Origin of the sequence: Reinekea sp., from assembly GCF_046710285.1 — a bacterium.
In the GTDB taxonomy this organism is placed as follows: domain Bacteria; phylum Pseudomonadota; class Gammaproteobacteria; order Pseudomonadales; family Natronospirillaceae; genus Reinekea.
This window is the reverse complement of record NZ_JBKEGY010000009.1, coordinates 57,672-115,342: the sequence shown is the minus strand read 5'-3', so window position 1 is coordinate 115,342 and position 57,671 is coordinate 57,672. Positions and strand designations below refer to the sequence as shown.

The window sequence follows — 57,671 nt, the reverse complement described above, 5'->3', positions numbered from 1 at the left end:
TGAATACCGCAATCATACCGGTATTAGCGCCGGAGTTGAGAACACCAACTATTTTGTTAGCACTCATTCTCAAGAATTAGTGCTGACGATTTTTGAAAAGCACAGCTTCGATGAGTTGCCATTCTTCTTAGCATTAGGCGAACACCTACACGATCACCATTGCGCAGTACCTCAGCCTTACCGACAAAACTCAGGTGACTTCATTTTCACCATCAAAGGTAAGCCGTGCGTGTTTTTTGAACGCGTCCAAGGTAAGCATGTTGAGCAAACAGAGCCCTATATTACTGAAGTCGCAATTGCGTTGGCAAACGTACATAAAGTAACCAGCTTATTTCCCGAAAAGCGTCTGCACAGCCATGGTATTCATTGGCTAGAGCAAACCAGCAAGGAAATATTGCCAAGCCTACCGACTGCCGACCAACAATTATTAAATATTGCACTGACACAGTTAAGCCAATTACCGAAAAACCTTCCTTGCGGTGTTATCCATGCTGACTTATTTCATGACAATACCCTATTCGACGGTCAACATTTAACAGGCATTATCGACTGGTACTTCGCAGGCATTGATAGCTATGCTTTAGACATGGCCATTGCCATGAACGACTGGTGCTTCGACATTGACGATGGTGCATTTAAACGCAATTGCGACCTCTTTTTACAAGCCTATCAACGCATTCGCCCACTTAGCTCTGAAGAACTAAATGCGGTGCCAAGCCTCCAAGTTCAGGCCGCCACTCGCTTTTGGTTAAGTCGGTTAATCGCACAACGAGAGCATGGCGCGTCGAGCGATACCATTACCGTTAAAGACCCTAACGCCATGAAACAACTCGCTGCAAGGCTATTGTCATAAATTTTGGCTATACTCCCCAACTTAGCGTTTCCATAAAGAGAGTTTAATGAGCACCTTTAAAACAATCGATGCATCTATCACCCCGATTGGCAGTCTAGAAGTTTTATCGCAAATTGAAGTCAGTAAATTAAAGCAAGCCGGAGAAAACGGTTTGTATGAACTTTTTCGGCGCTGTGTTTTGGCTATTCTCAACACAGGCTCAGACAGCGATAACGCCAAAACCATATTACAAAATTTCCCCGATTTTAAAATAGACATCGTCCAACAAGATCGTGGAATTCGTCTAAATTTATTTAACGCACCTGCCGATGCCTTTGTTGATGGCGAAATGATCACCTCAACCCGCGAGATGGTCTTTGCCGCATTGCGCGATATTGTCTGGACAGAAAGTGAACGCGAGCACCAGCTAGGTGAAAACGCGAGCAGTTCCGACATCACAGACTACGTTTTCCATTTTTTACGCAATGCCAAAATGCTCTTACCTGGCGAAGAGCCTCGTTTAGTGGTCTGCTGGGGCGGGCACTCTATCAACAAAATTGAATATGAATACACCAAAGATGTAGGGCATGAATTAGGGCTACGTGGTTTAGATATTTGCACAGGTTGCGGGCCAGGCGCAATGAAGGGCCCTATGAAAGGAGCGACCATTTCTCATGCCAAGCAGCGCATTCTCAATGCACGCTACATTGGCTTAACAGAACCGGGCATCATTACCGCAGAAGCACCCAACCCTATCGTAAACGACCTGGCTATTTTACCCGATATTGAAAAGCGTTTAGAGGCTTTTGTTCGCCTAGGCCACGGCATTATCATTTTTCCAGGCGGCCCTGGTACAGCAGAAGAGCTATTATATATTTTGGGTATTTTGTTGCACCCAGACAACAAAGAGATACCATTTCCACTCATTTTAACTGGACCACCCGAGTCGGCCGATTACTTCAAACAGTTGCATGAATTTATTGCTCAAACTCTTGGCTACGAAGCACAGCAGCGCTATAAAATTATCGTCGATGATCCGGCGGCGGCAGCTCGTGAAATGGCGACAGGCATGCACTTAGTAAACGAATATCGCATTAAAACGGCTGACGCGTACCATTTTAATTGGAAGCTACATATTGAGCCTATTTTTCAAGAGCCGTTTGAGGCGACGCATGAAAATATGGCCAAACTTAAACTTCACCGCGATACACCTGTCCATCTTTTAGCGGCGGACCTGCGTCGAGCCTTTAGTGGAATTGTTGCAGGCAATGTTAAAGAGCAGGGTATTAATCTCATTGAAGAAAAGGGTCCATTTGAGATTCATGGTGACACCAGTATTCTTGGACCCCTTGATAGCTTATTGGAAGCTTTTGTCGAACAAAAACGCATGAAGTTACCCGGCAGCGCCTATATACCTTGCTATAAAGTAATTAAGTAACTATTTAAGCGGGACTCAGTGCGAATAACCGCCGCTAACTGCGGTTGGGTATCGCCATTGAAAACCGCTTTCTTTCAAAAACTTAGGTTCTAGCCGCTTACCACCATGAACGGCGGGAATAGACTCTAAAGCAGATAAGCCTTCTTGTTCGCGTAGGTAATTAAGTACCTGGCAAAATGGCATTGGTTTTTCATCTGACACGATCACTCGCTTTGGGATGCTGTTTAAGTTTAATAAATAAACTAAAGCGGCCGCTGCATCATCAATATGAATTCGGTTGGTCCAGTGGTTCGTCTTGGGCGCCTCTTGATCCGCTGTTCGTGCCATTCTTTTAAACCAATCTCGATCGCCACTATAAATACCACTTAAGGTAGCAGCACAGGTGGTTGTATCAATTTGATGTAATTGCTGCTCCATTTCGATTAAAATTTGAGCATAGGGGTCATCGGAGGTGGCTTCTGTTGTATCGTCTATTTGTTCGCCAAGCTGTTCAGCGAATACACGGCTGGAACTCACCACAATGATTTTTTTAGGGCTTTTTTGCCAACCCTGTACAGAATCTTTTAACTTTAAAATAGGCTTGAGATAAGCTTGTTGATAGCCCTCCAGTGTTCGGGTTTTGGCGGACAAAGCCACCACGAGATAATCGGCCTTTAAGTCTGGCCAAGCTTGTTCTGATAAGTCTATTTGCAGTTGGTCAAATTCGAGCGCTGAGTCTACTTGACTGCGGCGCATGGCCAAAACTTCACCAAAATTTTGCTGCCATTTTTTGGCCACACGACTGTTTAAATCACCAATACCCGCTAAAATTAGACGTGTCATTTTTTTCCCTCAAGTTTAATTGCATTATAGTGCCATTAACTGCTTGTATCATCAGCCACTTTTCGATAGTTTTTAGATACTGAAATTATCTGGCACTTCCATGACCTTAACGGAACTAAAATATATCATTGCCTTGGCGCAAGAAAAGCACTTTGGTCGCGCGGCTCAACGTTGCTCAGTTGCACAGCCGACTTTAAGTGTGGCCATTAAAAAAATGGAAGACAAACTTAAGGTTGCGATATTTGAACGTAACAAAAATGGCGTAACCGTTACACCGATCGGCCAAAAAATTATTGCCCAAGCCAATAGAGTGTTAGAAGAAACGATAAAAATACAGGATATCGCCACGGCAGGTAAAGACCAGTTATTTTCCCCTATTCGTATCGGGGTTATTTTTACTATCGGCCCATATCTATTACCGCACATTATTCCGCAATTGCGTACAAATGCGCCTAACATGCCGCTATCCATCGAAGAAAACTTTACCGCGGCGCTAAGAGTGCGGCTCCGCGATGGGCATTTAGATGCGTTAATTATTGCCCTACCCTTTAGCGAAACCGATGTATTGACCAAACCGCTCTATGATGAACCTTTTGATATATTGCTGCCTGCGCACCACCCGCTAGCAAAGCAAGATGACATTTCTGAGCAAGAGCTTATGTCAGAAAACCTACTCCTACTTGGGCAAGGCCATTGTTTTAGAGATCAAATTCTAGATGAATGCCCGATGATCGCCTCAGCGTCTCGCGACCCATTAGGGCGCATCCAAACGATGGCCGATGGAACCTCTTTAGAAACGCTTCGACACATGGTTGCGTCAAATTTAGGCATCACCATTTTACCTAGGTCAGCAACGGGTTCTCACCTTTATAAAGAAGACCTAGTCGTTGTAAAACCTTTCCGGGGGCATGCACCCACCAGGACTGTCGGGCTCGCTTGGCGCACCAGTTTTCCTCGCCCTTCTGCCATAGATGCTATTGAGGCCGCGATTCGGTTATGCAAAACCCATTAAGTCTTACGTTCGGCGTTGCTAAGCTCAAAGGCGCCGGTCCAAAAATTGCCGAAAAACTGGCTGCTTTGGGCATTAACAGTATTCAAGATTTATTGTTTCACCTGCCTTATAAGTATCAAGATAGAACCCGTATTACCTCTATAGCATCACTAAGATTGGGCATGGCCGTCGTCGTCGAAGCGGAGATTAGAGCCAGCAATGTGACTTTTGGTAAACGGCGATCATTATTGGTTAAAATTCAAGATGGCAGCGGTTTACTAACACTACGCTTCTTTCATTTTTCACGTGCACAACAAATGTCTTTAATATCTGGGCATCGTATTCGTTGTTATGGCGAAGTTCGCATGGGTCCGTCTGGTTTAGAGATGGTTCATCCTGAGTACAGTGCCCGTGAAGACGATAATTTCCCGCCATTAGAGAACACCCTGACGCCGCTTTATCCGTCTTCAGAGGGCTTAAACCAAATAAGATTGCGCGGCCTAATTGAGCAGGCTATCGACATTTTAGTTGCCCAAGCAGGTCTGCCAGAATGGCTACCCGCAAATTGGGTATCGCAATGGCATTTACCGACATTAACCCAAGCACTTTATACCTTACACCACCCAGTCAGCGAGGAGGATGTCTTTTTGCTCCTAGAGGGCAATCACCCTGCACAATCACGTTTAGCCCTAGAAGAGCTGCTCGCGCATCATTTAAGCTTGCAGCAAGTTCGGCAGGAGGCAAAGAGCCAAGGTGCGCCAGCCATTGCAACATCTTCTCGCTTTGTACCTGAATTACTCACGGCACTGCCTTTTAGGCTGACCAACGCGCAATTAAAAGTATCGGGTGAAATCAGTGAAGATTTAGCGCTTCCCGCTCCGATGATGCGTTTGGTACAAGGCGATGTAGGCTCAGGCAAAACACTGGTAGCGCTTATTGCGGCCCTTCAAGCAATTGAAGCCGGTTTTCAAGTTGCGTTCATGGCGCCAACAGAGCTGCTGGCAGAACAGCATTTTTTAAATATGCAGCGCTGGTGCGAGCCGTTAGGCGTTAGCATTGGTTTGTTACTCGGTAAAAGTAGCAAAAAGCAGCGCGATGTTTTATTGACCGACCTTGCCAGCGGGCAATTGCAGCTTATCACCGGTACCCATGCGCTGTTTCAACAGGGAGTAGAGTATTTGCGCTTAGGTCTTGTCATTATCGACGAGCAACATCGCTTTGGTGTCCAGCAACGTCTGGCATTAAAAGAAAAGGCCGTAAATGGCAATCCACACCAGTTAACCATGACCGCCACGCCAATCCCACGCACTCTGGCAATGACCGCATTTGCTGATTTAGACTTATCGGTCATCGACGAGCTACCGCCAGGACGAACACCCGTAGTAACAGCCTCCATAAGCCAAGATCGACGCGATGCGGTCATCAGACGTGTCTACCATGCTGTTGAAGATGGTCGACAAATCTACTGGGTTTGTACCCTCATCGAAGAATCGGAAGATCTACAAGCCGAAGCCGCTGAAGCAACTGCAGATAAACTCGCTTTAGCCTTACCTCACCTTCGCATTGGTTTGTTGCATGGTAAGCTAAAACCAACAGAAAAATCGCGACTCATGGATGCCTTTAAAGCCAAAGAGCTTGATATATTAGTGGCTACGACCGTTATTGAAGTCGGTGTCGATGTGCCGAATGCCAGTGTCATGATTATTGAAAACCCTGAACGGCTGGGTTTATCTCAGTTACACCAGTTACGTGGCCGCGTGGGTCGAGGCACCACAGAAAGTTTTTGCTTGCTGTTGTATGGCTCTCCGTTATCCGAGCAGGGTAAACAGCGCTTAGAAGTTATGCGCAGCACTAACGATGGCTTTGTCATCGCCGAAGAAGATTTAAAAATTAGAGGACCCGGCGAAGTGCTGGGCACGCGACAAACCGGTGCAATTGGCTTTAGAGTTGCCGATATTGAACGAGACCAACATTGGTTAGAGGTCATCCCCGATTTAGCCTCCAAGCTAGCCTCGGAGCACCCAAGCCACATTGAACCAATCATTAAACGCTGGTTGTTTGATGCCGAACGCTTTGCACAGGTGTAACTATGGTAAATTTGTCACGGCAGAATACAGTCAATTATGTGATCAATATCCCATTAATTCGTCGTATTGGCTACTTCAATCACGACTTAAAATTTACCGTTTACCATCTAACCGACTATACTATTATTTATAACGACCGAATTACCAAATTTGCCCAGCACCTTCGAGGATTCTAAGTTGACAAGTCAAGCTGACAGCACCATACCCGTGATCGTCCGCCAACATTTGGCAAAACAGTCAATCCATCATGCAATCGGCCCGAACAAGTCTGGCATTGTTCGCGCTGAAGTCTGCTTACTTGAAGATAATCAGGGTGTTGTACAAGTTTTTGTCGCATCAAACTCAATTGCTGATCTTGGCAAAATTAGACAGATTACTGGGCGCGATCTTGAGCCTCTGGCCTTGAAGAAAATTAACGCCATCAAAAAACGATTAAACTTACAAACTTTGCCAGCTTTCGATGATCTTATTCAAGCAAATACAATTATTGATCGTAGCTTATTCGAAACTAAGCGTATTTTTATTCATAGTGGTAACTCTTCACATCTCATGGCACTGAAAGATGGCGATGCGATGAAGCGCTTAGAAGCCACCCTCATTGAAGACGTTGCCATTGCTTTGCCGCTTGAAGATTCAAACTACGAACTTAGTTTGTTTGATCATGATCGAGATGAAATTAATTCAGCGGTGACTAAGTTTACCTCTTTACGCATCAAGCAACGACTCGAAGAGACCTTAGAAATACCGCCTTTGCCTGATACCGCGCAAGCAATTATCCGATTACGTGTTGACCCTGATGCCAATATTGAAAAGCTCAGCCATATTGTCGAGCGCGATCCTAGCTTAGCTGCACAAGTCGTTAGTTGGGCCAGCTCTTCCTATTACTCTGCGCCAGGCTCTATTAAGTCGGTGCAAGACGCTATCGTTCGCGTTTTAGGCTATGACTTGGTGATGAATTTAGCGCTTGGCCTGTCGTTGGGCAAAACCCTTGAGATGCCCAGCGAAGACAGTGATAACGATACGACCTACTGGAGTAAAGCGGTTTACATGGCGGCTTGTGTCGGTGCTTTAGTCAGCACAATTCCGCGTGAGTTCAGACCTGGTTTCGGCTTAAGTTATTTAGCGGGTCTACTACATAATTTTGGTTATTTGATTATGGCGCATTCGTTTAGACCGCACTTTCAAGTGACCAATAAAATGATTGCGTTGAACAGGCATTTAGCGCATCAGCACATTGAAAAGCACGTTTTAGGCATAACAAGAGACCAAATGGCATCGAACCTTATGCACAGCTGGAATATGCCCGGCGAAGTAACGATGGGTGTACGCTACCAAAGTGATCCTGAATATTTAGGCGCCAATAGTGACCAAGCCCACCTCATCTACCTAGCAAACCACCTACTTGAAGAGCATGGCCTATTGCCAAAAAGCCTCCAAACTTTCGACTCAATGGTCTTCGAACACTTAAATATCAATAAAGAAGAAGTTGAACCATTAATGGAGCAAATTAGAACCAATAAGGCAGAGTTGGATATGATCGCGCACTCGTTGGCGGTTTGAAAAAAGCTGTCAGCTGTCAGTTTGTAGCTGCAAGCTAAGGACGGTTTAGGGATGTTCTGAGCTGCGGGCTTCGGGCTGCGGGTTTTTGAAGCTTTAGACAACACTGATTGAGCCCCCTGTACTTCATCTGAAACTCCGCTTGGGTGGTTATTTCCCATTACTCGGTCGCTTTCCGTGCATCCATGCACCGCTAAACTTCGGAATCCATGCCTCAGATTCCCGCGTAATGGGAAATAACCACCCAAGCTAACCTCGATAATGTTTTTAATATTTTACTGGCAGCTTAAAGCTCGCGAACACCCATAGAGTAACGTTCTTTTCCCCTTTTCAACTGACCCGAAGCCCAATACCGCCCTTAATCTCTTGACCTTACTTGCAGCTTACGGATGCCCAAAGGGCACGTTCTTTCTCTTGGCTCGGATTCCCGAGCAAGGTTAATGCGCAGTCAAGGCTAACTTCTGTATAACTTGAAATTTTATTAATATAAAAAGCTTGGAAGACGGACGTTGAATGAGGGATAGGTAAAAAATACAAAGTAAAAGACTTAGCTTTTTTGAACTTGCCCGAAGCTCGCAGCTAGCAGCCTTAAACAGGTCTTATCTTTAAAGGGCAACGTTCTTTTTTAAAACCCACAAAAAAGGCCAACCCGAAGGTTGGCCTGATTCTAGTTTTCAGAGGAATCTGAAATTAGAAAGAGTACATAGCAGAGAAAACGATGTTGTTTTGATCAACGCCATCAGTGCTATCGCCTTGAGTATAGTCACCAGCGTAAACGATACCACTCTCAGTAGTATAAGAAACACCAGCTTCAATCAACGCTGCATCATGCTCAACCATGCCTTCGTTAAGAGTAACGCCAGCATAAGCTGCAATCATGTCTGCTGCGTATTCTACTTTACCGTTCATTTCAGCAATTGCATCTTCAACAAGAACAGCTGTGTAGTAACCAGAAACAGTCACTGCATCTGCTGCGAAAGAACCTTCAACTTTGTAACGAGAATCATCGTCAGTTTCAGTACTCTTGTCCATGTAATGTGCGCCAACTGTTAAATTGTCAACAGGAGTTGCAGTTACAGATACTGCGTATTCAGAGTCTGAATCGCCAGAAGTTGCATTCAGTGCAGTATATGCAGCGCGTGCATCTACAACTGAATAGTTATTGAAACCAGCTTTTACTGTTACAATATCAGCAGTGTATGTAACACCAGCACCAAAATACATAAATGGCGTAGCGTCATCTAAAGTGGCAGCAACTGTATCGCTTAAACGAACTTGTGCATCGGCAACATAAGAAACCGCACCTGACTCGCCAGCATATTTCGCGCCAAGGCCGTAGTCATCACCAACACCGTCTTGCTGCGCACCTTCAAGCTGTACGTCAAAACCTTCCATTACATTGTAACGGATAGCAGCATCAACATCTTTGCCTTCGCCGCCGAAGTCTTCTTGCTCATAAGTGTACTCATGAGTTTCAACTAGGCTGCCAACTTGACCAAAAGAGATTTTGCCTTCTTTAACAACGATGTCGCCAACTGTAACAGAACCAACACCGTCTTCAGTTGTAAGACCAACTTCACCTGAGAAAGGACCGTTTACAACTTTAACGTCCATATAGATGCCGTATGAACCGCCATCATTAGCGTCATCGCCTTTCTGAAGTTCAACATCTTTAGTTTCAGCGGCCATATCGACTGTGAAGTCATATTGCATAGCGCCGTTGAATGTAGTAGTAGCTTCTGTATCAGCAGCAAGTGCTTGTCCAGAAATAGCAGCAGCAAGTGCAGTAACTGCGAAAATAGCTTTCATGTAGATTCCCCTAGTTTTTATTATCAATACTGGTTTGGTGACCAGACTACTTGATTTAACTACATCAGTCGAAATTGACGTCAGCAGCTTAGTTATCGTTAACACTGCATACAATTAAACTAAAACGATCGCAGTGTCAAAATGTTACTAAGAAAAAAAGATAAAAATGCAGTCATCAAACATAATGGCGATTCTCATCGGCGTGGGATTTGGCGACTTTTGTTTTTAAATTCCTTCCCCAGGGTTGTTCGGTAGCCCGTTCAACCATCGAGAGATATAAAACCAGAGCGCAACCCTGCGGTCAACCCTTTATTTAGGGCTGAGGTGCGGTTATTTGCACTATTTCCACCCTTTGACGAAGTTCTTGCGCTAAATCAACTAATAAAATGGCCAAAATGAATGTATAACTGATATTTTAAAACGATCGTTTGAAAAAACACTTAAGAAAAAAAAGAATGCAAAAGCCATTTAATAAAATAATTTTCCCTTAGATTTCCGGCTTTTAGATCAACTCCAATTTAAATAGGCATAAAAAAAGCAAAGCGTTTTTAGACGTTTTGCTTTTTAAAAATAAAATATTTAGACAATTAAGTTTTTTGATTTACATCTAAATTTCATCAAAGAATTTCTTTACACCGTCGAACCAGCCTTTACTTTTTGGTGAATGTTTTTTGCCTTCAGTACTTTCTTGAAATTCGCGTAACAATTCTTTTTGCTTCGAGGTTAAATGCACGGGAGTTTCAACTACAACGCGACATAGTAAATCACCAACTGAATGCCCTCTGACAGGTTTCACACCTTTACCACGTAGTCTAAATAGCTTGCCAGTTTGTGTTTCCGCCGGGATCTTTAAGTTAACCCGCCCATCTAGTGTAGGTACCTCGAGTTCACCGCCTAAAGCGGCCTCTGCAAAACTAATGGGGACTTCGCAATGAAGGTTAGCGTCATCGCGCTCAAATATGTTGTGACGCTTAACATGCACTTCTACATATAAGTCACCCGCTGGGCCGCCGTTACGTCCGGCTTCACCTTCGCCACTTAAGCGAATTCGGTCACCGGTATCTACACCAGGTGGTATCTTCACGCTAAGCGTCTTAGTTTCTTCTTTCACGCCACGACCATAACAGCTGGTACATGGGTCTTTAATAATTTTGCCTGCACCGGAACAAGTAGGGCATGTTTGTTGTACCGCAAAGAAGCCCTGTTGCATGCGCACCTGGCCAGAACCGCCACAGGTTGAGCATGTGGTTGGCGTGGTGCCTTTTTTAGCACCTGAGCCGTTACAGGGCTCACAGTTGGTTAAAGTGGGTACACGGATACTCTTTTCGATGCCGCGAACGGCTTCTTCGAGTGTTAGTTCCATGTTGTATTTTAAATCTGAACCGCGCTGAACGTTTGAGCGCCCGCCACGTTGGCCGCTGCCGCCAAAAATATCACCAAATACATCGCCGAAAATATCGCTAAAGTTACCTTGACCATGTCCGCCTTGACCACCAAAACCACCTTGGCCGTCTACTCCGGCGTGACCGAACTGGTCGTAAGCTTGTTTTTTCTGGCTATTAGAGAGCACTTCGTAGGCTTCGTTTACTTCTTTAAATTTGCCATCGGCTTCTTTGTCATCTGGGTTGCGGTCTGGGTGAAACTTCATCGCCATACGACGATACGCTTTTTTCACTTCTTTCTCGTCCGCGCCTTTTGATAAACCTAGTACTTCGTAATAATCACGTTTAGACATGTAATAACTCTTTCTTGGCCCTAGCAGGCTTAATTCAGTTTTGGCGGCCCATTAGCTTTATGGGCACCAGTTCAACTTTCAATTTTTTCGATTAAAAACGCTCGAATTCGTTTCCAAGCGGAAAAACTGGCCGTTTTTTTTGATTTACAAACGACAACAAAGCGGGGAGTACCCGCTTTGTTGTTTTGATAAGGCTAACTCATGGTGAGCTTACTTATCTTTCACTTCTTCAAACTCAGCGTCTACGGCGTCATCTGGGCCTGCAGAGGCCTGTTCTTGACCGCCTGCATCTGCGCCAGCTTCTTGCGCAGCATCTGCGTAGATTTTCTGTGCAAAACCTGCAGAAGCTTCGCTAAGCGTTTCAACGGCTTTGTCGATTGCTTCTTTATCTTCGCTCTTCAAAGCTTCTTCAACAGCAACACAAGCTTCTTCAATGGCGGCTTTTTCTTCATCCGACGCTTTGTCTTCGTTTTCTTTCAAAGACTTACGCGTTGAATGAACAAGGCCATCAGCTGCGTTACGAGACTGAGCAAGCTCTTCGAACTTACGGTCTTCTTCGGCGTTAGCTTCTGCATCTTTAACCATTTGTTCGACTTCTTCATCAGACAAACCAGAGTTCGCTTTAATGACGATCGACTGTTCTTTACCCGTGCCTTTGTCTTTAGCTGATACGTTCAAAATACCGTTCGCATCTAAGTCAAAGCTCACTTCAATCTGCGGTACGCCACGTGGTGCTGGCGGAATATCGGCTAAGTCAAAGCGACCCAATGACTTGTTGTGCGTAGACATTTTACGCTCACCCTGTAACACATGAATGGTTACAGCGCCTTGGTTATCATCGGCGGTTGAGAAGGTTTGGCTCTTCTTAGTCGGGATCGTGGTGTTTTTATCGATAACCGACGTCATCACGCCACCCATGGTTTCAATACCCAAGGTTAATGGTGTTACGTCTAACAACAATACGTCTTTTACGTCACCTGAAAGTACCGCACCTTGAATCGCTGCGCCAACGGCGACGGCTTCATCAGGGTTTACGTCTTTACGTGGCTCTTTACCAAAGAACTCAGCTACTTTCGCTTGAACCATTGGCATACGCGTCTGGCCACCAACTAGAATGACGTCGCTGATATCAGAAATATCGTGATCAGCATCTTTAAGCGCAATACGTACAGGCTCTAAAGAACGCTCAATCAAGTCTTCTACTAATGATTCTAGCTTGGCACGTGTCACTTTTACGTTTAAGTGCTTAGGACCAGAAGCATCAGCCGTGATATAAGGCAAGTTGACGTCTGTTTGCGCGGCTGAAGACAGCTCTACCTTCGCTTTTTCGCCCGCTTCTTTCAAACGCTGCATTGCAAGCGCATCGCCTTTAAGGTCGATACCTGATTCCTTTTTGAAGGTTTCTGCGAGATATTCAATCATACGCATATCGAAATCTTCACCACCTAGGAATGTATCACCGTTTGTTGCCAATACTTCAAACTGGTGCTCGCCATCGACTTCTGCAATTTCAATAATTGAGATATCGAAAGTACCGCCACCAAGGTCATATACTGCTACAACACTATCGCCACGGTTTTTGTCCATGCCGTAGGCAAGAGCTGCGGCTGTTGGCTCGTTAATAATACGCTTTACATCAAGACCGGCTATTTTACCTGCGTCTTTCGTTGCTTGACGCTGAGCATCGTTAAAGTATGCCGGTACGGTTACAACTGCTTCGGTTACTTTTTCGCCTAAATACTCTTCAGCGGTCTTTTTCATTTTCTTTAAAACTTCAGCTGAAATCTGTGGCGGTGCTTTTTTGTCGCCACGTACTTCTACCCAAGCATCGCCATTGTCGGCTTTAACGATTTTGTACGGCACCATTGTGATGTCTTTTTGTACAACTTCGTCATCAAAGCGACGACCAACCAAACGCTTGACCGCATAAACGGTGTTGTTTGGGTTAGTAACGGCTTGACGCTTAGCTGATTGGCCAACTAAAATTTCATTGTCGTCTGCGAAAGCAACAATCGACGGGGTTGTACGATCGCCTTCTGCGTTTTCGATTACTTTTGGTTTATCACCTTCCATAACAGCAACACATGAGTTAGTGGTACCGAGGTCGATCCCGATGATTTTTCCCATTTTTTAATACTCCGTATTTAATTCAATCTTGCTTGTCATGCGATATGAGAGCAAGACCTCATAATTCAAGTGGATACTGATAATTTTTTTGTTTAAAAAGCGTTCAATTACGCTTTTTCATCAATTGTTGTCGACTTTTCACCGCCTTTACTGACCATCACCATCGCTGGGCGAATGAGTCGGTCATAAAGGGTGTAACCTTTTTGCATGACAGCAATGACGGTATTCGGTTCTACGTCTGGGTTTTCAACCATCGACATAGCCTGATGCAACTGAGGATCAAAAGGCTCGCCTTGTGGATCTACAGCGTTTATGTTGAATTTAGCAAAGACATCGAGCAAACCCTTTAAAGTCAGCTTGACGCCCTCTTTTAGAGCAATGACTTCAGCTGAATCAGAGTCGCTGGCTAAAATGGCCCGCTCCAAATTATCTGCAACACTGAGCAGCTCTTTGCTTATTTTTTCTTGGCCGAATTTGTGAGCATTTTCGACATCTTTTTCTACGCGCCGGCGTAAATTAGCCATTTCAGCTTCTGAGCGTATAAATTGGTCCTTATACTTCGCAGCTTCTTCTTGAGCCAATGCGAGCTGCTCGGCTAAATCACCAGATTCAGGCGTTTCCGTGCTACCTGCGGCTTCCAATTGCTCTTCAACAGCTTCATTTTCTAGTTGTTCATCAACTGGTCTTTCTTCGTTGCTCATGATTTACCTTCTCAAAAATTCGAACTTTAGAACATACGACATTTAATGGGGTGGATGACCCCTTTTTTCAAGGGGACTTTTTATAAGAAATTGTATCGAATGCAAAACCATTGCAAATCTATAAATTTGACTGTATAAACAACCAGTACTATCAATTTGGTGGCCGCACACATGCTACAAAACCTATCTATTCGAAATATCGCCATTGCTGACAATATAGACATTGACTGGCAAACAGGTATGACCTCTATTTCCGGCGAAACAGGCGCAGGCAAGTCTATTTTGCTTAACAGTCTGAGCTTGGCCTTAGGTGACCGAGCTGACAGCAATGTGGTTCGCTATGGTGAAAAACGCGCCGAAGTCGTTGCTGCTTTCGACATTTCACGCATTGAGGCTGCAAAACAATGGTTAAGTGAACGAGATTTAGATGATGGAAATGAGTGTTTACTTCGCCGCACAGTCTCTCACGAGGGCCGGTCACGAGCTTTTATCAATGGCCAACCCGTACCTCTAGCTGAACTCAAAGTACTTGGCGAGCACCTAATTGATATTCATAGCCAACATGCGCATCAGTCGCTATTAAGGCACGATACCCATTTAAAGCTTCTCGATGAATACGCAGGGCATGAAAAACATCTGCAACAAGTTAAAGATGCTTGGATTTCATGGCAAGGGCTAGATCGTAAGCTCAAGGCGCTTTCTCAAACCAATGAAGAGCGTGAAGCACGCCGCCAGCTATTAGAATATCAATGCCAAGAACTAGAAGCACTAGAACTAGTAGAAGATGAAGTCGAATTACTTGAAACAGAATTCCGTCGCATCCAACAAAGTGAGTCCTTACTGCTTCAAAGTCACAGCGCACGAGAAGCCTTAGCCGATGAAAACGGTGACAACGCCACGCAAGCAATAAAAATGGCATTACACCGGCTACAAAAAATAGACGACAAAAGCGATACGCTCAGCAATGCTATTACCTTGCTAGACAGTGCCGTTATTCAACTAGAGGAATGCGCCACTGACCTTGATGCTTATATAGACAGCATTACCGTAGATGACGAACGTAGCCACTATTTGGAGTCGCGCTTAGATGAAATTCATACTCTGAGCCGTAAACACCATATTAGCTCTGAACAACTGTTTGAATTCAGCCAAGAGCTACAAGCTGAGTACGCCCAGTTAAATGATTCACAAGGCTCATTAGAAGAATTGACCACTGAAGTCGCCGCCCGCAAGAAAGTCTACGACAAATGTGCGAAACAGTTGTCAGAAAAACGCAAAGCCAGTGCAATTATTTTTGCCAAAGAAGTCATTGAAAAGCTCAACCAGTTAGCTATGCCTGGCGCTCAGTTTAAGGTTGTTTTTCTACCTCAAAGCAAAGCAACCACAAGCGGAGTCGATACCGTTGAATATCAAATTAGCCTAAACCCTGGCCAGCCCGCGCAACCATTGGCTAAAGTAGCCTCCGGTGGTGAATTGTCACGAGTATCGCTTGCCATTCAAGTTATCTGCGCCGAGCATTCAACCATACCCACCTTAGTATTCGATGAAGTCGATGTCGGCATTAGCGGCGCCACTGCAGAAATAGTCGGCCACATGCTGCGCCAAGTAGGGACACGCGGCCAAGTGATATGCGTCACTCACCTACCGCAAGTCGCTGCACTCGGGCACAACCACTGCATCGTTGAAAAACAACGCAACGCGCAAAGCACAACCTCAACCATTAAACGCCTAAACCCCGAACACCGCATAGACGAAATCGCCCGAATGCTAGGCGGAATAGACATAACAGCACAAACAAGAGCGCATGCAGAAGAGATGTTAAGGACAAGTGTGAGGGCGCATTGAGGGGAGGAGAAAGCTGCAAGTTTTTAGCTGCAAGCTGCAAGTAAGTTCAAAACAAAAATCGGTAGAAATCTAAGCTGAAGTGGTGAATGGCCTTTGAGCGGGAATCCGAGCCATGGATGGCGAGGCTTAGCTTACATGGATGTATTCACAGCGACCGCTCAAGCGCTATTCACCACCTCAGCGCAAAAACGGCACCATTCTGGGGTTAAAGCTCTTGAACTTACTCGCAGCTAGCAGCTAAAAACTCGCGGATGCCCATCGGGCATCCGTTCTGTCTAATCTATTGCGCCGCCAATTCAAGTAGCAATGCTTTGGTTTTCTCTTTACCGGCAAAGCCTTCTTTAATTGTGTGGATGGTACCGTCTTTTGCGACTATGTATGCCGCCGGGAAGCCCTTAGGCTCAAAATACGAGACTATTTGTTGGGTGCGGTCTGATACGTTGATAAAGTTCACCGGCGTTTTAGTTAAAAACTTCTTCGCTAGGTTAATGTCTTCATCGGTATTAATACCTAAGAAATAGATGCCTTTACCTTTAAGTTCGCTGTTTAGCTCACTCATAATAGGAAATGACTGAATGCAGGTTGTACACCAGCTCGCCCAAAAATCGACATAGATGACTTTGCCTTTAAGTTGCGCTGTATCTAGCACTTTGCCATCAAGGGTAGGAATTTTAAAACTTGGGAAATTATCGCCAACTTTCACTTCTGCGCTAGCAAAGGTTGCTAAACAGACAAAAACAATGGCCAGCAAACGCGAATACTTCATGGAGCTTCCTTTATAAACAATTCAATAAAGCAGTCATTCTAGCGATTAAACCTGAACTTAACTGGAACAGGTTCATACTTTTGGCGCTTTCTTTGTATTTAACGGTTGTACATACAAAACTAAGCTATGATCGACAATCTCAAAGCCGTGTTCTTTAGCAATATCATGCTGTCTAGCTTCAATGACAGGGTCGACAAACTCAATCACTTCCCCAGTTTTAACGTTGACCATGTGATCATGATGATCGTCTGTGGTCAGTTCATAAATCGCATGATTACCATCAAAGTTATGCTTGGTAATTAACCCTGCGGCCTCAAACTGAGTTAACACGCGATACACCGTTGCTAAACCTACATCTTCACCCGTCTCTTGTAATTGCTTATAAACTTCCTCTGCACTGATATGCGCAAAAGACTCATCTTCAAACATCTGCAAAATTTTAACGCGAGGCAACGTGACCTTCAGCCCAGCTCTCTTCAGTTCTTGATTTTGATTTGTCACCTTTTCGTCTCCTCATAACCGTGTACAATAGCCTCATCATACTGACTTCAGCTAACTTAGGAACCTATTTTGCTTAATCACATCACAAAACTGACACTCTCGGTCATTTTATTATTATTAGTTAGCGCTTGTACCATTTTAAAACCATATCAAGCTGAATTAGGCCAAGGTAACTTTGTGCTACCTGAACAAATTGAACAACTCGAAATAGGCCAAACAAAAGATCAAGTCCAGTTTTTAATTGGCTTGCCAATTCTAGAAGGTGAAGCAACGGATACCAAGTGGATTTATCCACTCAAGCAAGAAGATGAAAGCTACCAGCATCTTATCATTAACTTCACAGATAATTTGGTTTCAGGTATTTCAAAGCCAAGCCAAAAGTAAAGCTCTGTTAGTCGCTGTTACCGCCAGTGCTGAGGTTCTGTAAAAAGAGGGACGCCGTAAACCCATCCATGGGGGCTCGTCATTGGCATCCATGCCAATGAACGCCCTATTTTTACAGAACCTCAGCACAGACGCCTACCACTCTCGAATATAAATCTACTTAACTGGCTTTTTAGCAGCCCGGTTTAAGCGCGCTTGCTTAGGGTCAATTATTAATGGTCGGTAAATTTCTACTCGGTCGCCAGCTTTTAATACTTCGATGTCTGGTTTTGCGACTTTACGGCCAAAGAGGCCCATTGGTGAGTTTTCAATGTCTAAGCCTGGAAACTCGCGATCTAGGCCACTTTTCAGTGCTGCCTGCTTTAATGTGCAGCCTGCTTCAACTTCGATACTTACTATGAGTTGTTTCTCTGGGGTCGCGTAGGCAACTTCTACTTTTATCATCGTTATACTCTTTCGCCCTTATGATGGGTGTAATTCGTTAGCGCGCTGTACAAAGGAATCAACCATGCTATTGGCCACTTGTTTAAAGACAGCGCCAAAGGCTATGGCCTTGATGCCTTTTTTCACGCTAAAACTTAAATCTAAAGCCACTTTACAACCTTGATCTGACAATGGGGTAATGGTCCATACGCCAGATAGTGAATCTAGTGGCCCCTGCTCTAACGTCATGTCTATGGTTGTTGGCTCAATAAGTTTGTTACGCGTTACGATTGTTTTTTCAACACCGGCTTTTTTAATAACCAGCTGACCGAGCATATGGGTTGAGCTGTGCTCTAAAATTTGTGCGCTGACTACGCCATCTAAAAATTGAGGATAAACTTCAATGTCGTTAATAATATCGTAGACGGCTTTTGCCGGTGCCAGAATAAGGGCGGTTCGGTGAATCTCAATCATAGGAAGGAAAGATCGCTCTTTTTTTGACCCAAGTAAATAAACGAACCCCTACAATCGCCAAAAGGCAAAATACGAGAACTTGTGTCGGCGTAAAGGAAGTTAAGGTTAAAGTTGTTCTTGCAAATATTACCCCAAGCAGCACGGGCACTACAAATCGAAGCACCAATCGCCAAAGAAAATAACGAATACCGCCATGCGGATTTATTTGCCGTAATACTTGGTTAGGCACCATGACCCAGCCAACCCAGAATGAAACACCACCAGTGATTAGCGGTATTATTAATCCTTGACCAAGCGCCTGAACCACGTCATATAACGGCCGACCGTACCAAACGATAGGCGAGTAAACGCCATTCGACAAGACCAAAGCACCGCTAAGAATGACGACCGCGAGCGTAGTGAGCGCTAACAACCAATGTCGTATTATAGAACCTAGCTGCTGAGTCAAAAGCAGCAATAAAGGAACACTGCTGAGCACCCCAACGACCGGCAAAACGATCAACCAAAGCATGGTATACATTGGTACCGCCTCGACATTAGATAAACTCGCCATTAACAATCTAAAAACTGTGCCTACTTCTAAATAGTCGGCCGATAACGCATCTAGCCACTGATAAGAAATAGACAGCAGCGCCAAACCAAACAACACATCAAACAATTGAACAGCAATAATAGCCCGACCTGTCGGCAATTGGTCAGACACCTTGGTGCCGATTACATACCAAATCAATAAACCCGCCAACGAAGAAGTTATTGAATGCTGAATAGCAACGAAAATATCGTTCCAACTTAAAGCAGGGTATTGCAACACCGTCATAAGCTCTGCGATCTTAGGCAGAGAAATCAGAATAAACACAGCGCAGATAGGCACAAAAAACTGAAACACTGAAATAATGCCACGCCAAGCTAGACCCCCTAGGAGCATTAAGAAAATACCCTGCGCAATTACAAAACTCATAATACGATTTGTATTTTGCGATTGTTCAAACCAGTACAGGTTTTGATCTAGTGGTCGTAACCCTAATAATTTGCCACTTACGCCATCTATACTGTAAATCATGGTCCAGGCGGTGTTAAATAGATTACTTGCCAAGACAAAGATGAGTGCCATTACGAGCAAAGACAGCAACACAGCCGCCAATCGCTTATTTAATGCTAAAAACGACAATTCAAATGGCGAGGCTCGATAAATACGGCCTGCTACTAATTCTGCCTGTAAAATGGGCAAAATAAATATCAGTTTGGTAAAGGCGTACACGATTAAAAATGAACCTTGGCCATGCTTCGCCGCTAAAACAGGCAGCACCAAACCATCGGATAAACCAATTTGAGTGCCAATGAGTAATGTTATTAGTAAAAAAGGGTTCATTTTTGCGTAAACCTTCACAACGCAGTTGAAGAAGTCTTGTCCAAGGCTGCTATACTGACATAAAACAGAAATAATAGAACGATTATGACGCAACCACGATATGACCTTACATTTAAAGGCGACCTAATAGATGGTTTTTTCGTTGATTTCGTAAAAGCTGATCTGCAAAAACTGATTAAAGCCGACCAAGTGTACCTTGACCGGCTTTTTAGTGGCGCTGAGCAACCGATAAAAAAGGGCGTCGACAAAGTCACGGCTATTAAATTTCAACAAGCCTTTAAGAAGGTTGGAGCAAAGCTTATTGTCAGGGCTCATGGCACTGCAATCCCCGCAGCTGAAACTCGTGCAGCGACTCCTAAGCCAACAACGTTAAGCTCACCAGCACCAGCACCAGCACCAGCACCAGCACAGCCAGTATCGGCCAGCGCTGCTAAGAGTACAAGTATAGGTGAATTTACGACGACGCTCGACAGCGTTGCCGGGGAAAGCGACCCCGCTTTAGCTGAGCACCACCAACCTAGTCTTAAAGCACCATCGCAAGTACCTAATTGGTCAGTTTCTGAGCCTGGAACACAACTAGTAGAGTCAATAGCTGTAACAACTGTAGAGATTGATTTATCTGGACTGTCTATTGCCGACGTAGGCGAAGACTTGATTCTTGATAAACCATTAGAACCCGCCCCACCCATTTTAGACATAGATAACATCAGTCTTGCTGAGCCAGGTGCAACGTTAGATACATTAAAAGATGAGAAGCCACCGGTCCAAGTCGATACCAGTCATTTAAGTGTTGAATAAACCCCCAAATGAAGCCAAGCGCCGCTTATATGAAAGCGGCGGCACTGGCAACCAGCGTCATAACAAATAAAAACCACTTCATGAATTTAGGGTCAACTTTAAGCGAAAGACGAACCCCTATTCTAGCGCCAACAATTGTTGAAGCCGCTAAAATTAGGCCTGGTATCCAAACCACTTGATCACGCCAAATAAAAACAGACAAAGCAATTAGGGTAAACGCCCCTGCTGCCAAAACTTTCAGAGCATTGGTTCGAACCAAGTCATAGCGCAAGCTACCTGCAATGGCGGCAATAAGAATAAAACCTACACCCGCCTGCACAAACCCTCCATACCAGCCAGCGAATAGCAGCATCCACCAAGCTTTCGCATTACCTTTAACCAACAACGATTCTTCCCCTTCATCAGGGAATACGGTAGAGGGCCGAAATAAAATCACAGTGGAAAGCGAGAGCATGGTAAATAAAAGCACCGGTTTCAAGAAGGACACTGGCATAAAAGAAGCACTAATACTGCCTAAAAGACCACCAACACATAAGGGGATCATTATTCCTTTGAGGTCATGCGTTGGCATTTTTCCGCGCGAAGCAAAACCTTGCACCGCTGCCACACTTTGCATAAATACACCCACTCGATTAGTTGCATTAGCAGCATCAGCTGGTAAACCCATCATCATCAGGGCCGGCAAGGTCAAGTTAGAACCACCGCCAGCGATGGTATTAATCACGCCGGATATTAAGCCAGTAACAGCTAAAATGGTGATAAATAGTGGCGTCAATTCCATAACTGCATCTCATTTTTATTATTAACCGCAGGACTCTACGATATTTACTAGAAAATAGTTACCCTACCTTCCTATGAGTCTGAGCTTTTTGTTCCAACCAATAGCTTTCACAGACCAGCGCATGGGGCAGATCAAACGCCAAACTAAACCGCCACAAATCATCCTGTAACGCAGGATCTGCCTGTAAAAAACCCGAAACATGGCCTGACATACCTTTAGAAACAGGGCAATGCTCTATTAATTCACTTAAATGGGGAACCAAAGCGCCAAACGGAATATTCAATGCTGTACAGATAAAAGAAGACACAATACTCATAAAAACCTCACTCAGTGTCACTTGTAAGGCTTTCGGTAAAATACCGAGTGCGCTTTAGCTACATTTATATACCGCCTGCAAGTGACACGTTAAATTGGCGGTGAGGCGAAAACTATATCAATATTTTTTGATATAGGGAAGGGAAAGAAAGCTGTCAGTTTTTAGCTGCAAGCTGCAAGTAAGTTCAAAAGCAAAGATAAGCCCCAATGCCTAAGCTGAGGTGGTGTGTTGGGCTTGATCGGGAATCCGAGCCATGGATGGCTCGGTTTAGCTTACAAGGATGTACTCGCAGCGACCGAACAAGACCAATACACCACCTCAGCGAAAAACGGTACAGTCGAACTTACTGACAGCTGACAGCTTGCAGCTCACGGATGCCCGCAGGGCAACGTTCTTCCCTTCCCCCTTCCAAACGTTTAACATCACTGCAACATTAAAAGGAAGGCAGAGATCATGAAACATGCGGTGATCACGGGCGGTAGTCGTCGGTTGGGGTTATTTGTTACTAAGCATTTTTTATCGTTGGGCTGGCAGGTTACTGTGTTAAGTCGTGAGAAAAGTGCTGAGTTAGCGGCGCTGAGCTGTGACAATTTGGCGATTATTGAGGTTGATTATTGCGATGAGGAAAATGTAACCGAAGCCACTCGAGCACTTCAAGACCAAACAATTGATTTACTACTGCACAATGCGTCGTTATTCGATAAAGACGCGAATCAACAAGCAGACTCGATGGCCTTCTTCGATCAGCTATATCAAGTACACATGCGCTTTCCGGCCTTGTTAAATCAGTTATGTATTGATGCACTTAAACGCTCAGAAAATGCCAATATCATTCACATGACGGACATCTATGCGGCAACTCCGCAACCGGAATACGCCTTATATAGCGCAACTAAAGCCGGTTTAGAGAGTCTCACCAAGAGTTTTGCAATGAACTTCGCGCCTGATATACGGGTCAACAGCATTGCGCCTGGTCCTCTTATGTTTTTGCCAAGTCACAGTGAAGCTGATAAAAAAAAGGTGTTAGCCAATACGCTCATTCCAATTGAAGCAGGGTTTGCTCCCATCGTCAGTACCATTGAATACATTATTAACAATCAATTTGTGACTGGAGCCAGTCATAAAGTTGATGGTGGCCGCTCTATTAAGATGAACACTTAGGAAACTTACATGCATAACGCCATTATAAATATTAAAAATCTACGTCTGCGAACTTACATTGGTTTTAACCCTGAAGAGCTGGAAAAACAGCAAGATGTGATTATTAACGCCGAAATACACTATCCGGCCGATCTGGCGATGTTAACCGATGATAAAGAGAATGCGGTTAACTATAAAACCATCACCAAACGCATGATAGCCTTGGTAGAAGATGGGAAATTTCAACTACTAGAGAAACTGACTTCAGATTTACTCGATATCGCGAAAGAACACCCAAGTATTCATTACGCGAAAGTAACTGTCGACAAACCACATGCGCTGCGCTTTGCCGACTCAGTGTCGTTGACTCTTGAAACAACTACGTAGAACCCACTGGCAAAACAATTGTAAACTTCCACTGTATGAGGCTTTATCCAACCTATTATTTTAAAAAGCCTCAGCGAGAGGGATCTCGCTGTGGAGTGTCACACGGATGTGCTCGAACGACTTATTAAAATAATAGGTTGGGTCAAGCCGTAAAGCCACTCAAACTCGATGAGTACTACCTAACAAATTCACGACGAAGCTCCTTATCGCTCTGAAATCTCCCGCCCACCGCTAATGTTTCAGTATTCGAGGTACTGTCCATAACGCCTCGGGCTTTGACGCAATAATGTACAGCCTTAATACGCACAGCAACGTCATCTGTGCCCAGCAATGTTTGCAACGCTATCAGTACTTGCTGATTTAAACGCTCTTGAACTTGTGGTCGCTGTGCGAAGAATCGCACAATTCGGTTTATTTTCGACAAGCCGATAATGCGCTCTTTGGGGATATAGGCGACATCGGCTAAGCCATCAATGGTGACAAAGTGATGCTCACAAGTGCTGGTCAAGTCTATTTGACTGACTCGAATCATCTCTTCGACAGCCATTTTGTTTTCGATCAGGGTAATCTTTGGGAAATGCTTATAGTCTAAGCCAGAGAAGATCTCCTGAACGTACATTTTTGCAATGCGTTTTGGCGTTTCTGCTAAACTATCATCGGTCAAATCTAAGGCCAATACCTTCATCACTTGAGCCATGTGATGCTCAATTTGAGTTTGTTGTTCAGTCAAACTCAGCGTTTGCTCAATTAGTGGGGTTTCTAAGCCCGCCTTAATTAAAGCCTTTTGTACGCTAATGGCTTCGGGAGAAAGTGACATTCGGTATTCCTATCATTGTTAATATAAACTAACAGTACGTATGTAAAAGCAAATTGTATCACGTGCCATTCAAAAAAAGACCTGAGAAAACTCAGGGTTATTTCGACTTCAGTGCATAATTGTTGCTGGTATATTCTGGTTCAATAATGCCGCCACGCTGATTGATTACAAGGGTCAAGGCAAAAAAGTAATTGGTCAGTAGGTTGGCATAACGATGCAATGTATCAGATACATCTTTACCTTCTCGTTCTGCTTTGACGAGCATGCGAATCGCTTTTTTCGCAACACTTCGGCTTTGATGAAGCTGGATACATGCACCCGTGCCTCTTGGTAACACAAAAACCTTTTTCTCTCCTTCAACAAGTGAAAGAAAATAATGGTAGCGAGCCTTCAAATGACTAATATCCTCTTCACTGATTGCGCATTTACCACGTATTGAGCCATTAAGATCAAACATCTTTGATTGAATCGAAAACAAGTCTTCTGCTACATCTTGGCTTTTATCGTCACAGGCACAACCCGCTAACCCGACCAGTGTACAAAGTTCGTCGGTTAATATTTCGAAATCACAAACAGCTGAGTTTTCGTAAATGAACGGGTAACAAAGCTCGTCGATATCGCCAGAATATTTCATTAATACAACACCTTTTTAGTTAAACATGAATACACGGCACTTAGAGCGCAATGGCGCCAATATGATTGACTTTTAGACCAATTACGAGTCAAATGCCCCTGCTTTTCGGAATGCGGTGAAAATCCGCAGCGGTCGCGCCACTGTAAATGCTTTCAAAGAAGCGTAAGCCAGAGCGGAAAAGTAAACAATTCATTTTTATCTGTACGCGCCATACAGGAGTATTCTCAATGCCGACATTGTTTCGTGCCATCGCACTCGTTATCTTCAGTTTCAGTTGTACGTCTCTTCTTGCCACCGAATACCCACTGACCATTGTGGACGGCATGGGTAATACCATCGTATTGCAAAAGGCTCCGAGCCGAATCTCTTCTAAGACTTTGTTTACCGATGAAATTTTCAATGAAATTCTAGAACCTAAACAACTGACGAGCATTTCAGATATTGCCAAAGAAGCTAATTTTTCAAATATCGCTCATAACCTGCCCAAAGGGGTTCCGCTATACGGTCTGAATGTTGAGCAAATTTTAGCGAACTCTCCTGATATCCTCTTTGCAGCAAACTGGAGTGATGTGGCGATCATCGAGCAACTGAAGCAAGCTGGTATCATTGTTTACTTAGTTGATACCCCTTTTACCTTTGAGGCGATTCAAGCTGAAATTCTTAAAATAGCCAACATTGTCAACGAAACTGATGCGGGTGAACAACTCATCGCCACGATGAACACAAAGATTGCTGCGCTAGATAATAAAATAACTAAGATAGCGGACCAAAAACTTGTAGCGATAGACTACAACACTTGGGGAACATCCAGTGGTGTAGATACAACATGGAACGCATTACTCACCAGTGCCGGCATAATGAATGCGGCGGCTCAATACGAACAAGGCACTTACGGCCAAGTGACGATGTCAAAAGAACTGATTTTGGTCATAAACCCTGATATTTTGTTTTTACCCGGTTGGATTTATGGCGATGCAAGTGGGGCTGAAAATTTCTTAGCGACCGTTAAAAACGACCCAGCGTTACAAAGCGTAAAGGCTATAAAGAATAATCACATCTACCCTATTCCAGAAAACTTACGTGGCACCTATAGCCAATACATTGCCGATACCCTTACCTTTGTGGTTGACCAAGTAAGTGAAGGTTTAGACAAATAGCCATGCAGTCAATTCCGGCAGCCATAAAGAAAAGCTCTACCCTGTGGTTGGGCTTATTAGCACCCGCTGTCTTACTGTTATATTTGGCTTTGGGCTCGGTACAGTTGCCCGTTAGCGAAACCATCAATGTTTTAAAGCTGCATCTGTTGAACCAATCAGATACGGCCCAAGCTTTATACCCTAAAACCAATGCCATACTCATGCATATTCGTTTACCGCGTGCATTTGCAGCAATTTTGGCGGGCAGTGCATTGGCCTTAGCCGGTGCCGCTATGCAAGGGCTGTTTAGAAACCCACTAGCCAGTCCCAATGTTTTGGGCATCAGTGCGGGCAGCAGTCTCGGTGCGGTTATAGCAATAACTTCTGGTTTTAGCATGCTTCACCCACTGTTATTACCCGGTTTCTCTGTTATTGGCGCTCTTAGCACCGCGGCGCTCGTCTATATGTTATCTATTCGTACGGCCAGCACTCAACAGTTACTGTTTATTATTTTAACTGGATTGGCAATATCGTCTTTATTATCTGGCGCAACCTCTGCCTTGTTATTACTAGCGGCTCAATACGAAGTGAGCCAGTATGTTTTTTGGACCATGGGGGGTTTAGAAGGCCGAATGTGGCAGCATAGCCTTTGGCCAGCTCCTTTTATCTTAATTATATCGGTCTTACTCTTTCGTCAATCTCAAGCGCTGAACCTATTATCGCTTGGCGAAGAAAATGCTCATGGCATGGGTTTGAATGTACAGCGTGCTCGAAAGCTTATTTTAATTTTATCTTCGGTTTTAACAGCGCTCGCCATTTCAATTGCTGGCCCGATTGGCTTCATCGGTCTAATGGTGCCACACCTAGTACGCCTAATTGTTGGGCCCAATCATAAGACTCTTTTACCCACTTCAGCTTACGTTGGCGCTATGTTTGTTCTCGTCGCGGATTTAATTGGCCGAACGGTGATGCCGCCATACGAAATAAAAGTGGGCATCATCACCGCCATTGTCGGTGGTGCGTACTTTATCTATCTCATTATTCGCTATCAAAAATACGGGCGCTTAGCATGAGTGCAGCAAGCTTCTTTAATGTCGACCAACTTAAATTCAGTAAGTCGGGCTTAACGATTCTCGATGATATTAACTTTTCAATTGATGCTGGCGAATTAATCGGAATTATCGGCCCCAATGGGGCAGGTAAAAGTACCCTACTTAAATGCATTATCGAATTTTATAAAAAAGACGCGGGCCGCATCACCTTAGAAAGTCGCGATATTTCTGATTTTAGCCATAATGAACGTGCACAACACATTGCCTACTTGTCACAGTACCCTGAATCGGCCTTCCCGTTCAGTGTTGAAGAAACCATTTTACTCGGTGCCAATGCTGCCCAAGAAGCAGGTCAGTTATCAAAATCTGAAGCTCATTCCAAAGCGGTTTATCTTGCTAAACACTTAGGCATAGAACACTTGTGGGCAAGAAAACTAACAGAATTATCGGGCGGTGAAACTCAGCTGGTGCATTTTGCTCGTATTCTACTTCAAGAAACACCTCTAGTTTTATTAGATGAACCGACCGCCAGTTTAGATATCGGTCATGAAACTCAGCTAATGAACTTACTGCGCGCGCGCTGCAATCAAGGCACGACAACATTGGTTGCCTTACATAATTTGAATACCGCAGCAGCTTTTTGTGATCGTTTAGTTCTACTCGATAAAGGTAAGCTCATTGCGGTAAACACGCCCGACAAAGTCATTACGGCACAAACGATTGCACAACTCTACGATCAGCCGATACTCGTTACTCCCCACCCTATTTCTGGCACGATGACTGTTTTGCCAAAGCGCCAAGAGCCATAATTTTCGATTTGATCACTAAAGTGACGTTGCATCTTTAGTATAGTGTCTTACACTTTACGTATCTTAAGATGGAATTAACCGCATGACCGACGACACAATTTTCGAAGAAGAACGTACGCTGTCGTCTGCTGCAGATATCACGGCGTTGACTCGATTACTGGGTCAACAAGACTATGCTGATGTCGCAACCATACTAGAATCACTCCCGCTAGAAGACCGTTACCTAACTTGGGCCGACATTGGCCTAGAGCACCGTCTCGGCATTTTAGTGGTTATGCGTTCAGACCCACGTGAAGCCTTGATCGATAGTATGTCATTGCTGGAACTGGATGCCTTGTTCAAGGGTATGGATGCAGAAGACCTCGTCGAGTTATCAGAATCATTACCTAACAGACTCATTGATCGCGCCTTAAGCGCGATGGATGAGATTCAGCGCCACTATTATGAAGGCGCTAAAAAGTACGATGACGAACTAGCAGGTCACTGGGTAAGTCACCAATTTCTGTCGCTGCCTCAAAATGCAAAAGTTCGAGATGCATTAAGATTGCTGCGTCGCGAATTACCTGAATATATTGATACTTTATTTCTAATTAATCGCACCGGTGGCTTTAGTGAGGCAGTGCGAATTGGCTCGGTCATCGGCGCACCAGATCACTTACCCCTAACCGATTTAGCCGAAGAAGATTTTACCGTCATCAACGCAAATGATGATGCCACCGATGCAAGCTTAAAAGTTCAAAACAGTCGCTTCAGTGCACTGCCTGTTGTTGATGAAAATTCAATTCTATTGGGTCGGCTCGACATCGGCACCGCCAGTGAAATTGTCAATGACTATTACGAAGGTCGCCTAATGGCAACCGCGGGTCTCGATGAAGATGAAGATTTATTCTCGCCCGTTAAAACCGCTGCAAAGAATCGAGCAGTTTGGCTAGGCATTAACTTATTAACAGCCTTTGCCGCATCATGGTTTATTGGTTTGTTTGAGGCAACGCTGCAACAAGTTGTTGCACTGGCCGTGTTGATGCCAGTAGTCGCAAGCATGGGCGGTATTGCCGGCAGTCAAACCCTAACCTTAGTTATTCGCGGTCTGGCATTAGGCCAAGTGAACGATGTAAACCGCTGGGCTCTATTAAGGAAGGAGTTACAAGTAGGTGCATTCAACGGCGTTGTTTGGGCCATCGTTGTCGGCATCATCGCCAACATGTGGTTTGACAGCTTTTTAATTGGCATCGTCATTTCAATGGCTATCTTAGTCAATATAATTACTGCCGCACTTTCGGGCGCTTTGATCCCTATTGCGCTAACCAAATTAAGATTGGACCCCGCACTTTCAGGTTCGGTGGTGTTAACTACGGTCACGGATATTGTAGGGTTTGTTGCATTTTTAGGCTTGGGTGCTTTGGTTTTAACCTAAGGGCGGTTTTTTGCTGCGGGCTGCGGGCTGCAGGTCAATTATAGTTTTGTGGCAGGGTTTTAGTATGCTTGTTTACTGCGTAGAGGTGGCAGATTACCTTTGTGCGGTCGCTGTTCGCGCATCCGTGCGCCGCTAAACTTCGCCATCCATGGCTCAGATTCCCGCTCAAAGGTAATCTACCACCTCTACTAACCTCCCCCGCCGATCGATACAAGTAGGAGCGCTCGAAACGAAGTGAAGACGCGATTTTTTTAAGCTGCAAGTCAAGATTAAAAAATGTAACGAACCAAAACACAACTATTCATTTACCTTTTCAGCCTGATTTCTCGCAACAATCTCAGAGTCCCAGTAACATTTTTTCACTGACAGCTTGTAGCTGATAGCTGACAGCTCAACCCCTAGCACTCCTCCCGCTAAACATTTATAGTCCAAATGCAACGTTCTAACCTGCGGAGTTTTATATGCTCAAACCAAAAGCGCTCAAAGAAGGCAGTCGAGTAGCCGCTGTGTCTTTATCTTGGGGTGGTCCGGGTACTTTTCCTCACCGCTACCAAGCGGGTAAAAAACAAATCGAAGAGGCATTTGGTATCACTTTAGTTGAAATGCCTCATACACTAGCAGACCCAGATTGGCTTTATCGCAACCCTAAAGCTCGAGCGTCTGATTTGATGATGGCGTTTGAAGATGATTCCATTGATGGCATTATTTCAACCATTGGCGGCGATGATTCTATCCGGTTAATCCCCTATTTAGATTTAGACATTATCCGCGCGAATCCAAAAGTATTTTGTGGTTACTCAGATACAACCGTGTCTCACTTGCTTTGCTACAAAGCAGGACTCATTAGTTTTTATGGCCCAGCTATAATGTCGGGGTTCGCAGAAAACCAAGGGCTACACAATTACTTAAAGCATTCATTTTATCAAGCTACATTTGTTCCCGAAGCTGTTGGCTACTTAGAGGCCAATAAATCTGGATGGACTTCTGATAGCTCAGACTGGAGCATTCCTGAAAACCAGTATACAGTGAGACCGTTATCACCTTCTACAGGTTGGAACTTTTTACAAGGCTCAGGCAAACATATTGGTCACCTTATTGGTGGCTGCCTTGAAGTTTTAGAAATGCTCAGAGGCACACCAGCGTGGCCAACAGCCGAGCAATGGCAAGGTGCAGTGTTATTTATCGAAACATCAGAAGAAGGTCCTTCGCCTTCAGTAGTGCAACGAGCATTGCGTAGCTACGCAGCAGAAGGCGTGTTAAGTAAATTATCTGGCATCCTCATTGGTCGTCCAGGGGGTGATATCTCTCCACATACATTTGCAGACTATGACCACGCTATAATCCAAGTGATAAGAGATGAACTAGAGCTTACCGACCTACCTATTATTAGCGGCATGGACTTTGGCCATACAGACCCAATGATGACTTTGCCGATAGGCGTTCAAGTTGAAATAGATTGTGACACTGAGACCATAAAGGTTTTGGAGAGTGCGGTGATTTGAAAGGATAGCTGCAAGCTGCAAAAAGACAACATTGTTTTTGGCTTCGGGCTACAGGCTGCGGGTAAGGTCAAAACATAACGACAAACCACTTTTGGTTAGGCCTTGGGTGAGGGTTTGAATTTAAAAGTGAATGACTGTTTGAGCGAAGCGAGTTGTTATGAACGGCTTAAATTCATACCGGAGCGCAAGGAAGGGTTTAACGGAAGCTGTCAGTTTGTGGCTGTCAGCTGCAAGTATGATAACAGATTACACATGTTTCTCATCGCTTGTCCTAACAACGAGGTAACCAATGAACATCAACAACCCTGTCACCCACAAACACTGCTACATGAATAATTCACTATTCAATACAGTTCGTTTAGTACTTGTCCTTATTCTACTAATCAGCAACCCTTCATTTAGTGCCAAGCTAGATAGGATTAACGATTTCATGATGCCTATTTCTGAACATTCAGAAATAAGTGATGTGCAAATCGACCTAATCTTAAATAATGTAGATAAACCAAGTGCATCAATTTCGCCAACCATAATTAAACTAGCGAAAGAACTAGGCGTACTTAGTTACCTAAATTTCACCTATACATGGGGCGACCCAAATGGATCTCTACTAATAGACGCCAGAATATACAAATACCCAAGCAAAGAGCTCGCGCTGGAAACACTACTCGTCAATTTTTCAGATGAAATGCCGGAGGGCTTTTCAAAGGTAGAAAATGTAGGTGATTTCGCGGTCATGTATACAAACAAAACCCTATACTTTGTGTATCAAGATTTATCGTTCGTCCTGAATACCATTAGTGAGGAAGTAGATTTGATAAGTGTTGGTCAACATTATTCTAAGTGGTTGGAAAAGCGGTTTTGAGCTGCGGGCTTCGGGCTGCGTGTTTGAAGATTAAAAATCGTCTCTTCACTTTGTTACGAAGACTCCTACGTGAAAATTAAAATCGATGATGAGGTCGCAAGATTGAGCTGCACGCTGTCAGCTTCAAGCTGCGAGTAAGATCAAAATATTACAAACCATGCCCACCGTTTGTTACAAATGAAATCTAAATCGGTGGTGAGGTTAGTAGTGGTAGCAAATTATCATTGAGCGGGAATCTGAGCCATGGATGGCGAAGTTTAGCGGCGCATGGATGCGCGCACAGCGACCGCGCAAGGATGATTTGCTACCTCTACGTAGGCAACGATGCTCAAACCCGAAGCCAGCGGATGCCCAAAGGGCAACGTTCTAAAAAGACACCACCCTATTCCGCCCAGCGGACTTCGCTTTATAAAGCGCTTTATCGGCCATTTTTATAACTTCTTTGGCATCGCTTAACTCAGCGGTTTTTTCGGCTACGCCAATGCTGATCGTAACGCTGACGCCGTTGGACTGTTTAGAACCGCGCTGTTGTTTGCCTTGTTTATCATCTTGGGGGCGTTCGTTGTCTCTTAGGTTTAGAGTGTAGGTAGCGATGGCTTCGCGCACCATTTCTAAATGGATTTTGACTTGGTCTACATTTTTTCCGGGAAACAGGATAGTGAACTCCTCACCACCATAACGGAAAGCCTTACCGCCGCCGGAGACGTTGTTTATTTGTTGAGCGACCATCCTAAGCACTTGATCACCGACATCATGACCATAGGTGTCATTGAATTTTTTAAAGTGATCAACGTCGAGCATGGCCAGTGAATAGTGTCGCCCCAGGCTGGCCATGTTTTTCTCTAGCGCCTTGCGACCTGGAATATTGGTTAATTCATCTACATAGGCGAGTTCAAATAATTCCTGTACCAAAATTATCAACAATAGAGCCGCCAAAATAGAAAAACAAAACGCAGAGATAAGCGGTTCAGAAAAGAACAAAAATAGTAAGAAAATAATAGAAAGCCCATACACCCAAAAAGCACGCAATAAAGTTGGTTGTAACCAATACATTGCCGCTAAAAAAGCAAAACTCGGTACATAGCTACTTAACGAAGCCATACTTAGCCAGCTCTGCTCATACAAACGACGATAAAAAAGATCCGGTAAGCTACCTACCAAGTTTGTCTCGTTCAGCATAGGCATAAGAAGCGCCACGAAAATAGGTAAAAAACACAACCCGAGTATCGTTTTACCTTGCCACGTCATAGGTGATTTTTCACCGAAGGTTCCAACGACAACAAATAGTAGGGGTAATAATAGATTCAGCATGAGATAACGTAAAAACGTCAACTCCAAAGCCATGGTTGTCTGTAAATATGTTTGTATCACCCAATAGGCCGCAAGCAACAATACCGCCGTATAGACCAAAGCGTAATGCATTAAAAACAGCGCCACGCCTGCAATTAACGGCAAAATCACATAAGGGCTCCATAACAACACCGCTGAAAACTCACTGATCAACGCTGGCGCACGCACAAAGGTAGCGAACGCAATCATTAAAATTGCAAAGGGTAAGGTGAGTCGAGTTAAAAAAACAGGCACTTAAAATACTCTCAATTGATTACACTTAGCTTAGCCCAAAAATTATTGGTTTTCATTGTTTCTCAAGCTTGGCATGATAATGTTTACTTAAAACCTAAACAGAGCAAACTTATGTATTTTGGAAGCGATAATCAAACCGGTGCCTCAAACCAAGTTTTACAAGCCATCATCAGCGCAAACGAAGGCGCGTGTGATGCCTATGGCGAAGACAAATGGACAAAGGAAGCCTGCGAAAAAATCGCCCAGATGTTTGAATGTGATGCTGAGGTATTTTTAGTCAATACAGGCACCGCTGCTAATTCTCTCGCTTTAGCCTGCATGGTTGAACCGTGGGACAGCATTTTGTGTCATGGCCAAGGCCATATTATCAATGATGAACTGACTGCGCCTGAGTTTTTTACCCATGGTGCTCGCTTAGTTGGCCTCGACACAAACGAGCCACAGCTCAGTGCCGCAAGCCTATCTAAACATTTAGATCAAGGCGCTGTGCACCCGCCGCATAACGCCATACCGAAAGCGTTAAGTATCACCCAAGCGACCGAATCTGGCATGGTTTACAGTGTGGCGCAGGTCACCGAACTCTGTAGTATTGCTCACCAAAACGGACTCCACACGCACATGGACGGCGCACGCTTTACCAACGCATTGGTCGCAACTAACTGCACGCCCGCCGAACTCACCTGGAAAGCCGGTGTCGATGTGTTGTGTTTAGGCGCAACTAAGAACGGCGCGCTCGCCGCCGAAGCTATTGTGTTCTTCAATAAAGACCTGGCGCGAACCTTCGTGGCTCGTCGCAAACGTTCAGGCCACCTACTTTCTAAAGGCCGCCTTTATGGCGCGCAATTCTGTGGCTGGTTAGAAAACAATCACTGGTTAAATTTAGCCAAGCACGCAAATGCACAAGCAACAAAGCTGTCTCAAGGTATTGAAGCAGCAAAAACGACCCGCTTGGTTTGGCCAACCATGGCCAATGAGGTGTTTGCAATTTTACCTAACGCGACTATTGGGCAACTTAGAAGCTCAGGTGCCGTACTAAACGAATGGCTGCCAAGCTTCTTACCTAACGAACTTGAATTAAGTGACAGCGAATCTGTCGTGCGCTTGGTCTGTTCATTCCAAACCACGGATGCAGAAGTTGAGCAATTTATCAGTCATCTTTAACTGAATGTATGGCTATTCCATTAAACGATGCAGATGCTCACCAATAACTTTAATTGCCGCAACTCTTTTAGGTGTCCACTGTGTCGCGAAGGTAATTCGAAAGCAGTGGTTACTTGACCCTGAGCTTGAAAAAAGTTCGCCCGGTGCAATGCGTATTCCTTGTTCGCGTAGCTGATGATAAAGCGCGGTTGCATCTACATTTCTAGTGCATTCCACCCATAACGCCAAGCCACCTTTAGGTTTCGAGATACGGGTTCGCGGTGGGAAATACTGCTTAATCATTTCTCGCAATTGCGCACAGCGTTGTCGATACTTTTCTCGCGCTAGGCGTAAGTGGCGATCGTACACCCCGTGCGCCATGATCTCTGCGGCGACTAATTGCGGTAAAATGGGCATAGATACCGTGTTGATGTATTTGAAGTGCAATAGCTGATCGAACACCTGCCCAGGCATAACCCAACCCACGCGCAGCTGCGGATGTATTGTTTTTGAAACAGAAGAACAATAAATGACTCGCCCTTCGTCATCAAAAGATTTAACCGCTTTTGGCCGATGACCATCAAAGGATAAATCACCATAGATATCATCTTCAATTAAGAAGGTTTTATGCTGATTAATTAATGCGACTAATTGTGTTTTTCGATCATCCGGTATGGTGCAACCCAACGGGTTTGAAAAGGCAGATACCACCAATACAGCTTTAATGTCCCATTGGTTCAGCGCCAAATCTAATGCCTCTATGCTCATACCGGTGTCGGCATGCGTAGGCACTTCAATGGCTTTTAAGCCAAAGCTTTCGACAATTTGCAGCAAGCCGTAATAGCAAGTTGATTCTATCGCCACAACATCGCCAGGCTTGGTTAAAACACGTAAACTCATCGCCACCGCATTTTGACAGCCTGCGGTCGTAATAATGGCTTCCGGTGACACAAAGACGCCTGCGTCAACGGCACGGCGAGAAATTTGTTGTCGAAGTGTTGCCTCGCCAATCGGAGAATCGTAGCCAAACTGCAAGGTGTTCGCGGTGCGAGATAACCGAGTGTAGGTTTTTTGCAACACGGCACAAATGGGCATTGTTAAATCTGGTAAGGCGGTACATAAATTAATGCCATCGGGCGATGCGTTTTCATGTTGCACTTCCATGACTAAATCAGAGGTAGTTACGGGTCTCGGTGTAGACAGTGCTCCAGGGCTATTGGGCCGTTTCATCACCGAATTTTGTTTATTTTTAACGTAATAACCCGACTTTAACCGAGCTTCAACCCAGCCCTGCTGTTCTAGCTGAGCATAGGCTGAGTTGACCGTTGCGATGGAGACCTTGGCTTGTTTCGCCAACTCACGAACCGACGGCAGTTTTTGCCCATACAAGTATCGACCTTGATGAATTTGCTCAATTAACGACTCAGCCAGTTGTTCATAGAGCGTAATTTGCGTTGACACCGATACAGATCCTAGTTTTTAAAGCCATGACAGAAGCCTACACCTCTATTCTGTACTCATCAATATTTATATTTTCTGAATCTGTGCTGATTACAGTTAAAAATCTATACTGATCTTTCATTAACCGGCGGAGAAAAATCATGACGACAGCCAATTTACAGCCAGTTCCTAAAACAATAGTTTGGAAGATAAAACAATGGCGCACTCGCCAAATATTGGGCAAACTCGATAGCTCGCGCTTAAAAGATATTGGCGTGAATCAGTGGGACTTAAGAAACGCCCGTACATTTAACACAAAGGAACGCACATGAGTCTTTGGTTAAGCTTGGTCATCTTTGCAATGGTGTCAACCATTACACCTGGCCCGAATAACATCATGATTATGACCTCGGGCTTAAACTACGGTATTCGGCGTTCGTTACCGCATTGGTTCGGGATCTTTCTAGGCTTTCCGATTATGACCATCGGCGTTGGTTTAGGCTTAGGCCAAGCCTTTGTGCAATGGCCTTGGTTGCACAGTGTCATCAAGGTTTTGGGTATCAGTTATTTGCTGTTTTTAGCCTATAAGATAGCGATGACCACAACTCAAACTCATCAGAGTAAAAACAGTCAACCTCTAACTTTTATGCAAGCGGCGTTGTTTCAATGGGTAAATCCGAAGGCATGGGTGATGGCGATTGGTGCACTTGCCACCTTCACGACGCTTGAATGGAGCATGGTGCAGCAAGCGCTGTTAATTTCACTGGCTTTTATTATGGTCGGCATACCCTGCACAGGGTTGTGGCTGTTTGCAGGTCGTTTATTACAGCAATTACTTAAGCAGCCAGCCTACCAGCGCGCGTTTAATTACTCGATGGCTATTCTGCTGATGCTATCGTTGATTCCGATGATTCCATTTGATGCATTCATCTAAGCTGATACCTGTGCCTCCAAATATATCGAGTGCGCTGCCAATGGTAAGATCAACTTTACCATTAGATAACTGATGAACCTTTTCAAGATCGGCTAATGAACGAGCGCCACCGGCGTAGGTCACAGGAATGGTGGCGTAGTCGCCCAGCATTGAGACTAAGGCTTCATCTATGCCCGCTTGTAAGCCTTCAACATCGGCAGCGTGAATCAAAAACTCTGCGCAGTGCTGCGCCAATTCAGTCAATGTTTCTTGATTCACCGCTAAAGAAGTCACGGTTTGCCAGCGATTCGTCGCTATGTTCCAGCCTGAGTCTGTTTTACGACAACTTAAATCGAGCACTAATTTATCGGCACCCACTTCAGCTTTAACAGCTTCTAGGTTTTCAAAGCTAAACTCACCACCTTCAAACAAAGCCGATGTAACAATCACATGACTCGCGCCCGCCTCAATATAAGCGCTGGCATTGTCTACACTGACTCCACCGCCAAACTGCAATCCTTGCGGCCAAGCCTTTAAAGCATTCAGTACCTGTTGCTCGTTGTCTGGACCCAGCGCAATAACATGGCCACCCGTAAGTTTATGTTGCTGATAAAGAGCCGCATAATAGGCTGCATCATTGTCACTAATAAAATTAGTTTGTGCGCCTTGATCATTAAGGCTACCGCCGACAATTTGCTTCACTTGACCTTGATGTAGATCGATACAGGGGCGAAAAATAGTCAAACTGAACTCCTTAGAGGCGTGAAGTGGGCAATTGAACTCGCAGTATACCTTGAGCTTAAACTCCAACCAATAACAAAACCACGGACACCAATACGCTGATTATGCCGATCCACTCTACTTTACTGATGGTTTCTTTAAAAAAGTAATGTGTAAGCGCCAGCGTTACTATGTATTCGACCTGCCCAAGCGCTTTAACGATTGCGGCTTCTTGGAAACTAAAAGCGGTATACCAGCCAATACTGCCCAGCGTCCCAGTTAAACCAACAAAGAGAATTGTTTTACTTTGACCCCTTAATTGCTGCCAATTATTTGGACTTTGCCATTGCACAAGACCGCTGCATAAGAGGCCCTGAATACCAAGAGAAATCATCAACACGTAGGCGGCCGTCATAATAGGGTTGGCATCGGAAACAAGACTGGCTTCTCTTAACAGCAAAGATGTTAGCGCAAAACAAATACCCGCGGTGATGCCTAAAATAAAGGTCTTACTATGCCAAGCCGATTGCACACTTATATTTGATTTCGCTAAGCTGACAAAAACTAAGCCTATTACGCCAATCACGATAGCGAGCCAAGCCGCAAGCGAAAACGCAGCAGAGAAAACCACTGCACCAATAATGGCTGCAAAGATTCCTTCCGTTTTTGCAAACGTGGTTCCGACGGCAAAATTACGTAAACTTAATACCTTAACGAGCAGCAACGTTGCCACTAGCTGAAACAAAGCAGCACAAAGAACGATCGCATAGAAAGTGAGGCTGAAATGACGAAGTAGATCGAATTGGTCGCGCCAAATAATTACAAAATAGACAACGGCGACTGGGAACCCAAAACCATAACGCGCCCAAGTAGCCACAATGGCACTCATAGTGTTAGTGAGCTGCTTTTGCCCTGCCGTGCGAACAGCCTGCATCAGTGCAGCCAAAAGCGTAAAGGCGATCCATTCCATGAGGTTGACTCGTTTAAATTTTCCGGCAGTGTAGGGTGCGCGAAGCATTTGTACCAATGAAAACGCCGACTTCATTCTATTCCTAAAGAGAATTCGGCGTCTTTAGTCGACTATTTATTCAGAAAGCCTTTGCCCTGCAAAAATTTCAGCATATGCGGTCTGGCTTCTTTTTGTAGCATGGCCGCAATTTGAGATGTCCAAGAGGCAACTTTATTATTGCCAGTGCGCTGCTGGTAATAATTTTGTATGTGCTCATCGTAATCCGCTAAGGCTGTTTTGTCTCCTTCGCTTGAATAGGTGTTTTGCTTTAAAACAACCGATAACGGTAGGCGCGGCTTCACTTCCGGGTTTTGTGCGGGTTTGCCAATACATAAACCGAAAACGGGGTAAACCAGCTCAGGCAACTCTAACAGATCGGCAACGGCTTCAATGTTGTTGCGCAGTGCACCGATATAACAAATGCCCATGCCTTCCGATTCAGCAGCAGTGACCACGTTTTGAGCAAAGAGACCGACATCAAGCGACGCGGTTAAAAACTGCTCGGTATAGCCTTTGTGCATTTCAGAGTCATGCAGCTCACAGGCTACTTTATGGCGATTCATATCTGCGCAAAATACCAAAAACACCGGGGCTTCACTGACGTATTTTTGATCGGCAGCCAAATGCGCTAAGGTGTCTCGCTGCTCACCTTGCCCGACTTGAATGACCGTGCATGCTTGTATAAAGCTCGAGGTCGCAGCTGCTTGGCCAGCTTGAATCCATTGCTCTAGCTTTTCTTGCGGGATTGTTTCATCGGTAAACTTTCTAATTGAACGATGTGACTGAAGTAATGCGAGTGTTTCATTCATAATTATTTACAACTCTCTATAGGTAAGTTGATTACATAAACCAAAACCAAGCCCACAGCGGCATCACGCCAAAGGCAAACAAGGTTTGTAAGGTAATAATTGAAGCCATTGATTCTAGATCACCGCCCAGTTGACGCGCGAGAATGTAGGCCGATGAGGCCGTTGGTGAAATAAAGGCAATCAGTAAAACTCCTGCCGCTATGCCATCTAGTCCGAGCCAATAACATAGAGACAGTAACAGAACTGGCTTGAGTAAAAATTGAATAATCGACGATTTAAAAATAGCGTTGAAATGGCCCGTGATCAACTCAGGACGCAGCGCAGCACCAACCGCTAATAACCCTAATGGCAATGCAGCACGACCTATGATCTCGGTAATTTGAGAAGTCACCCCAGGTAGGCCAATGTCAGTTACACTTAGAACAGCCCCAATGGCACAACCTATTATCAATGGGTTCATCACAAGTTGTTTGATAAAGACTTTGGCTGATCGGGCTTCGCTTTTGCCATAAAATACAAAAACGCCAACACAGAGGAAGTTAATCATCGGAATCATAAAGCCCGCACCAATCGAGGCTAAAGCTAAGCCTTCGGCACCAAAGTAAGCACCAGAGACCGATAAGGCTATATAGGTGTTAAAGCGAATGCCCCCTTGGAATATGGAGGTAAACTGCGCTGAGGAGTCGCTATTAGGTAATAGGTGCATCACCAGCAATGCAAGGGTCGTCAGCAGCAACACCAAGAATATGATCAGCAGCATCGTCGGCCACGGTGTTCCGTCAATATTCTGGTTGCCCAAGGTATTAATTAACAGCGCTGGAAACATCACAAAGTAGGTAAGCTTTTCAATGCCCGCCCAAGCTTCAACGGGCAGAAACTTGACCCGTTTCAACAGAAAGCCTAAGCCAATGAGTAATAAAATTGGAATGAGCGCGTTTACAAAATGAACCATGAATCACCATTGATTAAAAAATAGCCTCGTAAATAGAGCCAGCGCCGAACAGAATAGCAAATCACCTGATCACTGGCGATCACTAGATTGCTTGATATTAATACTTTCAAACGTCAGTTTATCTGATATTGTGCCCGCCTCTGCAAAGCCCTTAGGAATATATTGTGGCCATAAAACCCACTATCTATAAAGTCTCAATTAATTTATCAGATTTAGATCGGCACAATTACGACACCCTGAATTTAACCATCGCTAAGCACCCTTCTGAAACCGATGAACGCATGATGGCGCGCATTGTTGCTTATTGCTTTGAAGCCCAAGACAACTTGATGCTCACCAAAGGCCTGAGCGATACTGACGAGCCTGATATGTGGGCTAAATCTCTCGATGATCAAATTCAACTTTGGTTAGATGTAGGCGAGCCTGCGACCGATCGTATCAAGAAAGCCAGTCGTATTGCCTCAAACGTTGCGGTTTATAGCTTTAATTCAAAATCAAATGTCTGGTGGTCTCAATCTTCTGATAAGCTCAAGCAATATGGCGCTCACTGCTATCAATTTAATCACCAGGAAATTGAGCATTTAGCGAGTTTGCTTGAACGCACGATGAAATGGTATGTCACTATTTCTGAAAACACAGCAGCCATTCAAACTGACTCTGACGAAGCCAGCGTACACCGAGAGCTTTTACATTCCGTATAGAGCCACTTTTATATAAAGGCACATAGGCATGATGGATGATTCATCCAGCCAGGCGTTATTTGAACGTATCGCCATCGACTTACTGCGCGATGGTTATTCAATATTGCCCAATGCATTTCCAGAGCCACTTTCCAAGGCGCTTTCAGCACACAGCCAGCGAGTTGATACCGATGCATTCAAAGATGCAGGGATTGGTCGCTCGACTGAGCACATGATTCTTGAAACGGTGCGCAAAGATGCTATCTCTTGGATAACCGCCGACACTCCAGTGGGTTCGCTCTGGTTAGCTTGGGCTGCTTCATTACAGCTGTACTTAAATCGTCGCTTGTTTTTAGGTCTATTTTCATTTGAAAGCCATTTTGCACACTACGCTCCCGGTGCCTTTTATAAGCGCCACTTCGATGCATTCAAGGGCGATACCAATCGCATTGTTTCGTTGGTGGCCTATTTAAATCATAATTGGCAGCCCACAGATGGCGGTGAAATTGTTATTTTTAAAAATGATGCAGATGTCGCTGGGCTCAAAGTACCACCTCGCTTTGGCACACTTGCGGTTTTTCTAAGCGAGGACTTTGCTCATGAAGTATTGCCGACCACGGTTGATCGGCATTCTATCGCCGGCTGGTTTCGAGTGAACACCTCAACGACCAAAGCCGTTGACCCGCCTAGATAACTCTCTGCCTATTACTAAGCGCGAATAAATTCAAGCACTGGATTTATTTGCGCGTAGGTATGCAAACCCGGTGCATGACCACAGCCTTCAACGGGTAGATAATCCATGTCAGGTTTAACATCTCGCATTTTTTTAACAATAGAAATAGGTAAGACATCTGAATTCAAACCATGCACTAACATCATCGGTACATCTATTAGTTCAAATAATGGCCATAAGGTCACAGCGGGCTTGGATGAATCAAACTGCTTCACTATGTTCGGGTCGTAATGACTGACCCAATGACCGTTATCTAAACGACGACTGCACTGCACCGCCATTTGATGCCATTGTTGATCCGTTCGCTCGCCAAAGGGGGCATAAAGTTGACGAATGCGTTGTTCGAACTCAGTCAGCTTACCAAACTCTGGAAAATCGCCCACATATTCAATTATTCGCGCCAATGACTGCGCCGGAATTTCAGGGCCGATATCATTAATAACCAGTTTGTTAATAACGGGTTTTAATACCGATGTTGCCGCCACCAACCCTAAAATTCCGCCCATACTGGTGCCAACCCAAGTGCACTGAGTAATAGAATAATGTTTTAAAAGCGCAACAACGTGGTTCAAATAAACCGGAACCTCGTACTCGGCGGAATCGTCTGCCCATTGAGATAAGCCTCGGCCAATGGTATCGGGCGCAATGACCCGATAGCCTTGCTCCGCTAACGAATCAGCAAGCTCAATAAAATCACCGCCGGTTCGCGCTAAGCCATGCCAACACACAACCGTTTCTGTTGCGTTTCGGTTCCAGATTCGGACATGTATTTCACGATTATTGCAGACAATAAAATCTTGCTCAAACATATCATGATTTCCCTTTTACTAACCGACCCACGATTCCTTGCGGGAAGAAGTACACCATTACCACGAACAAAATACCCAACCAAAGCAACCAACGCTCAGGGTTGAACAACTCAACCAAAAACGGCACATCAACTAGGGCTTCATGCACACTGCCCATGAGTTGGTTTAAATAGTTTCTCGCCAACATCAAAAAAGTTGCGCCGATAATAGCCCCATACAACGATCCCATACCGCCAATAACAACCATGAGCAAAATATCAATCATAATGGTGAGTGACAGAACCGATTCAGGCCCAGTATAGCGCAGCCAAAGTGCCATCAGTACGCCGGCAAGTGTTGCGATGGTCGCGCTGATAACCGTAGCAGCGGTTCGGTAATACACGGTGGTATAGCCGATGGCTTCAGCTCTGAACTCGTTTTCGCGCAAGGCTTTTAATACTTGACCAAACGGCGAGGCAATAATCCGAATCATTATCAAAAACAAAACGGTTGATACAGCAAAGATAAAATAGAAGTTTATAATTTTACCGGTTATTCGAACCCCTAAAAACTTCTCATCCATCAGTTTAAACGCGGGCGTCAACAACCGAGGAATTTTATACGTCATACCATCTTCGCCACCGGTGTAGAGGTAGAGTTGCGACACCAAGACCGACGCCACACTGGCGACTGCAAGCGTGATCATGGCATAAAAAATAGCCTTAACTCGTAAAGAAACTAATCCAATGGTAATGGCCACTAGTGCTGAAATGATGACCGAAATTATCACTGCAACCAACAACACGCCAAAACCTGGTGTGAAGTTATCAAAACCTATCGCCACTGAATAAGCGCCCACACCGAAAAATAACGTATGAGCGAAACTTACCACACCGGTATAACCTATTAATAAGTCATAAGAGGCGACCAACACAATAAATATACATAAGCGCGCCGCGGTATCGAGTGCTCGGCTGCCTTCAAATATAAACGGGGTTAGTAAAATAGCGAGTAAAATAGTCGCTAAAATGGCGCGCAGTATTTTGCTCTTTGGCAAAGTATCCTTTATAGCTTGATACATAGTTAGCTTCCTTTTGAAACAGGTACGAGGCCTTTAGGGCGCCACAACAGCACGGCAACCATTAAGATCAATGTTGATACCAAAGCCAACTTTGGAAAAACAAAGCCTACGTAATTCGTCAGTAGACCCACCATTAACGCGGCAAGAAAACAGCCTTCTATCGATCCTAAGCCACCAATAATGGCAACAATAAAAACGGTAATCATCAGGTTTTGGCCAATGTGGGCCGTAATAACTTCGTCGTACATTCCCCACATTACACCACCGATGCCGGCTAGCGCTGAACCTGCAATAAAAACCAAAATAAATAGTTTTTCGATGTCATAGCCAAGCGACTTCACCATCTCTTTATCTTCGACACCTGCGCGTATCAATAAACCCAAGCGTGTTTTTACAAACACCCATCGCAAGCCAAAGAACAAGGTGACTCCTAACACGACTGCCATTAACCGATACTTTTCAAATATGAAATCCCCAAACTGAAAACTGCCTTGAAAAGTCTCTGGCTTTAACCATGATCGTTCTTGGTTACCCCAAAGCACATAGATGATTTCTTCGGCAACAATCATCCCGCCTGTGGTAATCAGAATTTGCATTAGGTGATTTCCATAAACATGCCGAATAATAAGTCGCTCAAAAACCCAAGACAGTAAGCCTACTATCACTGCTGCTACGAGCATGGCAAAGACAAACAAGCCAACTTGCATCCAAGCATTACCCGAAGAATTAACATCGGGCCAAAAGTTCATCACGCTATAGCCCACAAAAGCACCAAACGAGATAAAGGCGCCATGACCAAAGTTAAGTACATCCATAAGACCAAAGACTAGAGTAAAACCGGAAGTCATAACAAAGATCATCATTCCCATTGCGATGCCAGCAACAGTTAATGTCATCCAAGCGGTTGGATCTTGAATAAATAAGAATCCGATGATGGCAAAGGCTAACAATAAAAATACCGACTGCATTGTCGGGCTTTGTCGCCAATTCTCCGTGTGCTTTACAGATACTTCGGTTTCTGGAGTATCCGCTGCTACTTTCTGTGTATTAAGTGTCATTGGTGCGACTCCATTGATAGACCTAACAACTTAGATTGTTTTTCTTTATCGGCTACAAACTCAGCCATCTCACCTTCATGAACAACAACGCCGTCGTCCATAATAGCGAGATGATCACCTAGCATGCTTGCCATTCTAAAGTTCTGTTCAACCATTAAAATTGTCGTGTTGTTTGCTTTAAGTTGATTGAAAGCGGTGATTAGGTTTTCGATAATGGCCGGCGCCAGCCCCTTACTCGGCTCATCAACTAATAACAGTTCACAAGGCTCAATAATGGAACGGGAAATTGATAACATTTGTTTCTGCCCACCCGACAATTGGCCTGCAGGCCAATTCCAAAACTTTTCAATAGCGGGAAATAGACTAAACACCCACTCCAACCGCTCGGGGTCAATTTTGTTTTTGCGTGTCGCAAGGCGTATATTCTCTTCAACACTTAAACCTGAAAATATGCCCATGTTTTCTGGTACATAATGCAAGCCTCGCTTAGCAATGGTCACGGTCTCATCGCTATGAATTTCTTCACCATTGAGGGTTATCGTTCCGCTTGCCGCTTGCCACAACCCCATTATGGTTCTCATGGTGGTCGTTTTACCGGCGCCATTACGACCTAACAGCATGGTCACTTGATTTCTAGGTACTTCAAAACTGACACCGTGTAAAATGTGATACTGAGCAATGTGCGTATGAACAGAATCTAACGATAAGACTGTATCTTTTTTCGAATTTTTCTCTGCAACTTGACCGTTCATTAGGCGACCTCTTCTTCGAGCAATTCACCTAAATAGGCTTGGCGGACAACATCGAGTGCCATCACTTCATCTGGCTTACCATCGGCTAATAGGTGACCATTGTGAAGTACGATAATTCGATCCGCTAAAGTGCGAATGACATCTAACTTATGCTCTACTAGCAGTATGGTTCGGTTGCCTTCGTTTTTTATTTTTTCTATTAATTCTAACAAAACGGGGGCTTCATCTACGCTCATCCCCGCCGTTGGTTCATCGAACATCATCACTTTTGGATCCATCGCAAGCATCATGCCTACTTCTAGTCGGCGTTGTGCTCCGTGTGACAATGCACGTGCTAATTCTTCAGCTCGATCTGTCAATTCAATGGTTTCTAATAACTGGTTAACTTCTTCGCGAACCGTATCTAGCTTGCTGGCCAACTTCCAGATTTTTGGTCCAAACCCTAGGCGAGCTTGAACAACCAAAGTTAAGTTTTCAGCTACGGTTAAATTTGGAAATAATTGAGTCAATTGAAACGCTCGACCTACCCCTTGTTTAGCCCGCTTTGCAACAGACCACTTAGAGATGCTTTTTCCATCTAAGAAAACATCACCTTCTGAAGCCGCAAGCTGCCCAGAAATTAAATTAAAGTAAGTTGTTTTTCCGGCACCATTTGGCCCGACAATGGCAGTCAACGTGCCCATTTCAAACTCAGCGCTAACATGATCAACCGCAATATGACCACCGAAACGAATACTTAAACCGCTCGTTTTTAAGACGGCATTCGAATCTTGACTCGGCATGATTCACCTCATTGTTATTTTTTAGATATTGAAGTGGGCACACCCTCGTGCGCCCTAGAAGTGCTTACTTTTTCATATCGCCAATAGGTACATCCATTTCAGAGGCAGGTATTTCACGAACTAACTCTAAGCGAGCCCATTCATAGGCATCATCTACAACAACCTTGAAGTGATACATAGATTGAAGTGCCTGGTGGTCCTCTGCGCGGAAAGTCATGATACCCTTCGGCGTATCCCAACTCATGCCTTCCAATACGTTGATTAGGTCATCGGTATCGGTACCGCCAGCTTTTTTAATTGCTTCAACAACGGCAATGCCCACACTCATACCACCAGCGGTGAACATGTCTGGTGGAGAGTCAAAACGCTTGTAATGCTCTTTAACCAACCAATCGTTTATCGCATTCTTCGGGTTTTCGTAATAGTAATAAGTTGCACCTTCTGCACCTGGGAACTGCTTATAAGCAGGTAATGCAGCTAAAATATTGCCCGCTAATGCGAACTCAATATCATAACGCTCAGGGTTCATCGCCTGTAACTTGGCTAAAGGATTACCACCGGCCCATATTGTATAGATTAGCTTTTTACCTGGCTTATCTTTCAATGCATCAAATAAACGCTGCCCTGATGCGGTGAAATCGGTCGTTGTGGTTGGTACATATTCTTCATGCACCACGGTAGCGCCGGTACCTTTTAGTGCATTAATAAATGCAGTGGCACCATCGCGACCAAAAGCATAGTCTTGTGCTAATACGGCAATAGATACGCCTGGCTTACCAACGGCTTTCGCACTGGCGATTGCGTCTTGAGTAGAGTTACGAGCTGAATGGAAAATATACTTGTTCGAGTTTGCACCCGTAATTGAATCTGCTACAGCAGGCTCAACAAAAAGAATTTTTTCATATTCTTCAGCAACTGGCAGCATCGCCATGGCAACTCCAGATGAAACCGGGCCAATGGCCAAGTCAACTTCATCATCGGCGTAGGCCTCTTCGAGCATTGAGCGACCCACTTCTGGGTTTGCTTGAGAGTCTTTTTCGATGACAACGATTTTTTCACCATTAACCATCATGGTACCGTTAGTTGCATATTCCAGCCCTAACATTAACCCATCATGACTCTGCTTACCGTATGCACCTAAAGCACCCGAACTTGGATAAATATGGCCAATTTTTATCTCGGCGAAAGTTGCTGTACTTAGTGCAGTGACCATGACACCAACGGCCAACGTGACTTTGTTAATTTTCATGTGTATCTCCTGTTATTTTTGTTTTCTACTACAATGCTGGGTAGTTATTTTCTAACCCAATTTCTTACTAAACCTCGACGAATTTTGCCCGTGGCGGTTTTTGGCAGCTCGTCAATAAACTCAATACGCTTAGGGACTTTATAACGAGCTAAGTTTTCTTTACAAAATGCTAGGACGTCTTTTTGTGTTAAAAAATACCCTGGTTTACAAACAACTAAGGCCACACCTGTTTCACCCCAAATTCGATGTGGCTCGCCCATGACGACCACTTCTTCAACACCGTCAAAGCGGTTGATCATTTGCTCTATCTCGCTTGGGTAGACACACTCACCACCACAAATGAATAGGTCGTTCATGCGGTCTACTATCTGATACTGCCCTTCGACTAGCACAGCAACGTCACCGGTGCGAAACCAATCATTTTTAAACGCGGCTCTATTGTGGTCAACACTGCGCCAATAGCCTGGTGTAACCGCCGCGCCGCGAATCCATATTTCTCCGGCCTCGCCTTCATGTACTTCTGAACCATCAGGTCCTATTAGCTTTACTTGCGTGTACTTAACAACCTGTCCTACTGCCGTGGGTGAGTTCAATGCTTCAGATTTAGTTTGTAAAAACAGCGTTGGGCCAGATTCTGTCAGGCCGCAGCCATTTTGAATAACAACACCTTTGGCTTGCCAGCTAACCCAAAGCGCTTTTATTAACGGTGCTCCGCCACTGGCGATTAACTTAAAGCTATTGGGCAATGTTTCTTTGTTCTTGAACTCCGGCAAGTCAGCAATTTTTTGGAATAGTGTGGGTATAAATAATGCAGTGGTAATAGATTCGTTTGTCAGCTCTTTTAATAAGGCAATCGGGTTAGCCTCTGCATGTACTCGAACACTGCCACCTAGCATCAGAGTGGGAAGTGCGAATAAATTAATACCCGCAGTATGATAATGAGGTAAAACTGATAAATTGATGTCGCTGGGGGTTATATCTACCATGCTTTGAACATTTTTCACGTTCGCTACGTGCATGTTCCAGTTATAGATAACGGCTTTGGCGTCGCCTGTGGTACCTGACGTAAAGAGCAAGTACCAAGGTGTTCTTTCATCGATAGTCACGGCTATGTCGATGCCCGTATTGCCAATGTCATGCAATTCAATTAACGAGATATTTTGGCTTTTAGCCTTATGCAAGGGTTGTAGATGAGTCAGCATTTTTTCAAAAATGGGCTCATACAAAATTAGCGCAGGCTTGGCTAAGTCGACGATTCGCTGTTGAACGTGATTTGACTCGCGCCAGTTTAAAGGCAATAAGGTAATACTTAATTCTTTCGCCGCGAACAATACAGCAAAAAAATCTATTGAATTTTTCGCAACCCAGATAACGACATCACCCGGCATAACATGGCTTTGGTGTAGGTAAGCTTTCCAGCGCTGAGTTTGTTGGAATAAATCTTCGTAGCTCCATGCTCTATTCGTTGCAATGTCTACCAATGCAGGTCGATCGCCAAATTGATGCGCTAAGGCGTAGGACAATTTTAGCGGATCTATCATCGGGTTCATCTTTTCAACCCAAACTTTAATAAATCAATGATGGAATCAACGACTGCATCTAAGGATTCATCAGTAAACGCTTGATCTCCCCAAACAATGTAACGCTGGCCAATAAAATGCATCATTCCCATAATGGCCCAAGACCAGTTTTCAAGCTGCCCGTCACGTATTGATTCTTGATCGACTGCTTGCTTTAAGGCCTGCTGATAGCCTTCGGAAAAAGACATGTAATAGGCCTTGTGTACCTCAGGGTCTACAAATTGGCTTTCTTGTAGAATTCGATAAAGGTGAGGATGTTTGCGGATATAAGTTAGAAAGGTCCGCAGGCCAATACGCTCAGCTTCAATGCGATCTTCAACATTAATGACTGACTCTGACAATAATGAGCGAATGGTCCGGTTAATATAGAGCACCAATTCTCGTAGTACGTCTTCCTTGCACTTGAAATATAGGTAGAAAGTGCCTTGAGCTATACCTGCTCGGTAGGCAATGCCGGTAATTGAGCCTTCATGAAAGCCCTTTTCACCAAACTCAATTTCGGCGGCATTGAGTATTTTCTCAAGAGTTTGCTCACCACGCTTGGTCTTCGGTGCCAATACCTGACTGAGATTTTTGAGCGATTCCATAGCTAAACCTGACGACTGATTCATATTTCACATTATAGGGTTTCAGTCTCAGTTTCAAGTCAGAAAACTCCTACTTGAGTAGGAGGCTAAAATTAAATTTCCAGCCCGCAATAGAATGCTTGCTATGTGTTTTGTCTCACCTGATACTAAATATCGAGTTTATTTCAATAAAAGGAATTGATGGTGGACCCATTAATTATGTTAGTCGGCGTAGGGATCATCTCTATTTCGTGTCAGCTTCTTGCTTACCGTTTAAAAATACCCGCAATTCTCCCCTTACTTGTTTCTGGCATCTTGCTAGGCCCTGTATTTTCTGTCTTAAACCCAGATTTATTGTTTGGTGACCTACTGTTCCCCATTATTTCACTGTCAGTAGCCATAATCTTATTTGAAGGTGCCTTAACATTGCGTTTTCAAGATTTAGGCAGTCACGGTTCTATGGTGCGCAACCTTTGCTCGGTTGGGGCTATTGTTACTTGGGCTGTTATCACCCCAACGGCTTACTATGTGCTGGGCATCAGCTGGCAAATGGCATTTTTATTTGGTGCAATTGTCACCGTGACCGGCCCTACCGTAATTGTGCCTATGCTAAGAACAGTGCGGCCTTCGGCTAAAGTCGCCAACATTTTACGCTGGGAAGGCATTATTATTGACCCGGTAGGGGCATTACTTGCCGTTTTAGTGTTTGAATTTATCATCGCTTCGCAACATCCATGGCAACATACGCTAGAAGTGTTTGGCATGGTACTCGCGAGTGGTTTTGGGATTGGTGCGGCCGTTGGCTTCTTTTTGTCATGGGTGCTGCGCAAAAACTGGATACCCCATTATTTAGCCAATACAGCGGTATTGACCATTATGCTTGGTGCATTCGCACTTTCGAATTCTTTAGCTCACGAATCGGGCTTGTTGTGTGTGACGGTGATGGGTATCTGGATGGCCAACACCAAAGACCTTGATGTCAGTGACATTCTAGAATTTAAAGAAACGTTAAGCGTACTCTTAATTTCTGGCCTGTTCATATTACTTGCGGCCAGAATTGACCTAGCTTCAATTGTTGCAATAGGCTCAGGTGCAGCCATATTACTCGTGGTTATCCTGTTTGTGGCTCGGCCATTGAGCGCATACATCTCTTCGATTGGTACAGATCTCACTTGGCGAGAAACCGCCCTTATTTCTTGGATAGCTCCAAGGGGTATTGTAGCGGCAGCAGTCTCTTCATTATTTGCTTTAAAGTTAGAAACTCTCGGCTTTGCTGATGCTTCACTGCTGGTGCCCATGGTATTTCTGGTTATTGTCAGTACGGTATTTATTCAAAGTTTAACCGCTAAACCGGTGGCCAAGCTTTTAGGCGTCACCGCCCCGTCTCCGTCTGGTATTTTAATATTTGGAGCCAGTTCATTTGCACGTGCGTTCGCCAAGCTTCTAAAGGATAAAGGCGTTAATGTCTTACTTGCGGATACCAACTGGGACTCTATTCGCCAAGCACGTATGGATAATCTAAACACTTATTATGGCAACCCAATCTCAGAACATGCACGCCTAACATTAGATTTGTCAGCCTATGGGCGAGTTTTAGTACTATCACCATACAAGCAGCTCAACCCACTGGTGACCTATCACTTTGAAGACGCCGTTGGTAAAGGCAAGGTTTTTGGTTTAAATCATAGCGAGCAACCAAAAACGGCAAGCCATAAAGTATCTGAAGATTATGCTAAAAAATTGGGGCTCTTTTCTGACAATGCTAGCTACAGTAAGTTAGCCAGCTTGATGGCTAAAGGCGCGACGATAAAATCAACCAAGCTATCAGAAGAGTTTTCATTCGAGGATTACAAACAAGAATATGGTTCACGTGCAATGCCACTTTGTGCAATAGATCCTAATGGTCGAACCTACGTCAATGATCTAAGCAGTGACTTTGTAGCGAAAGCAGACTGGGAAGTGGTTAGCTTAATTAGCTCTGAATAATGATGGGTAAAGTGGATCGATGCGAGAAGCATGATCCGCTTTTTTGATTATACTTTTAGTAAAGATAAAATTTTAGTTAGCTCTTCAACAGCTGAAACACTGGCGGTGTTATTACGTTTGAGCGAAGAAACTATATCGCTCAAATCGGTAGATGAATCACCAATCAACACTAAACTTTGATTCACCTGTTCGGCAACATTTGATTGTTCTTTGGCTACCGATGCAACTTGCATCGTGTTATCTGAAATTCTAGCAAGTCGTCGGTTCACTTCAGTTATTTTTTCAGTACTTTCAATCGTCGATGCCGCCGTACTCTCAACATCCTGCTTGCTGCCTTCGATCAAGGTCACGGCCTCATTTACATCTTTTTGCAATGTTTTAATGAGCACATCAACTTCTTCAGTCGATTGTGCCGTTCGGGCTGCCAAACTACGAACCTCATCTGCGACGACAGCAAAGCCACGACCTTGTTCGCCCGCTCGGGCTGCTTCAATTGCGGCGTTTAGCGCCAACAAGTTCGTCTGTTCTGCAATGCTCCGTATGGTGTCTAAAATACCATAGATCGCATCACTGCTCTGAGATACTTTACCCACTTGATCTCCGGCGGCAACAAGGCGAGTTGCAAGCTCTTCAACCATGTCTCTATTTTTTTCTACTAAGACCGTTGTTTCACCTAAAAAGCCACTAATTTCACGGGCAGCCGAACTGTTTTCAGAGGCAAGACTAGAGACCTCATTCGCTGTACTCGCCATTTCGGTGACGGCCGTTACAACACTGTCAACCTGCTCCGCCTGCCTATGTGTTGCATCATTAGCGACTGCGGTCGCTTGGGTAAACTCTGTGTTGCTGGTAGCAACAACATCGCGTTGATTCATCAATCGAACGATCATATCGCGTAATTTTTCACTAAAACTATTAAATCCATTAACTAAGTCATTCAATTCTTTATGCTTTTGCTGATCTAAACGCTGGGTTAGATCACCATTATTTGTCGCCAAATACGCCATTTTTCGAGCTATTTCTGAAAGTGGAGATGTAATGGTTTTCACTAAGAAGAAGAGTAACGCTAAACCAATAAATGCGATTAGCATGGCAATTAACAAGACCGTGACAACTGTCTTTTCCACTTTGTCTGATAACTCGGCTCTCAGTTTTAAAGTACTAGCAAACAAAGCTTGGGTTGGCACCCGAACGATAACACGCCACTCTTGCTCGGCCTGGCCAATTTGAAATGGAATACTATATGCCCAATAGTTGTCAGATTTGATTAAACCATTGATATTTGTAGAAAGATCGAGACCTGCCTCTTGCATGGACAAGCCAGCAATATCAGCCTGTTCAGTTGAACCAACGATTAGACCTTTCTCGCTGGTCATAGTGATATCGCCCGTCCCCTTCATTAACGTTTCTGAAATATCCGCTAATGCGGCCTCAATCTCAGGTAAATTAATGTCGCCACCCACTACACCCAAAAACGTAGTTCCTTGTAGAACGGGCGCAACATAGGATGTCATTAACACAAAACTGGTTTCGGTAATTTCATATAAATAGGGATCAAGCACACAATGTTTAGAGGTTTCATATGAACAGAGGTACCATTCTGCTTCGCGATTTCCATAGTCATCTCGTTCATCATAATACTTTTCTTCATGCACGCTGTCGTAGAATACATAGTCGCCGTCTTCAAGCACCCAATAGGTGTCTAAGGTACCTAAATCTGAACTATGACGGGAGTTTCCAATATTATCGGCATCACGACCATCGTAAGCATTTATTTCAAATTGGGCGTAAAGCGCATTCATATTAGGTGCGCTTTTCAGTATGGACTGAGTTAACGTACGAACTTCTTCACGAGATAAGGGTTGCCCATTATTATTTATAGACGTATCACTCATCACTTTAGCGAAACTGTCTACAACAGCGACAGATTCACCAAGATAATATTGAACTTCAGTTTTAGCCCTGAGAGCCGCTGTCTTTAACATTTCCTCTGCTTGTGCCTGCTGAACAGTTGTCAGCTCTTCTGTCGCAAAGTTACCGACAGTGTTAATTGAGGAAATGGCGTAAAATAACAGTGTTCCGATTAATAAAAATACGAACAGCCCCATCAGAAGCATGAGTTTTATACGAAGACTAAGGTTGTTCATCAAATTTGCCTGCAAAGTTAAGGACTATCCCTTATTATCGGCAAGCTACGATTCTTTCTTAAGTTTTTATTTTAAAATACTCAAAGATTATTAAACACCACAAAGCCCCTCGAACGATTATCGGGACTCAAAATTATGACATCAACCATTACCTGCTACTGACATGTCGATTTTATCTTCGATCAAATCGCCCAACTCTCTTTTGAATTGAAAAACAATAGGACCAATGCGGTGCAACTCTAGGTGTTCTAAGCTTTGCCATTTTTCTACAAAAAAGATCGCATTTGCCTTACTTAAGTGGTTATAGATGTCATATTGCAAACACCCTTGCTCCCTTCGCGAGCCTTGCATGAGTGCTTCCAATTGTAATTTCATTGCATAAGTTAATTCAGTTTTGAAGCGCATTTCAATGAGTTTTGTGATCATAAACACCTACCTATTTTTTTGATAACCGAATGCCCATTCAACCTCTTGCGAACCAGTATTGGTTACGCTGTGGATCGCTTGAGCAGGAATAAAGGCTTCCTCTCCGGCTAACAATAGGGTGTTAATACCGGACACTTTAACCGTTAGCTCACCTGATAATACCGCCACTAGTTCATTCACTGGATGAGTAAAATCTTCCCAGGCTTGACCGGGTCTATCGGTCATGGTTCCGAAGCTATAGCCACGTGCATGCCACTCTTTCTTTAATGCTTGTAATGCTTGTTTGTCCACTCTTACCTTCCCTATTTTTTCAATTTACGTTGTTCTAACTCCCAATACTCAATGGCAAATAACTCTGCTTCGGGCAGCGGTTGCCATTGGCTAATCGTTTCGGCTTTGGCCATTGCCTGCATATTTTCATTGGCGATGGCCTCAATTATCTCAAGTTCTGCTTCATCAAAACTAATTGCGAAAACACCCTCATTTTCGACAATGCACCACTTAGGTAGATCCGATAATCTAATGTGTTTCGGCTCATGATGGGTTGCAAAGTATTGTTGATAGGCGTGCTGAAAAGAGTCGAGAGCCAAGCTAACATCTGTAGTAACCACCATTGGGAATGGCTTAAGCCGAATAACGTGTTCAGGGGTTAAGGTGCCTCTAGATGCGGCTTCGCGCCAAGGCTTGTTGACAGAAAACTGCTCGCTGACTTGGCTGATAAACTTCTGAACAAAAACAGGTCTTTGATATTTTTGCTCCAAGGTATTTTTTAACTCAAGAGTATTCTGAACTCCGTTGCTTGGTTTAGACTGGACCAAGTTAATCGGCCACTCACTCAGATAGTCCGCAGCTTTTTGTTCGCAATCGATCATTCTTTGACAACTGACCTCAGCATCATCAGAGTAAGTAACGACACCATGATGCTGTAAAATAATACCTTTGTAGCGCGAAATATCTTGATCAACAAGCTCAGCTATCTGTATTGATAGTAATTTACCAGCCATTTGATACGGCACAATTAAAAAATCGGGGAAGAGCCTAGCTAAAACCTCTAATCCACCCTCGGTGTTAGTGAGTGTTACAACCGAGGAGGCGTGCGTATGATCAACAAAGGCATAAGGAATGACGGCATGCATTAATGCTTCGACTGAAGGTGACGGCATCGATGCGTCACACTTTAAGGCATTAAGACGATCCATCATTTCAACATCACCAAAATCGGCAGCAGCCAGCAGTGCCAATAGCTCGGTATTCGGCAGTTTGGTAAAACCTTCAACAGTGATATCGGCCAAATCATACCCACTGCCTTTCACCCACAAGAATTGTCTACCCGTTGCAGGATCCGTTGCTTTTAAACTTGTATTTCCGCCACCATAAAGCACCAAATGTGGGTCTTGCCCTAACAGTCGCGATGTAGTTACTCGTTGAGCCAATAGTGACGTATTCATCTCACTCACCAAATTAGTCATAATGAAACAAAATGTACCATTATAACTAATTTGATTCAATCGGTTTGTAGACCAAAAGCCCTTTAACTTTTAGCGATTCAGTCGCGATACGCTACGATTAGATAGAAAATAGTGCATAATATATCTGAGCTAACTTAAGGAATGCGATTTTCGATGACTGAAGTAAAAAGAGACCGCGGCTCCACTATTCAACGTATTTTGGAAACCACCGAGTTCATTTCACAAAACGATGGCCTCTATGAAGCCGATAAAGTGGCTAAAATTTTGGGCTACCCGCCAGCTTCGGCACAAAAACTGTTTGCAGATATGAAGCTAGCTGGGTTTTTACAAGAGTCTATTCTAGGCCGTTTAACGCTCGCAAAAGAATTTCGCGACCTTTCAGAAGCCACCTTAAAGCATCAAAACTTCAAAAATGAACGCATGCGCGAACTCAATGCCTTATCTGAAACGATCGGCGAAACCTGCGGCATTTCATTACCCAGCGGGGTCAATATGATTTACTTCGAACGCTCACAATCTAATTGGCCAATACAAATTCATTTACCCCAAGGTGCACATGTTCCCATGACGGCGAGTGCTTCCGGTAAGCTTTATTTATCATCTTTACCTGTCTCAGCTCAGAAACTATTTCTTTATAATATTGGCATCGAGCGTTTCACTCGCAATACAGAAATGGACAGCAAAAAACTTATGGCCGAGTTAGTCACCATAAAGTCGCAAGGCTTTGCCGTTGATAATGAAGAGTTCATTGAAGGGATGTGTTCTATTGCGGTACCTATCAAAAACAACACAGCAGCATTTGGCTATCTTTTTTGCCATGCACCTGCATTTCGCACATCACACGAAGAGTTATTATCGTTTTTGCCTGACATTAAGTTGACCGCTGACAAAATAATGTCCGTTATGCTTCCAGACCTATCAAGCTAGATTTTCAAGCATCACTTCAAGCTCTGCGCTGTAGCGTTTTATCACCGGAAGCGCATGCAGCAGTTCATCTATATTTTTACGTATCATAGGGCAATGACAAAATAGGGACGCTAAATATTTACCTTTCTTGTCCAATATAGGGACAGCGATTGCCACCATTCCATCGATCAACTCTTCGTTATCTAAGCTGTATCCTTGCTGCTTGATAGACTTTATTTCTTGTTCTAGCTGCTCATAATCGGTAATGGTATTTTTGGCAAACTTCTCAAATTTCATACCGCCTATTAGCGATAGCCGAGCAGACTTACTCAAGGTGCTTAGGTATAGTTTACCGCTGGCGGTCGCCCAAAATGGGGTTTTCACATTCAACGGAATATGAACTTGCAATGGCCAGTTAGCCTCAACACGATCGTAATACACCATGTGATTATCACGCGGAATAGAAATACCACAGGTTTCACCCAACTCTTTTGACATGCCAGTCAAAATTGATTCTCGCTGCACTCGCCGCAAATTAGCCTGCGTACTGGAGATAGCGACTTGCACAAACTTCGCTCCAGGAATAATCAAACCGTCACTGTTTTCGGCAACGTAATTTGCTTGCCGCAATTGCCCAACTAAGCGGTGCAATGTCGGTTTTACAATACCCGTTTCATGGATTAGCCCGGGCATGGAGATACCCTCTAGGTTTAACCCGACAGATTTTAGAATGGCGGTCACTCGATCGGAAACACTAATTTTACGCAAAAAACACCCTCATTAAAGATGATATCGATGCTCGGGTAGTCCGGGTTCTGTGGCATTCACTAAAAATAGATGCCCTGAATCGGGGTTTTCAACTAAGCACTGATCATCACATTGATACGAACCTGATGTTACCACTAATTTGGTCAAATCGCCGCCATAGAAAGTCGCTCTTGTGACGTGAAAGGCAGGAAAATCAACTCGCTCAATGCGTTCTCCAGTTGAATTGTAGACGGTCAGGCAGCGTCCTGCCCAATGGCAGAGATATAAATTGCCAAGTGAATCAGTTTTCAGACCATCCGGTAATCCGTCATTTTCATCTAATTGAATAAACACCCGCTTTGAGATGTACCCTTCACCACTGTCTGACAACTGATATTCCAAAACCTGCGCTTGGAACATATTGGCAATGTAAACCTTTTTACCATCTGGACTAAATGCAATCCCATTCGAAACACTGAAGCCAGTATCAAATTGTACCAACGAGCCTAACTGACCCTTCATGATATAAATTGCACCATCGGGTTGCTCTAAGCTGGCTTCATTCATAGTGCCAAACCAAAGCTCACCCTTCGGCGACACGACTGCATCATTGATGCGAGCATCGTTAATTTCGCTCACCGGATC

General features: G+C 44.3%; 58 protein-coding genes and 1 riboswitch (2 of these 59 cut by a window edge). Of the genes, 24 read left to right on the top strand and 34 right to left on the bottom strand.

The window, feature by feature from the left end; all coding sequences use genetic code 11:
- Positions 1-853 carry the 3' portion of a homoserine kinase gene (locus tag ACI882_RS08565; protein WP_411743178.1) on the top strand. The gene continues 65 nt to the left of window position 1, outside the view, so 853 of the gene's 918 nt are visible here — the last part of the coding sequence; the start codon falls outside the window, past its left edge; it ends in the stop codon at positions 851-853.
- 46 nt (positions 854-899) lie between these two features.
- On the top strand, positions 900-2,270 hold the full coding sequence (ppnN, locus tag ACI882_RS08560) for a nucleotide 5'-monophosphate nucleosidase PpnN (protein ID WP_411743179.1): 1,371 nt from the start codon (positions 900-902) through the stop codon (positions 2,268-2,270).
- A 15-nt stretch (positions 2,271-2,285) separates the two neighbouring features.
- Here the strand turns inward: ppnN and ACI882_RS08555 are convergent, their stop codons facing one another.
- The gene (locus ACI882_RS08555) at positions 2,286-3,092 is read right to left on the bottom strand and encodes a hypothetical protein (protein ID WP_411743180.1); all 807 of its coding nucleotides are present in this window, start codon (positions 3,090-3,092) and stop codon (positions 2,286-2,288) included.
- 100 nt (positions 3,093-3,192) lie between these two features.
- Between ACI882_RS08555 and ACI882_RS08550 the strand changes: the two genes are divergently transcribed.
- Genes ACI882_RS08550 through ACI882_RS08535 form a run of 4 tightly spaced genes read left to right on the top strand, consistent with a single transcriptional unit; the run spans position 3,193 to position 7,730 of the window.
- Positions 3,193-4,104, top strand: a complete 912-nt coding sequence (locus tag ACI882_RS08550; protein ID WP_411743181.1) for a LysR substrate-binding domain-containing protein — start codon at positions 3,193-3,195, stop codon at positions 4,102-4,104.
- Positions 4,089-6,170 (top strand): ATP-dependent DNA helicase RecG, encoded by a 2,082-nt coding sequence (gene recG / locus ACI882_RS08545; RefSeq protein WP_411743182.1) that lies wholly within the window; start codon positions 4,089-4,091, stop codon positions 6,168-6,170. The genes ACI882_RS08550 and recG overlap by 16 nt, the downstream gene beginning before the upstream one ends.
- Before the next feature lie 2 nt (positions 6,171-6,172).
- Positions 6,173-6,346 (top strand): hypothetical protein, encoded by a 174-nt coding sequence (locus ACI882_RS08540; RefSeq protein ID WP_411743183.1) that lies wholly within the window; start codon positions 6,173-6,175, stop codon positions 6,344-6,346.
- Position 6,347: 1 nt separating this feature from the next.
- A complete protein-coding gene (locus tag ACI882_RS08535) occupies positions 6,348-7,730 on the top strand; it encodes an HDOD domain-containing protein (RefSeq protein WP_411743184.1) in 1,383 nt (460 codons plus the stop codon).
- Positions 7,731-8,417: 687 nt separating this feature from the next.
- Here the strand turns inward: ACI882_RS08535 and ACI882_RS08530 are convergent.
- The 4 genes from ACI882_RS08530 to grpE form a co-directional block, all read right to left on the bottom strand.
- Entirely contained in the window at positions 8,418-9,536 is a 1,119-nt protein-coding gene (locus ACI882_RS08530) for a hypothetical protein (protein WP_411743185.1), read from the bottom strand.
- Positions 9,537-10,143: 607 nt separating this feature from the next.
- Complete coding sequence (gene dnaJ, locus ACI882_RS08525) at positions 10,144-11,271, bottom strand: molecular chaperone DnaJ (RefSeq protein ID WP_411746555.1); 1,128 nt, start codon at positions 11,269-11,271, stop codon at positions 10,144-10,146.
- Positions 11,272-11,481: 210 nt separating this feature from the next.
- Positions 11,482-13,398, bottom strand: a complete 1,917-nt coding sequence (gene dnaK / locus ACI882_RS08520; protein ID WP_411743641.1) for a molecular chaperone DnaK — start codon at positions 13,396-13,398, stop codon at positions 11,482-11,484.
- Positions 13,399-13,505: 107 nt separating this feature from the next.
- Positions 13,506-14,099 (bottom strand): nucleotide exchange factor GrpE, encoded by a 594-nt coding sequence (gene grpE, locus ACI882_RS08515; RefSeq protein ID WP_411743642.1) that lies wholly within the window; start codon positions 14,097-14,099, stop codon positions 13,506-13,508.
- A gap of 171 nt (positions 14,100-14,270) precedes the next feature.
- On the opposite strand from grpE, the gene recN reads away from it, so the two are divergent.
- Complete coding sequence (gene recN, locus ACI882_RS08510) at positions 14,271-15,944, top strand: DNA repair protein RecN (protein WP_411743643.1); 1,674 nt, start codon at positions 14,271-14,273, stop codon at positions 15,942-15,944.
- Positions 15,945-16,224: 280 nt separating this feature from the next.
- Here the strand turns inward: recN and ACI882_RS08505 are convergent, their stop codons facing one another.
- Complete coding sequence (locus ACI882_RS08505; protein ID WP_411743644.1) at positions 16,225-16,710, bottom strand: TlpA family protein disulfide reductase; 486 nt, start codon at positions 16,708-16,710, stop codon at positions 16,225-16,227.
- A gap of 72 nt (positions 16,711-16,782) precedes the next feature.
- A complete protein-coding gene (gene fur, locus ACI882_RS08500; RefSeq protein WP_411743645.1) occupies positions 16,783-17,211 on the bottom strand; it encodes a ferric iron uptake transcriptional regulator in 429 nt (142 codons plus the stop codon).
- A gap of 69 nt (positions 17,212-17,280) precedes the next feature.
- On the opposite strand from fur, the gene bamE reads away from it, so the two are divergent.
- Positions 17,281-17,595 (top strand): outer membrane protein assembly factor BamE, encoded by a 315-nt coding sequence (bamE, locus tag ACI882_RS08495; protein WP_411743646.1) that lies wholly within the window; start codon positions 17,281-17,283, stop codon positions 17,593-17,595.
- A 156-nt stretch (positions 17,596-17,751) separates the two neighbouring features.
- On the opposite strand, the gene ACI882_RS08490 is transcribed toward bamE, so the two are convergent.
- The 3 genes from ACI882_RS08490 to ACI882_RS08480 are packed head-to-tail and all read right to left on the bottom strand — an operon-like array spanning position 17,752 to position 19,861.
- A complete protein-coding gene (locus ACI882_RS08490; RefSeq protein ID WP_411743647.1) occupies positions 17,752-18,039 on the bottom strand; it encodes an RnfH family protein in 288 nt (95 codons plus the stop codon).
- Positions 18,040-18,057: 18 nt separating this feature from the next.
- Positions 18,058-18,492 (bottom strand): type II toxin-antitoxin system RatA family toxin, encoded by a 435-nt coding sequence (locus tag ACI882_RS08485; protein ID WP_411743648.1) that lies wholly within the window; start codon positions 18,490-18,492, stop codon positions 18,058-18,060.
- Positions 18,485-19,861, bottom strand: a complete 1,377-nt coding sequence (locus ACI882_RS08480; RefSeq protein ID WP_411743649.1) for a hypothetical protein — start codon at positions 19,859-19,861, stop codon at positions 18,485-18,487. Before ACI882_RS08480 ends, ACI882_RS08485 begins: the two co-directional genes overlap by 8 nt.
- 84 nt (positions 19,862-19,945) lie before the next feature.
- Between ACI882_RS08480 and ACI882_RS08475 the strand changes: the two genes are divergently transcribed.
- A complete protein-coding gene (locus ACI882_RS08475) occupies positions 19,946-20,659 on the top strand; it encodes a hypothetical protein (RefSeq protein ID WP_411743650.1) in 714 nt (237 codons plus the stop codon).
- Positions 20,660-20,684: 25 nt separating this feature from the next.
- On the opposite strand, the gene ACI882_RS08470 is transcribed toward ACI882_RS08475, so the two are convergent.
- Complete coding sequence (locus ACI882_RS08470) at positions 20,685-21,440, bottom strand: sulfite exporter TauE/SafE family protein (protein WP_411743651.1); 756 nt, start codon at positions 21,438-21,440, stop codon at positions 20,685-20,687.
- Between the two features lie 58 nt (positions 21,441-21,498).
- Positions 21,499-21,756 carry a hypothetical protein gene (locus tag ACI882_RS08465; protein WP_411743652.1) on the bottom strand — a complete coding sequence of 86 codons (258 nt, stop codon included), beginning with the start codon at positions 21,754-21,756 and terminating at the stop codon, positions 21,499-21,501.
- Between the two features lie 453 nt (positions 21,757-22,209).
- On the opposite strand from ACI882_RS08465, the gene ACI882_RS08460 reads away from it, so the two are divergent.
- Together ACI882_RS08460 and folX are read left to right on the top strand one after the other, a co-directional pair.
- Entirely contained in the window at positions 22,210-22,917 is a 708-nt protein-coding gene (locus ACI882_RS08460; RefSeq protein ID WP_411743653.1) for an SDR family NAD(P)-dependent oxidoreductase, read from the top strand.
- A gap of 9 nt (positions 22,918-22,926) precedes the next feature.
- Entirely contained in the window at positions 22,927-23,283 is a 357-nt protein-coding gene (gene folX / locus ACI882_RS08455) for a dihydroneopterin triphosphate 2'-epimerase (protein WP_411743654.1), read from the top strand.
- Positions 23,284-23,458: 175 nt separating this feature from the next.
- On the opposite strand, the gene folE is transcribed toward folX, so the two are convergent.
- Positions 23,459-24,100: a GTP cyclohydrolase I FolE gene (gene folE, locus ACI882_RS08450; protein ID WP_411743655.1), complete on the bottom strand. Its 642-nt coding sequence runs from the start codon at positions 24,098-24,100 to the stop codon at positions 23,459-23,461.
- A gap of 97 nt (positions 24,101-24,197) precedes the next feature.
- Complete coding sequence (locus ACI882_RS08445; RefSeq protein WP_411743656.1) at positions 24,198-24,734, bottom strand: ATP:cob(I)alamin adenosyltransferase; 537 nt, start codon at positions 24,732-24,734, stop codon at positions 24,198-24,200.
- Positions 24,735-24,816: 82 nt separating this feature from the next.
- A riboswitch (cobalamin riboswitch) is annotated at positions 24,817-24,926 on the top strand.
- A 35-nt stretch (positions 24,927-24,961) separates the two neighbouring features.
- On the opposite strand from ACI882_RS08445, the gene ACI882_RS08440 reads away from it, so the two are divergent.
- The 6 genes from ACI882_RS08440 to ACI882_RS08415 all read left to right on the top strand — a co-directional run bounded on the left by ACI882_RS08440 (position 24,962) and on the right by ACI882_RS08415 (position 31,509).
- Positions 24,962-25,891 carry an ABC transporter substrate-binding protein gene (locus ACI882_RS08440; RefSeq protein ID WP_411743657.1) on the top strand — a complete coding sequence of 310 codons (930 nt, stop codon included), beginning with the start codon at positions 24,962-24,964 and terminating at the stop codon, positions 25,889-25,891.
- Positions 25,892-25,893: 2 nt separating this feature from the next.
- Positions 25,894-26,943, top strand: coding sequence for a FecCD family ABC transporter permease (locus ACI882_RS08435; RefSeq protein WP_411743658.1), 1,050 nt, complete (start codon positions 25,894-25,896; stop codon positions 26,941-26,943).
- Entirely contained in the window at positions 26,940-27,731 is a 792-nt protein-coding gene (locus ACI882_RS08430) for an ABC transporter ATP-binding protein (RefSeq protein ID WP_411743659.1), read from the top strand. Before ACI882_RS08435 ends, ACI882_RS08430 begins: the two co-directional genes overlap by 4 nt.
- Before the next feature lie 82 nt (positions 27,732-27,813).
- A complete protein-coding gene (locus ACI882_RS08425) occupies positions 27,814-29,145 on the top strand; it encodes a magnesium transporter (protein ID WP_411743660.1) in 1,332 nt (443 codons plus the stop codon).
- A gap of 461 nt (positions 29,146-29,606) precedes the next feature.
- Entirely contained in the window at positions 29,607-30,647 is a 1,041-nt protein-coding gene (locus tag ACI882_RS08420; RefSeq protein WP_411743661.1) for a S66 peptidase family protein, read from the top strand.
- Positions 30,648-30,936: 289 nt separating this feature from the next.
- Positions 30,937-31,509, top strand: a complete 573-nt coding sequence (locus ACI882_RS08415; protein ID WP_411743662.1) for a hypothetical protein — start codon at positions 30,937-30,939, stop codon at positions 31,507-31,509.
- Positions 31,510-31,875: 366 nt separating this feature from the next.
- Here the strand turns inward: ACI882_RS08415 and ACI882_RS08410 are convergent, their stop codons facing one another.
- On the bottom strand, positions 31,876-33,093 hold the full coding sequence (locus ACI882_RS08410) for a GGDEF domain-containing protein (RefSeq protein ID WP_411743663.1): 1,218 nt from the start codon (positions 33,091-33,093) through the stop codon (positions 31,876-31,878).
- A 111-nt stretch (positions 33,094-33,204) separates the two neighbouring features.
- Between ACI882_RS08410 and ACI882_RS08405 the strand changes: the two genes are divergently transcribed.
- Positions 33,205-34,254, top strand: a complete 1,050-nt coding sequence (locus tag ACI882_RS08405; protein WP_411743664.1) for a threonine aldolase family protein — start codon at positions 33,205-33,207, stop codon at positions 34,252-34,254.
- Positions 34,255-34,266: 12 nt separating this feature from the next.
- Here the strand turns inward: ACI882_RS08405 and ACI882_RS08400 are convergent, their stop codons facing one another.
- Complete coding sequence (locus ACI882_RS08400; RefSeq protein WP_411743665.1) at positions 34,267-35,694, bottom strand: PLP-dependent aminotransferase family protein; 1,428 nt, start codon at positions 35,692-35,694, stop codon at positions 34,267-34,269.
- Between the two features lie 140 nt (positions 35,695-35,834).
- Here ACI882_RS08400 and ACI882_RS08395 point away from each other — a divergent pair, with 140 nt between their 5' ends.
- Positions 35,835-36,005 (top strand): hypothetical protein, encoded by a 171-nt coding sequence (locus tag ACI882_RS08395; protein WP_411743666.1) that lies wholly within the window; start codon positions 35,835-35,837, stop codon positions 36,003-36,005.
- The gene (locus ACI882_RS08390; RefSeq protein WP_411743667.1) at positions 36,002-36,607 is read left to right on the top strand and encodes a LysE family translocator; all 606 of its coding nucleotides are present in this window, start codon (positions 36,002-36,004) and stop codon (positions 36,605-36,607) included. The genes ACI882_RS08395 and ACI882_RS08390 overlap by 4 nt, the downstream gene beginning before the upstream one ends.
- On the opposite strand, the gene hisA is transcribed toward ACI882_RS08390, so the two are convergent.
- The 4 genes from hisA to ACI882_RS08370 are packed head-to-tail and all read right to left on the bottom strand — an operon-like array spanning position 36,566 to position 40,076.
- Positions 36,566-37,330 (bottom strand): phosphoribosylformimino-5-aminoimidazole carboxamide ribotide isomerase, encoded by a 765-nt coding sequence (gene hisA / locus ACI882_RS08385; protein WP_411743668.1) that lies wholly within the window; start codon positions 37,328-37,330, stop codon positions 36,566-36,568. The genes ACI882_RS08390 and hisA overlap by 42 nt on opposite strands.
- 55 nt (positions 37,331-37,385) lie before the next feature.
- Positions 37,386-38,351 carry a DMT family transporter gene (locus ACI882_RS08380; protein ID WP_411743669.1) on the bottom strand — a complete coding sequence of 322 codons (966 nt, stop codon included), beginning with the start codon at positions 38,349-38,351 and terminating at the stop codon, positions 37,386-37,388.
- Between the two features lie 35 nt (positions 38,352-38,386).
- Positions 38,387-39,124 carry an oxygen-insensitive NADPH nitroreductase gene (gene nfsA, locus ACI882_RS08375; protein WP_411746990.1) on the bottom strand — a complete coding sequence of 246 codons (738 nt, stop codon included), beginning with the start codon at positions 39,122-39,124 and terminating at the stop codon, positions 38,387-38,389.
- A gap of 31 nt (positions 39,125-39,155) precedes the next feature.
- Positions 39,156-40,076, bottom strand: coding sequence for an AEC family transporter (locus ACI882_RS08370; protein WP_411745250.1), 921 nt, complete (start codon positions 40,074-40,076; stop codon positions 39,156-39,158).
- A 164-nt stretch (positions 40,077-40,240) separates the two neighbouring features.
- Here ACI882_RS08370 and ACI882_RS08365 point away from each other — a divergent pair, with 164 nt between their 5' ends.
- Together ACI882_RS08365 and ACI882_RS08360 are read left to right on the top strand one after the other, a co-directional pair.
- On the top strand, positions 40,241-40,777 hold the full coding sequence (locus tag ACI882_RS08365) for a YaeQ family protein (RefSeq protein WP_411745251.1): 537 nt from the start codon (positions 40,241-40,243) through the stop codon (positions 40,775-40,777).
- Positions 40,778-40,805: 28 nt separating this feature from the next.
- Positions 40,806-41,450 carry a 2OG-Fe(II) oxygenase gene (locus ACI882_RS08360; RefSeq protein WP_411745252.1) on the top strand — a complete coding sequence of 215 codons (645 nt, stop codon included), beginning with the start codon at positions 40,806-40,808 and terminating at the stop codon, positions 41,448-41,450.
- A gap of 14 nt (positions 41,451-41,464) precedes the next feature.
- Here the strand turns inward: ACI882_RS08360 and ACI882_RS08355 are convergent, their stop codons facing one another.
- The 8 genes from ACI882_RS08355 to ACI882_RS08320 form a co-directional block, all read right to left on the bottom strand.
- Positions 41,465-42,298, bottom strand: coding sequence for an alpha/beta fold hydrolase (locus ACI882_RS08355; RefSeq protein ID WP_411745253.1), 834 nt, complete (start codon positions 42,296-42,298; stop codon positions 41,465-41,467).
- 1 nt (position 42,299) lies between these two features.
- On the bottom strand, positions 42,300-43,358 hold the full coding sequence (locus ACI882_RS08350) for a branched-chain amino acid ABC transporter permease (RefSeq protein WP_411745254.1): 1,059 nt from the start codon (positions 43,356-43,358) through the stop codon (positions 42,300-42,302).
- 2 nt (positions 43,359-43,360) lie between these two features.
- Positions 43,361-44,416, bottom strand: a complete 1,056-nt coding sequence (locus tag ACI882_RS08345) for a branched-chain amino acid ABC transporter permease (RefSeq protein ID WP_411745255.1) — start codon at positions 44,414-44,416, stop codon at positions 43,361-43,363.
- On the bottom strand, positions 44,413-45,168 hold the full coding sequence (locus ACI882_RS08340; RefSeq protein ID WP_411745256.1) for an ABC transporter ATP-binding protein: 756 nt from the start codon (positions 45,166-45,168) through the stop codon (positions 44,413-44,415). The genes ACI882_RS08345 and ACI882_RS08340 overlap by 4 nt, the downstream gene beginning before the upstream one ends.
- On the bottom strand, positions 45,168-45,950 hold the full coding sequence (locus ACI882_RS08335; protein ID WP_411745257.1) for an ABC transporter ATP-binding protein: 783 nt from the start codon (positions 45,948-45,950) through the stop codon (positions 45,168-45,170). The genes ACI882_RS08340 and ACI882_RS08335 overlap by 1 nt, the downstream gene beginning before the upstream one ends.
- Before the next feature lie 64 nt (positions 45,951-46,014).
- A complete protein-coding gene (locus ACI882_RS08330) occupies positions 46,015-47,199 on the bottom strand; it encodes a substrate-binding domain-containing protein (protein WP_411745258.1) in 1,185 nt (394 codons plus the stop codon).
- A gap of 44 nt (positions 47,200-47,243) precedes the next feature.
- Complete coding sequence (locus tag ACI882_RS08325) at positions 47,244-48,740, bottom strand: class I adenylate-forming enzyme family protein (RefSeq protein ID WP_411746270.1); 1,497 nt, start codon at positions 48,738-48,740, stop codon at positions 47,244-47,246.
- A gap of 5 nt (positions 48,741-48,745) precedes the next feature.
- Positions 48,746-49,390, bottom strand: a complete 645-nt coding sequence (locus ACI882_RS08320) for a TetR/AcrR family transcriptional regulator (protein WP_411748462.1) — start codon at positions 49,388-49,390, stop codon at positions 48,746-48,748.
- 156 nt (positions 49,391-49,546) lie between these two features.
- Between ACI882_RS08320 and ACI882_RS08315 the strand changes: the two genes are divergently transcribed.
- Positions 49,547-51,331: a cation:proton antiporter gene (locus tag ACI882_RS08315; RefSeq protein WP_411746269.1), complete on the top strand. Its 1,785-nt coding sequence runs from the start codon at positions 49,547-49,549 to the stop codon at positions 51,329-51,331.
- Positions 51,332-51,378: 47 nt separating this feature from the next.
- On the opposite strand, the gene ACI882_RS08310 is transcribed toward ACI882_RS08315, so the two are convergent.
- The 4 genes from ACI882_RS08310 to ACI882_RS08295 all read right to left on the bottom strand — a co-directional run bounded on the left by ACI882_RS08310 (position 51,379) and on the right by ACI882_RS08295 (position 55,352).
- Positions 51,379-53,478, bottom strand: coding sequence for a methyl-accepting chemotaxis protein (locus tag ACI882_RS08310; protein WP_411745706.1), 2,100 nt, complete (start codon positions 53,476-53,478; stop codon positions 51,379-51,381).
- A gap of 141 nt (positions 53,479-53,619) precedes the next feature.
- A complete protein-coding gene (locus tag ACI882_RS08305; protein WP_411745705.1) occupies positions 53,620-53,904 on the bottom strand; it encodes a putative quinol monooxygenase in 285 nt (94 codons plus the stop codon).
- 6 nt (positions 53,905-53,910) lie between these two features.
- Positions 53,911-54,195: a cupin domain-containing protein gene (locus ACI882_RS08300; protein ID WP_411745704.1), complete on the bottom strand. Its 285-nt coding sequence runs from the start codon at positions 54,193-54,195 to the stop codon at positions 53,911-53,913.
- A gap of 11 nt (positions 54,196-54,206) precedes the next feature.
- Entirely contained in the window at positions 54,207-55,352 is a 1,146-nt protein-coding gene (locus tag ACI882_RS08295; RefSeq protein ID WP_411746268.1) for a class II aldolase/adducin family protein, read from the bottom strand.
- A 174-nt stretch (positions 55,353-55,526) separates the two neighbouring features.
- Here ACI882_RS08295 and ACI882_RS08290 point away from each other — a divergent pair, with 174 nt between their 5' ends.
- On the top strand, positions 55,527-56,300 hold the full coding sequence (locus tag ACI882_RS08290) for an IclR family transcriptional regulator (protein ID WP_411746267.1): 774 nt from the start codon (positions 55,527-55,529) through the stop codon (positions 56,298-56,300).
- On the opposite strand, the gene ACI882_RS08285 is transcribed toward ACI882_RS08290, so the two are convergent.
- Together ACI882_RS08285 and ACI882_RS08280 are read right to left on the bottom strand one after the other, a co-directional pair.
- Positions 56,292-57,047 carry an IclR family transcriptional regulator gene (locus tag ACI882_RS08285; protein ID WP_411742894.1) on the bottom strand — a complete coding sequence of 252 codons (756 nt, stop codon included), beginning with the start codon at positions 57,045-57,047 and terminating at the stop codon, positions 56,292-56,294. The genes ACI882_RS08290 and ACI882_RS08285 overlap by 9 nt on opposite strands.
- Positions 57,048-57,059: 12 nt before the next feature.
- Positions 57,060-57,671, bottom strand: partial view of an SMP-30/gluconolactonase/LRE family protein gene (locus ACI882_RS08280; RefSeq protein WP_411742893.1) — the 3' portion only. The gene runs 261 nt beyond the window's last position; only the last 612 of its 873 coding nucleotides appear in the window; the start codon falls outside the window, past its right edge — the gene reads right to left on this strand; the stop codon is at positions 57,060-57,062.

Bases quoted from the DNA above. Each gene is read 5' to 3' on its own strand.
- ACI882_RS08555 (WP_411743180.1), bottom strand. From the start codon at position 3,092: ATGACACGTCTAATTTTAGCGGGTATTGGTGATTTAAACAGTCGTGTG.
- ACI882_RS08395 (WP_411743666.1), top strand. From the start codon at position 35,835: ATGACGACAGCCAATTTACAGCCAGTTCCTAAAACAATAGTTTGGAAG.
- ACI882_RS08490 (WP_411743647.1), bottom strand. From the start codon at position 18,039: ATGATAAAAGTAGAAGTTGCCTACGCGACCCCAGAGAAACAACTCATA.
- ACI882_RS08340 (WP_411745256.1), bottom strand. From the start codon at position 45,168: ATGAACGGTCAAGTTGCAGAGAAAAATTCGAAAAAAGATACAGTCTTA.
- ACI882_RS08470 (WP_411743651.1), bottom strand. From the start codon at position 21,440: ATGGAATTGACGCCACTATTTATCACCATTTTAGCTGTTACTGGCTTA.
- ACI882_RS08345 (WP_411745255.1), bottom strand. From the start codon at position 44,416: ATGACACTTAATACACAGAAAGTAGCAGCGGATACTCCAGAAACCGAA.
- ACI882_RS08465 (WP_411743652.1), bottom strand. From the start codon at position 21,756: ATGAGTATTGTGTCTTCTTTTATCTGTACAGCATTGAATATTCCGTTT.
- ACI882_RS08350 (WP_411745254.1), bottom strand. From the start codon at position 43,358: ATGTATCAAGCTATAAAGGATACTTTGCCAAAGAGCAAAATACTGCGC.
- nfsA (WP_411746990.1), bottom strand. From the start codon at position 39,124: ATGAATGAAACACTCGCATTACTTCAGTCACATCGTTCAATTAGAAAG.
- ACI882_RS08305 (WP_411745705.1), bottom strand. From the start codon at position 53,904: ATGATCACAAAACTCATTGAAATGCGCTTCAAAACTGAATTAACTTAT.
- ACI882_RS08360 (WP_411745252.1), top strand. From the start codon at position 40,806: ATGATGGATGATTCATCCAGCCAGGCGTTATTTGAACGTATCGCCATC.
- ACI882_RS08540 (WP_411743183.1), top strand. From the start codon at position 6,173: ATGGTAAATTTGTCACGGCAGAATACAGTCAATTATGTGATCAATATC.
- ACI882_RS08370 (WP_411745250.1), bottom strand. From the start codon at position 40,076: ATGGTTCATTTTGTAAACGCGCTCATTCCAATTTTATTACTCATTGGC.
- ACI882_RS08405 (WP_411743664.1), top strand. From the start codon at position 33,205: ATGTATTTTGGAAGCGATAATCAAACCGGTGCCTCAAACCAAGTTTTA.
- dnaJ (WP_411746555.1), bottom strand. From the start codon at position 11,271: ATGTCTAAACGTGATTATTACGAAGTACTAGGTTTATCAAAAGGCGCG.
- ACI882_RS08445 (WP_411743656.1), bottom strand. From the start codon at position 24,734: ATGAAATATTCTGGCGATATCGACGAGCTTTGTTACCCGTTCATTTAC.
- ACI882_RS08320 (WP_411748462.1), bottom strand. From the start codon at position 49,390: ATGAATCAGTCGTCAGGTTTAGCTATGGAATCGCTCAAAAATCTCAGT.
- ACI882_RS08380 (WP_411743669.1), bottom strand. From the start codon at position 38,351: ATGAAGTCGGCGTTTTCATTGGTACAAATGCTTCGCGCACCCTACACT.
- recN (WP_411743643.1), top strand. From the start codon at position 14,271: ATGCTACAAAACCTATCTATTCGAAATATCGCCATTGCTGACAATATA.
- ACI882_RS08315 (WP_411746269.1), top strand. From the start codon at position 49,547: ATGGTGGACCCATTAATTATGTTAGTCGGCGTAGGGATCATCTCTATT.
- ACI882_RS08480 (WP_411743649.1), bottom strand. From the start codon at position 19,861: ATGAACCCTTTTTTACTAATAACATTACTCATTGGCACTCAAATTGGT.
- ACI882_RS08355 (WP_411745253.1), bottom strand. From the start codon at position 42,298: ATGTTTGAGCAAGATTTTATTGTCTGCAATAATCGTGAAATACATGTC.
- recG (WP_411743182.1), top strand. From the start codon at position 4,089: ATGCAAAACCCATTAAGTCTTACGTTCGGCGTTGCTAAGCTCAAAGGC.
- ppnN (WP_411743179.1), top strand. From the start codon at position 900: ATGAGCACCTTTAAAACAATCGATGCATCTATCACCCCGATTGGCAGT.
- ACI882_RS08485 (WP_411743648.1), bottom strand. From the start codon at position 18,492: ATGATTGAGATTCACCGAACCGCCCTTATTCTGGCACCGGCAAAAGCC.
- ACI882_RS08290 (WP_411746267.1), top strand. From the start codon at position 55,527: ATGACTGAAGTAAAAAGAGACCGCGGCTCCACTATTCAACGTATTTTG.
- ACI882_RS08460 (WP_411743653.1), top strand. From the start codon at position 22,210: ATGAAACATGCGGTGATCACGGGCGGTAGTCGTCGGTTGGGGTTATTT.
- ACI882_RS08475 (WP_411743650.1), top strand. From the start codon at position 19,946: ATGACGCAACCACGATATGACCTTACATTTAAAGGCGACCTAATAGAT.
- ACI882_RS08430 (WP_411743659.1), top strand. From the start codon at position 26,940: ATGAGTGCAGCAAGCTTCTTTAATGTCGACCAACTTAAATTCAGTAAG.
- ACI882_RS08295 (WP_411746268.1), bottom strand. From the start codon at position 55,352: ATGAATACGTCACTATTGGCTCAACGAGTAACTACATCGCGACTGTTA.
- grpE (WP_411743642.1), bottom strand. From the start codon at position 14,099: ATGAGCAACGAAGAAAGACCAGTTGATGAACAACTAGAAAATGAAGCT.
- ACI882_RS08335 (WP_411745257.1), bottom strand. From the start codon at position 45,950: ATGCCGAGTCAAGATTCGAATGCCGTCTTAAAAACGAGCGGTTTAAGT.
- ACI882_RS08435 (WP_411743658.1), top strand. From the start codon at position 25,894: ATGCAGTCAATTCCGGCAGCCATAAAGAAAAGCTCTACCCTGTGGTTG.
- ACI882_RS08505 (WP_411743644.1), bottom strand. From the start codon at position 16,710: ATGAAGTATTCGCGTTTGCTGGCCATTGTTTTTGTCTGTTTAGCAACC.
- ACI882_RS08550 (WP_411743181.1), top strand. From the start codon at position 3,193: ATGACCTTAACGGAACTAAAATATATCATTGCCTTGGCGCAAGAAAAG.
- dnaK (WP_411743641.1), bottom strand. From the start codon at position 13,398: ATGGGAAAAATCATCGGGATCGACCTCGGTACCACTAACTCATGTGTT.
- ACI882_RS08330 (WP_411745258.1), bottom strand. From the start codon at position 47,199: ATGAAAATTAACAAAGTCACGTTGGCCGTTGGTGTCATGGTCACTGCA.
- ACI882_RS08425 (WP_411743660.1), top strand. From the start codon at position 27,814: ATGACCGACGACACAATTTTCGAAGAAGAACGTACGCTGTCGTCTGCT.
- folE (WP_411743655.1), bottom strand. From the start codon at position 24,100: ATGTCACTTTCTCCCGAAGCCATTAGCGTACAAAAGGCTTTAATTAAG.
- ACI882_RS08390 (WP_411743667.1), top strand. From the start codon at position 36,002: ATGAGTCTTTGGTTAAGCTTGGTCATCTTTGCAATGGTGTCAACCATT.
- ACI882_RS08415 (WP_411743662.1), top strand. From the start codon at position 30,937: ATGAACATCAACAACCCTGTCACCCACAAACACTGCTACATGAATAAT.
- ACI882_RS08325 (WP_411746270.1), bottom strand. From the start codon at position 48,740: ATGATAGATCCGCTAAAATTGTCCTACGCCTTAGCGCATCAATTTGGC.
- folX (WP_411743654.1), top strand. From the start codon at position 22,927: ATGCATAACGCCATTATAAATATTAAAAATCTACGTCTGCGAACTTAC.
- ACI882_RS08530 (WP_411743185.1), bottom strand. From the start codon at position 9,536: ATGAAAGCTATTTTCGCAGTTACTGCACTTGCTGCTGCTATTTCTGGA.
- ACI882_RS08420 (WP_411743661.1), top strand. From the start codon at position 29,607: ATGCTCAAACCAAAAGCGCTCAAAGAAGGCAGTCGAGTAGCCGCTGTG.
- ACI882_RS08310 (WP_411745706.1), bottom strand. From the start codon at position 53,478: ATGAACAACCTTAGTCTTCGTATAAAACTCATGCTTCTGATGGGGCTG.
- ACI882_RS08440 (WP_411743657.1), top strand. From the start codon at position 24,962: ATGCCGACATTGTTTCGTGCCATCGCACTCGTTATCTTCAGTTTCAGT.